We start from the raw sequence: 56,821 nt of genomic DNA, 5'->3' as shown, positions 1-56,821 counted from the left end.
GGTACGGCCGAGGCCGGTCTGCACCTCGTCGGCGATCAGCAGTGCCTTGTGCCTGTGCAGCAGCTCCTGTGCGGCGCGCAGATAGCCGGGCGGGGCCTCGTGCACGCCCTTGCCCTGGATCGGCTCGACGATCAGGGCGGCCACGTCGCCCTTCTTCAGCTCGCAGGCGAGCGCGTCGAGATCGCCGAGGGGGACGGCGGTGTCGGGCAGCAGCGGGGCGAAGCCGTCCCGGAAGCCGTCCTCGCCGTTGACCGACAGCGAGCCGGTGGTCAGGCCGTGGAAGGCGTGATCGCAATAGAGGACGCGCGGTCTGCCGGTGGCGAAGCGGGCGAACTTCAGGGCCGTCTCCACCGACTCGGTGCCGCTGTTGCCGAAGAACACCCGGTCCAGGTGCGGGCTGTGCGCGAGGAGCCGCTCGGCGAGCAGCCCGGGCAGCGGCTGGCAGTCGAAGCGGGTGAGGTCGGCCAGCTGGGCGTCCAGGACGTCGTGCAGGGCCTTGCGGACGACTGGGTGGTGGCGGCCCAGCCCCATCACCCCGAACCCGGCGAGCATGTCCAGGTAGTCGTTGCCGTCCGCGTCCCAGAAGTGCGCGCCCTCGGCCCGCTCGTAGAACTTGTCGAAGCCGATGGTGTGCAGCATGCGCGGGAGCTGGTGATTCAGGTACTTGCCGTGCAGCTCGTACCGCTCACCGCCACGCTCGGCCAGCAGCGCCCCGAGGTCGAACTCCGTACTCATTGCCTCTCCTTGTCAACACCCTCGGCATCAGCGCCCCTCAGGGGCGCGGGGCGCATCGATCTGCGGCTGCCGCCGCGGGGCGCGACCAGCCCGGACGGCGCCGCACCCGCCACACGACCCCCCGCGGCACTTCCGTAGGCACCGTCGGCACCCCGCACCGCGAGACTGGACCCGATCCGCCCCGCGATCTCCACCGGCGTCAACCCGATGTCGGCCAGCACCTCCCCCCGCTTCGCATGCGCCAGGAACTGCTCCGGAATCCCGAACCGCCGCACCGGCACGTCCACTTCCGCGTCACCGAGCGCGAGCGCCACCGCCGCGCCCACCCCGGCCGCCCGGCTGTTGTCCTCGACGACGGCCACCAGATCGTGCTGGGCCGCCAGGACCGGCAGCGCGGGATCCACGGGCTTGACCCAGCGGGGATCCACCACCGTGGAGTTGATGCCCCGGGCGGCCAGCAGCTCCGCGGCCTGGAGGCACACCGGCGCCATCACACCGACCGCGACCAGCAACACCCGCGCGTCCGTGGCGCGACGGAGCACATCCACCCCGCCGACCCGGTCCACCGCCGGGATCTCCGGCCCCACCGACTCCTTCGGGAACCGGACCAGTGTGGGCGCGTCGTCGACGGCGACCGCCTCCCGCAGCTGAAGCCGCAGCTGTTCGGCGTCGCGCGGGGCGGCGATCCTGAGGCCGGGGACGACCTGGAGGATCGACATGTCCCACATGCCGTTGTGGGAGGCGCCGTCGACCCCCGTGACGCCCGCCCGGTCCAGCACGAACGTCACCCCGCAGCGGTGCAGCGCCACGTCCATCAGCAGCTGGTCGAAGGCACGATTGAGGAACGTGGCGTACACGGCGACGACGGGGTGCAGCCCCCCGGTCGCCAGCCCCGCCGCGGACACCGCCGCGTGCTGCTCGGCGATGCCGACGTCCCAGACCCGGTCCGGGAAGCGCTCGGCGAACCGGCCGAGGCCGACCGGGTGCAGCATGGCCGCGGTGATCGCCACGACGTCGTCCCGCTCCTCGCCGATCCGGACGATCTCGTCACCGAACACCGAGGTCCAGGAGGGCCCGTTGGACGGCGTGAGCGGCTCGCAGGTGAGCGGGTCCATCACGCCGACGGTGTGGAAGTGGTCCTCCTCGTGGGCGAGCGCGGGCTCGTAGCCGCGCCCCTTCTCCGTGAGGCAGTGCACGAGCACCGGCCCGTGGAAACGTTTCGCGCGCCGGAGCGCCGACTCGACGGCCTTGATGTCGTGGCCGTCGATCGGGCCGACGTACTTGAGGCCCAGGTCCTCGAACATGCCCTGCGGGGCGAAGGCGTCCTTGAAGCCCTTCTTGGCGCCGTGCAGGGACTCGTAGATGGTGGTGCCCACGAGCGGGGTGCGCAGGAGCACGTCCTTGCCCCAGGCCAGCACCTGCTCGTAGCTGTCCGTCGTCCGCAGCGTGGCGAGGTGGTTGGCGAGGCCGCCGATGGTGGGCGCGTAGGACCGCTCGTTGTCGTTGACGACGATGATCAGCGGCCGGTCCTTGGCGGCCGCGATGTTGTTGAGCGCCTCCCAGGCCATCCCGCCGGTCAGCGCGCCGTCGCCGATCACCGCGACGACATGGCCCTTCTCCCCCTGCACCTGGCGGGCCTTGGCGAGGCCGTCGGCCCAGCCCAGCGCGGTGGAGGCGTGGCTGTTCTCGATGACGTCGTGCTCGGACTCCTCGCGCGAGGGGTATCCGGACAGGCCGCCCTTGCCGCGCAGCTTGGAGAAGTCCTGACGGCCGGTCAGCAGCTTGTGGACGTAGCTCTGGTGGCCGGTGTCCCAGAGGATGCGGTCGGCCGGGGACTCGAAGACCCGGTGCAGCGCGACGGTCAGCTCCACGACGCCCAGGTTGGGCCCGAGGTGGCCGCCGGTCCTGGCGACCGCGCGCACCAGGAACTCGCGTATTTCTTCGGACAGTTCGCCGAGTTCTGCCTCGGACAGCGCCTTCAGGTCGCGTGGTCCCCGGATGGTCTCCAGAATCGTCACGCTCGGCCCCCTCTCGGTCCGTGCTGTTCAGCTCACCGTGACGGCGGGTGCTCCGGACCCGGCGCCGTCCTGCTCCATCTGCTCGGCGATCTTCATCGCTTCCTCGATGAGGGTCTCCACGATCTTCGACTCGGGCACGGTCTTGATGACCTCGCCCTTGACGAAGATCTGCCCCTTGCCGTTGCCGGAGGCGACGCCGAGGTCGGCCTCCCGTGCCTCGCCGGGGCCGTTGACCACGCACCCCATGACGGCGACGCGCAGCGGCACCTCCATGCCCTCCAGGCCTGCCGTCACCTCGTCCGCCAGCTTGTAGACGTCGACCTGGGCGCGCCCGCAGGACGGGCAGGAGACGATCTCCAGGCGCCGCTGCCTGAGGTTCAGCGACTCCAGGATCTGGATGCCGACCTTGACCTCCTCGGCGGGCGGGGCGGACAGCGAGACGCGGATCGTGTCACCGATGCCCTGCGAGAGCAACGCCCCGAAGGCGACGGCCGACTTGATCGTGCCCTGGAAGGCCGGGCCGGCCTCGGTGACGCCGAGGTGCAGCGGGTAGTCGCACTGGGCGGCCAGCTGCCGGTACGCCTCGACCATCACGACCGGGTCGTTGTGCTTGACGGAGATCTTGATGTCCCGGAAGTCGTGCTCCTCGAAGAGCGAGGCCTCCCACAGAGCGCTCTCCACCAACGCCTCGGGGGTCGCCCTGCCGTGCTTCTCGAGGAGCCGGCGGTCGAGCGAGCCCGCGTTGACGCCGATGCGGATCGGGGTCCCGTGGTCCTTGGCGGCCCGCGCGATCTCCCGTACCTGGTCGTCGAACTTCTTGATGTTGCCGGGGTTCACCCGGACCGCGGCGCACCCGGCCTCGATGGCCGCGAAGACGTACTTCGGCTGAAAGTGGATGTCCGCGATCACCGGGATCTGCGACTTCCGCGCGATCGTCGCCAGGGCGTCCGCGTCGTCCTGCGTGGGGCAGGCGACGCGGACGATCTGGCAGCCGGACGCGGTGAGTTCGGCGATCTGCTGGAGGGTGGCGCCGATGTCGGAGGTGCGGGTCGTGGTCATCGACTGCACCGACACCGGGGCGCCACCGCCGACGGCGACCGGCCCGACGTGGATCTGCCGCGAGACCCGCCGTTCGGCGATCGGCCGCGCCGGGACCTCGGGGAGGCCCAGGGGGATTGCGGTCATGCCGTCACTCCCGGTTCCCGGAGACCGTCTCGCGCATGGCGCGCAGCGACTCCTTGAGCGATCCCATGGTGGCGAGGACGGCGGTGGGCTCGTAGCCGCAGTGGGCCATGCAGTTGGCGCAGCGCGGGTCCTTGCCGCGGCCGTACTTGTCCCAGTCGGTCTTCTCGATGAGTTCGCGGTACGTCGGCACGTACCCGTCGCTCATCAGGTAGCAGGGGCGCTGCCAGCCGAAGAGCGAGTAGTTCGGGATCGCCCAGGCCGTGCACGGGAAGTCGACCTTGCCCTCCAGGAAGTCCAGGAAGAGCGGGGAGTGGTTGAGCCGCCACTTCTTGCGGTTGCCGCCCGCGAAGGCCTTCTTGAAGAGCTCGCGGGTCTGCTCCACGCCGAGGAAGTGCTCCTGGTCGGGGGCCTTCTCGTAGGCGTAGGCGGGCGAGATCATCATCTCGTCGACCTTGAGGTCGTCGTTGAGGAAGTTGAGCACCTCGATGATGGTCTGCGGGGTGTCCGTGTTGAAGAAGGTCGAGTTGGTGGTCACCCGGAAGCCGCGCCGCTTGGCCTCCTTGATGGCCTCCACCGCCTCGTCGAACACGCCTTCCTTCGCAACGGACTCGTCGTGCCGCTCGCGCAGCCCGTCGATGTGCACCGCGAAGGCGAAGTAGGGCGAGGGCGTGAACTTGTCCATCTTCTTGCGCAGCAGCATCGCGTTGGTGCACAGGAAGACGTACTTCCGCTTCGCCACCAGCTGCCGCACGATCTCGTCGATCTGAGGATGCATCAGGGGTTCGCCGCCCGCGATGGACACCATCGGCGCACCGGACTCCAGCACCGCCCCGACCGCCTGCGCGACCGGCATGCGCTGCTTCAACACCCCCGCCGGGTGCTGGATCTTGCCACAGCCCTCACATTTCAGGTTGCACGCGAAGAGGGGTTCCAGCTCCACGATCAACGGGAACTTGTCCCGCTTGCGGAGCTTCTGTTCAGCCAAGTAAGTAGCGACCTTGATCGACTGACGCAGCGGCATGGCCATCTGGCTCACCTCCGGGGGAGCAGCAAAGAACGGTGCCATTCGAAGAAAGCTGGAAGAACGGATCGAAGAACGCGGAAAGCAGATATTCCACCGCGTACCGTGCCGATCCGGACGAGTTCATGTTCAGGAGCGTCCACGACCACCCTGACGGCCGCAACCGGGCGCTCGCCCGCGTGCACGGCGCTCAGAAGCGTGGCCGCCGATTCCATGTCGACCGCGATTGCGCCGGTCGCGAGCAGATCCGATCGCTCGTGACCGCGGACGACGTGATCGGAGCCGGTGACGGGTCCGGTGTGGACCGTGCGGCCGGGCAGGGTCCGTACGAGTTCCTTCACGAGGAGTTCGGTGCCCACGCACGGGACGCTGCCGCGGGGGTCCCGGGTCTCCTCGGCGACGACCAGGTCGCCGGGGTGCATGCCGGGGGCGAGTCCCGCGCAGAAGCCCGTCGCCAGGACAGCGGCACCGGCCAGCGCGGGGTCGGCCAGGACCCGGGTGACGGACCGTTCCGCCGCCCTGGGGCCCATGCCGGTGCGCAGCACGGTGACCGGCCCGCCCGAGCCGCCCCGTTCGCCGGCGCGCAGGGCGAGGTGCTCGATGCCGAGTGCGCAGGCGATCAGCAGCGGGGCCGGCGCGGGCGTGGCGCTCATCAGTCCCCCTCTGCCTCGGGGGTGGGCTCGCCGTGCACGTAGCGGCCGAGCGCGGTGAGCGGGAAGACCTGCCGGTAGAGGTGGTAGTTGATGGAGAAGTCCCAGGGGAAGCCGGTACCGGTGAAGTAGGGCTCGTCCCAGGAGCCGTCCTCGCGCTGGGTCTCAGCGAGCCACCGGACGCCCCGCTCGACGGCCTTGGTGTCCTTCTCCCCCGCCGCGAGCAGCGCCATCAGCGCCCACGCCGTCTGGGAGGCGGTGGAGGCACCGCGCCCGCTCCATTCGCCGGCGTACTTGTAGGAGCGCAGGTCCTCACCCCAGCCGCCGTCCTCGTTCTGGACCTGCTCCAGCCAGGTGACCGCACGCCGGATCGCCGGGTGCGAGGCGGGCAGGCCGGCGGCCGTGAGCGCGGGCACCACTGACCCGGTGCCGTACACGTAGTTCACGCCCCAGCGGCCGAACCACGAACCGTTGGGCTCCTGTTCGGCGAGCAGCCACTCGATGCCGCGCCGGGTGCGCGGATCGTGGGACATGCCCTCGAAGGCGAGCATCTCCACGACGTGCGCGGTGACGTCGGCCGACGGCGGGTCGATGACCTCGCCGAAGTCGCAGAACGGCAGCCGGTTGGGGAACGGGCTGGTGTTGTCGACGTCGAAGGCGCCCCAGGCGCCGTTCTTCGACTGCATGCCGAGGTTCCAGCGCACCCCGCGCCCGATCGCCTTCTCCAGCCGCTCGGGGTCGTGGTGCCTGACCCGGCGCAGCGCGAGGACCACCTCGGCGGTGTCGTCGATGTCGGGGTAGTTGTCGTTGTGGAACTCGAACGCCCAGCCGCCCGGCGGGAGCTGGGGCCGCTTCACCGCCCAGTCGCCGGGGCGGACGATCTGCTCGCCGAGCATCCAGTCGGCGGCCTTGACGAGCTGCGGATGGTCGGCGGGCACTCCGGCGTCGGCGAGGGCGATGGTGGCCAGGCAGGTGTCCCACACCGGGGACTGACAGGCCTCGATCATCCGGGCGCCGTCCTCGCGCCACACGGCGTAACGATCCAGCGATTCCAACCCCGCGCGCATCACGGGGTGTTCGAGGTCGTACCCGAGCAGGTACAGCGCGATCACCGAGTAGACGGCCGGGGGCTGGATGCCGCCCCAGGCGCCGTCGTTCTCCTGGCGCTCGACGATCCAGCGGGCGGCGGACTTCAGCGCGGAGCCGCGCAGCCGTCCCAGCGCGACCCTGCGGTAGCCGCGGACAACCTTGTCGAGCCGCTGGAAGACGCCCTCCCAACTCACCACCGGGGCGAGGGGCTGCGGCGGGTTGGGGTTGGCCGGGTCGGTGTGGAGCTCGTCCAGCGGGAAGGGGGCCGGGCGCACCGGGCGCTTGGCCGAGACCACCGTGAGCGGCACGATGGTCTGCCGGGCCCACTGGCCGAAGTTGTAGATGCTGAGCGGGAACCACTTGGGGAAGTACAGGAGTTCCGGTGGGAGTTCGGGCAGGTCCTCCCACTTCCACCAGCCGAACAGCGCCAGCCAGATCCTGGTGAAGACCCGGGCGGCGGCGATCCCGCCGCGCTCGCGGATCCAGGCCGAGGCCTTCGCCATGTGCGGCGCGTCCGGCGCGTCCCCGGCCAGCCGCAGGGCGACGTAGGCCTCGATGGTGGTGGAGAGTTCGCCGGGGCCGCCGTAGAAGGTGGCCCAAGTGCCGTCCTCGCGCTGTTCGCCCCGGATGAAGAGGGCGGCGGCGGCGGTCGTGGACTCGTCGCGGATGCCCAGGAACTGACGGAGCAACAGGTCCTCGGCGTCCATGGTGACGTTGGTCTCCAGGTCGCCCTTCCACCAGCCCTGGGCGTCCTGCTGGGCGAGCAGATGGTCGGTGGCACGCCGGACAGCGCGTTCGGCGGCTTCTTGTACCCCGGCCGCCACGGGGGTGGTGAGTTCGGTGCTGGCCGAGTCGGCCCGGGGCGGCAGGGTGGCCCCGGTGCTTCCGTCGGTCGTCGCTGTCATGGCTTCCCCTTCGTGCAGTCGTGCGAAATCGTTCTGCTGTGGGTCCGCCGTCGGCCGGTACTGGTTGCGCGTTCGCGCCGGCCGGCGACTACGCGAGGACTGTTCGACCAATAATGATCATCTCTTTCGTACGACGACGAAGTCCGCGAGCGCCGTGAACTGTGCCCGTACCCGGTCGGGCATGTCGACGGCGTGCAGGGCCTCGATGGCGATGGTGTGCTGACGACGCGCCTCTTCGGCGGTCCACTCGCGGCCGCCGGCCTCCTCGATGAGGGCGGCGCGGGCGGCGAACTCCTCCTCGGAGAAGTTCTCGAAGTCGCTGCTCTTGGCGTCGGCGGCGAGGATCTCGCCGAGCCGCTCGGAGGCGGGCCCGCCCGCGGCGAGCGCAGCGACGACCGGCAGGGACTTCTTGCGCTGGCGCAGGTCGCTCCAGGTCTGCTTGCCGGTGGACTCCGGGTCGCCCCAGATGCCGAGCAGGTCGTCGACGGCCTGGAAGGCGAGGCCGAGGTGGTAGCCGTACTTCTCCAGAGTGTCGGCCGTGCGGTCGTCGGCGCCGCCGAGCACCGCGCCGATGGAGCTGGAGGCGGCGAGCAGCGCGCCGGTCTTGTTGCCCTCCATCTCCAGGCACTCCTCGACACTGACCCGGTCGCGGTGCTCGTAGGAGATGTCCTGGGCCTGGCCGTCGATCAGGGCGCGGGTGGCGGTGGTGATCCGGCGGGTGGCGCGGCCGGCCTCGACGGTGCCGAGTTCGAGCAGCACCTCGTTGGCGAGGGCGAACAGGGCGTCGCCGACCAGGATGGCCTGGGCGGGACCGTGCACCTTCCAGACGGTGTCGCGGTGCCGGCGCTGTTCGTCGCCGTCCATCAGGTCGTCGTGCAGCAGGGAGAAGTTGTGGACGAGCTCGACGGCGACGGCGCCGGGGATGCCGACCTCGGGCGCGGCGCCGGTGACCTCGGCGGAGAGCACGGCGAGCGCGGGGCGTACGGCCTTGCCGCCGTCGCCGTCGGCGGGGTTGCCCTCGGCGTCGATCCAGCCGAAGTGGTAGGCGGCCACGGTGTCCATGGGGGAGGCCAGGCGGTCGACGGCCGCCCGCAGTACCGGTGTGGCAAGGGTCCGGCCGCGCTCCAGGAGCGCGGTCACGTCCACTGCGGTCTCTCGAGCGCCCTTCGAGGCCGGGGGCACAGTGGGCACAGTTTCTCCTCTTGTTGCGGTACTGGGGGTGCGGAGGCCTGCCGCCTGCTGATCGAGCGTCACGCCGCCTCCTCGAACTCGAAGAGGTGACGGGGGCGGGGCCGGCCCAGGGTGCGCAACGCGGCGTCGGCCGCGCTGACACCGCTGCGGACCGCACTCTCCATGGTCGCGGGCCACCCGGTGGCGGTCCACGCTCCGGCCAGGTAGAGGCCGGGTGCCTTGGTGCGGGCGCCGGGCCGCAGCCGCCCGACGCCGGGGGTGGGGGCGAACGTCGCGGTGCGCTCCCGGGTCACGAAGAAGTCCTCCACCCCGGCGCCGCGCGCACCGGGCAACAGCCGTTCCAGCTCGGGCAGGTAGCGCTCGCGCAGCTCGGCCACGGGCATGTCGATCTCGTCCTCGGCGGCCGACTGGGACAGCGCGAGGTACTGTCCCGTCCGCAGCCCGGAGGCGTGGGTGCGGTCGAACACCCACTGGACGGGGGTGCCGAGAGCCGCGAAGAACGGCTTGGTGAGCACCCTGCGGTCGTACACCACATGGACGTTGAGGATCGGCGCGGTGCCGATCTCCAGCAGGTTTTCCGGAGCGTCCAGGGCACCGGAAGGCAGCAGGTCGTAGGCCTCGCGCTGGGCGACGGCGAGCACGACGGTGTCGGCGGTCAGCGTCTCGCCGGGAACCTGAACGCTCCAAGTCCCGTTCTCGTTAGTGGAGACGGAGGTGACGCGTGTACGGACCTCGGTACGCACGCCCGCGGAGTCGAGCGCCTTGCGGGCCAGCCGGTCGTGCAGTTCGCCCAGCGGCACATGGGCCCAGCCGATGTCGGCCGCGCCCGGGTCGGAGAGCAGACCGGTCTTGAACACCATCGCGGCGAGCCCCAGCGAGGCGTCGCCCGCGACCGCGTTGAGGGTGGCGACCCCGACCAGGTCCCACAGGGCCTCGACGGCACGCGCCGACTGGCCGTGGGCGGCCAGCCAGCTGCCGAAGTCCTGTGCGTCCAGGCTCGGATCGGCGAGGTCGAGTCCCTTGAGCGCGAGCGCGGCACGCCCCACCCTGGCCCGCTCGGCGAGCGAGAGGTGCGGATAGGCGGCCAGGCTGCGCCCCAGGTGAAGGGGGACCGGCAGCGGGTCGCGCCGCAGCCTGCCCAGGCGCCGCCCCTCCGGCTTGGCGAGGTCGAGGACGGGTACGTCGAGGCGGTCCTGCAGTGGTGCCAGCGCGGTGCCCTCGATGCGGTCGAGGAACCAGCGGTAGGCGGTGCAGCAACGCAGGTACACGTGCTGGCCGTTGTCCACGGTCAGGTCGCCGCGCCGGAAGGAGAAGGCGAGCCCGCCCAGCCTCGGCCTGCCTTCGAGAAGGGTGACGCGCACCCCCGCGTCGGCGAGCGCGAGCGCGGCCGTGACACCCGCGAGGCCGCCGCCGATCACGACGGCGGTGCGCCCGGACGGGATGTCGTCGTGCCTCCGCTCGGATCGCGTGCCGTCGGTCATCGTGCTTCCTCCCCTGCCCGCCCGCCGTGCCGGTGGAGCGGGGCAGGTCGGGCCGTCGCAGTCAGGGACGCCACGCCGTGCCGGAGGGTTGCCTGCCGTTTCTCTCCGGTGGAGTCACCTTGGCCCACTTTGTCCATCAGGCGCGCCTCCTGACGGCCAGGCGGGAGGTGTGGCGCCGGGTGTCGAGCCCGGACAGACCGCGCACGGCGACGTACGCCTTCTCGCGTCCGGGCAGCGAGACCCGGCCGCGCAGCACCGCCTCCGGCTCGCGCTCGATGCGGTCGAGGAGGCGGCGGTAGATGCCGGCCATGGCGGCGACACAGGCGCCGCTGCGCCGGTCGAGCATGGGCAGCAGTCGGTAGCCCTCGGCGAAAAGGGCACGGGCGCGCCGTACTTCGAAGTGCACGAGCCCCGCGAAGTCGGAGCCCTCCGGCGGGGTCGGCCCGTTGAACCCGGCGGAGCAGCCGAACTTGGCGAGGTCGTCGGAGGGCAGGTAGGTACGGCCGTTGCCGGCGTCCTCGCGGACGTCTCTGAGGATGTTGGTGAGCTGGAGCGCGAGCCCGAGCGTGTCGGCATACTCGGGCGCGCGCTCGGCGCCGCGCGCCCCCGGTTCCGTACCGAACACCCCGAGCGAGAGCCGGCCGATGGCGCCGGCCACACACCGGCAGTAGACCTTGAGGTCGTCCCAGGTCTCGTAGGTCTCGCCGCGGACGTCCATGAGGACGCCGTCGATCAGCTCGTCCAGGCCGCCCAGCGGGATCGGGAAGACCTGGGCGGCATGGGCGAGGGCGACCGCGACCGGGTCGGTGTCGTCCTCGGCGACCGCACCGTCCTGGACCCGGGCGAGCAGCGCCCGGGTGTCCTCCAGGCGGGCCGCCTTCACGTCGGCCGCCAGCTCGCCGTCGCCGATGTCGTCGACACGCCGGGAGAAGGCGTAGAGCGCCGACATGGCGCGCCGCTTGGGCGCCGGGAGCAGCCGGATGCCGTAGGCGAAGTTCCGTGCCTGCTGTCCGGTGACCGTCTCGCAGTAGCTGTAGGCGGCGAGTACCGGTGCGGACACGTGTGTGGGAGAGTCCACGGTCCGGATCACCCCTCTCCTCGCAGAGTCACGCCCACCTCACGCAGCAACCGGCCCTTGCCGGGCTTGGGCGGGCCGGGAAGTACGTCGTATTCGGCGGCAGCGATCGCGTGGACCGCCGCCCTTCCCCCCGCCACGAACCCCGCAAGCAGCAGCTTCAACCTGCCGTGGACGCTACCCACAAGGGGGGCGCCTTCATTCAGGAGATCGCGGGCGCGTTGCGCTTCGTATGCAACCAGTGCACGCACCGATGCGCCCGCGGTTTTCCTGGCGAGATCCGCCTCCTGGACGTGAAAGCGCTTCATGTCCTCGGCGGGCAGATAGATCCGGTCGCGGCCGAGGTCCTCGGCCACGTCCTGGAGGTGTTCGACGATCTGGAGTGCGGTGCAGATCGAGTCGGAGAGCCGGATCCGCTCGGGGGTCGAGGTTCCGGTGACGGCGAGGACCAGGCGGCCGACGGGGTTGGCGGACAGCTCACAGTAGGCGAGGAGGTCGTCGTAGGTCTCGTACCGCTTGACGAGCTGGTCCTGGCGGTTGGCGGCGATCAGCCCGAGGAACGGCTCGGGGGCCAGTCCGCGGCGGCGGACCGTGGGCTGGAGGCGGCGCAGCAGGGGGTGGTGCGGGGTGGCGTCGAAGACGCGGTGCAGGTCGGCCTCGAAGGCGTCGAGCAGGACCAGGCGGTCCTCGGCCTGCGCCGGGGAGACTCCGAGGAGGCGGGCGTCGGCGCCGCCGGGGGCCAGGTCGCCGTCGCCGATGTCGTCGACGAGGCGGGCGAAGCCGTACACCGCCGTCAGGTCGGCGCGCCAGGCTTTCGGCAGGAAGAAGGGGGCCACGGGGAAGTTCTCGTCCGCGGCCTTGTCCAGGGTGCCGCGCTCCGGGTCTCCGGTGCGCGCCGGGCCGGTTGCCGTCACCGTTCGCTGCCCGGGGCGGGGGCGGGGACGGCGCGGCCTGCGTTGAGCTGGGGAGTTTCCGTAGCCATTGCCGTCACATCTCCCGTTCTACACTGCCGACCCAATACACACTATTTCGGACACGCCGCCCAGCGGTCCGCGGGGTGGCCCGGCAGAGGGTGTCGCGCATTATCGCCCCAGTTGCCGCTTTCCGGGACCGGTACAGCTTACGTTGTACAACGCATCGAGGTTCGTCGGGGTGTCCCCCAGATCACAACAACACACCGATTGGCGTCAAGATTCCTAAGGCGAGCCCGAGTTGACGTTTCCTTTGCAGACGCGGGCCCCGCCGGAAAGGTTCCGGCGGGGCCTGGGCCGGACGGGGCTACTTGCCCGTGAACTTCTCGTACTCCTTGAGCACCTCTTCGGTCGGGCCGTCCATGCGCAGCTCACCGCGCTCCAGCCACAGGACCCGGTCGCAGGTGTCGCGGATCGACTTGTTGTTGTGACTGACCAGGAACACCGTGCCGGCGTGCTCGCGCAGTTCGCGGATCCGGTCCTCGGAGCGCTTGCGGAAGGCCGCGTCGCCGGTGGCCAGCGCCTCGTCGATCATGAGGACGTCGTGGTCCTTGGCGGCCGCGATGGAGAAGCGGAGCCGGGCCGCCATGCCGGAGGAGTAGGTGCGCATCGGCAGGGTGATGAAGTCGCCCTTGTCGTTGATGCCGGAGAACTCGACGATCTCCTGGTAACGGGCCCTGATGTCCTCGCGGGACATGCCCATGGCCAGGCCGCCCAGGATGACGTTGCGCTCGCCCGTGAGGTCGTTCATCAGGGCCGCGTTGACGCCGAGCAGCGAGGGCTGGCCGTTGGTGTAGACCCTGCCCTTCTCGGCGGGCAGCAGTCCGGCGATGGCGCGCAGCAGGGTGGACTTGCCGGAGCCGTTGGAGCCGATCAGGCCGATCGCCTCGCCGCGGTAGGCGACGAAGGAGACCCCCCGGACCGCGTGCACCTTGCGGACGCCCCGCTCGTCGCCGCGCTTGAAGATGCGGCTGAGAGCGGCCGTCGCGCTGCCCTTGCCGGTCTTGGCGCCGTTGACGCGGTAGACGATGTGCACGTCCTCCGCGATGACAGTGGGGATCCGCTCCCCTGTGGTCTGCTCAGCCACGGCCGTACCGCTCCTCCGCCTTCCAGAAGTACACGAAACCGCCGGCGAACACGACGACGGCCCAGGACAGCGCGACGGCCCAGACGTGCGGCGGCAGGTTCGAGGCGCCGTAGCCGTCGATGAGGGCGAAGCGCATCAGGTCCATGAAGACGGTGGCCGGGTTCACCTGCAGGAGCGTGCGCGCCCACTCCGGCCGGCCCTCCATCATCTTGGTGATCGAGAACATCACACCGGACATGTACATCCAGGTGCGCAGTATGAACGGCAGCAGCTGGGCGAGGTCCGGCGTCTTGGCGCCCAGCCGCGCCACGATCAGGGCCAGGCCGGTGTTGAACAGGAACAGCAGGAACAGGATCGGGACGACCAGTACCCAGGACAGGCCCGGACGGCTGCCGAACCCGACCACCACGGCGACCATCACGATCATCGAGAACAGCAGCTGCTGGAGCTGCTGGAGCGCGAAGGAGATCGGCAGCGAGGCGCGCGGGAAGTGCAGCGCGCGCACCAGACCGAGGTTGCCCGAGATCGCCCGCACGCCCGTCATGATCGAACTCTGGGTGAACGTGAAGGTGAACACGCCGGTGACCAGGAACGGGATGTAGATGTCCTGCGACATGCCCCGGCTGGCGTGCAGGATGACGCCGAAGATGAAGTAGTACACGGCCGCGTTCAGCAGCGGTGTGGCCACCTGCCAGAGCTGGCCGAGCTTGGCCTGGCTGTACTGGGCCGTGAGCTTCGCCTGCGAGAAGGCCAGGATGAAGTGGCGCCGCCCCCAGAGCCGGCGTACGTACTCGGGCAGCGCGGGCCGTGCGCCGCTCACCGCGAGTCCGTACCTGGCGGCGAGCTGCGCCGCCGTGAGGCCTTCGTCGGGCGACGGCACCGCGCTCACCGCGATCCCGCCGTCATGCGTTGTCTCACTCAAGGGTCGGAGCCTTCGTCCTCAGAATCGTCTTACGTTCGTCTTACGGAATTGTGCTACTGGGTGCGACACGTCTCCGCCATCGGACACATTCCCGGGGGCGATCGCGTGCCATGCGCGGCCGTTCCCGCGGCGTGTCCGCACGCCGTACGCGCGGACACGCACCTTCGAGCTTGTCAGATCACCGGGGGACGGCCCAGTCGCGTGAGTTTCCACACGGTCCGCCAGCGCATCGGGCGGCGCGGCCCGCACGGGGTGGTCCAGCCCTCCCGGAAGCCGGCGAACCAGGCGTGCAGGGCCGGGCGGGAGGGGCGGCGCACCAGGGTCAGCAGCAGCCACACCCCGAGGTAGACCGGGACCAGGAGGGCGGGCAGGTTGCGACGGGCCAGCCAGACGCGGTTGCGGGCGACCATCCGGTGGTAGACCGCGTGCCGGGAGGGTGCGGTGGTGGGGTGGTTGAGCACCATGTCGGAGCGGTAGTCGATCATCCAGCCGGCGTCCAGGGCCCGCCAGGCCAGGTCGGTCTCCTCGTGGGCGTAGAAGAACTCGTCCGGCAGGCCGCCGACCTCGGCGAGGACCTGGGTGCGGACGGCGTTGGCGCCGCCGAGGAAGGTGGTGACCCGGGAGGAGCGCATCGGGTCGGAGGCCCGGAGCCTCGGCACGTGCCGACGCTGGGTCTGCCCGGTGTCCGGGTCGGCGATGCGGAAGCTGATGATGCCGAGCCTCGGGTCGGCCGTGAAGGCCTCGCGGCACAGCTCGGCGGTGTCGTGCTCGGCGAGCAGGCCGTCGTCGTCGAGGAACAGCAGTATGTCGACGTCGCGGCCGCTCGGGCCGAAGGCCTCTATGCCGACGTTGCGGCCGCCGGGGATCCCGAGGTTCTCGGGCAGTTCCAGGGTGCGCACGCCGTCCGGCACGTCCGGGACGGGCGAGCCGTTGCCGACGACGACCACCTCGACCGGCTCGCCGTCCTGCTTGGCGACCGAGTCGAGGAGGGCGCGCAGTTCGTCGGGGCGGTTGCCCATGGTGATGACGACCGCGCCGACCTTCAGCCCGGCGCTCACCGCAGCCTGCTCGACGCGAGGACCGAGACCAGGTGCAGCAGGGTCTGGAGCAGCGCGATGCCGGCCAGCACGGCGGTGCCGAGCCGGGTCCAGAAGAGGTCGCCGTGGAAGTGGTCGGCGACGGCGAGCAGCAGGATCAGCAGCGAGGCCTCGATACCGAGGATCAGCCGGTGGAACCGGAACAGGGCGGCGGCCCGGCGGGCCAGCGCCATACCGGCGGAGCGCATCTCGGCGGCGGCCTCCTTGACCACCGGCAGGCCGGCCTGGTGGCGGGCGACGCCGACCAGGTCGGTCTCGGCCTTGATCAGGATGGCGCCGAGCGCGGCCAGGGTGCCGAGGAAGGCCCACAGCCAGTCGATACGGCCGCTGCCGAACAGGTCGGCGGCGCGCAGCCCGAGGCCCACCAGGACGGCGGCGTCGGTGAGGTAGGCACCGACCCGGTCCAGGTAGACGCCGCCCAGCGAGTACTGCTGCTTCCAGCGGGCCACCTCGCCGTCGACGCAGTCGAGCAGCAGGTACATCTGGACGCACACCACACCGAGCACGGCGCCCCAGACGCCCGGCACCAGCAGCGCCGGGCACGCGAGCACGCCGAAGACGGTCATCAGGTACGTGAGCTGGTTGGGCGTGACCCTGGTGTTCACCAGGTAGCGGTCGACCCGCAGGGACACCTCACGCATGTAGAGGCGCCCCATCCAGTGCTCACCGCTGCGCCGGTCCTTGACCCCAGCGGGGTGCACGACCGGACGGAGTTCAGCTACCGATGGCCTTGACATAGTCGACGTAGAAGTCCTTGATCTGGTGGGTCTTGAGGTCGAGGTGTTCGAGGATGGTGTAGCGGCCGGGCCGGGTCTCCGGGGCGAACTCGACGACCCGGACGAACTCGTCCACGGTGAAGCCGATCTCCTCCGGCAGCACCGGCAGTCCGTGCCGGCGCAGCACATCGGCCATGTACATGGACTCCTCGTGGGCCCCGCGCAGGTACATCGCGAAGGCCGCGCCGAGTCCGCACTGCTCGCCGTGGCTGGCGGCACGCCTCGGGAAGAGCAGGTCGAAGGCGTGGTTGATCTCGTGGCAGGCGCCGGAGGACGGGCGGGAGTCGCCCGACACCGACATGGCGATCCCGCTGAGCACCAGCGCCTCGGCGAGGACCTGGAGGAAGTCGTTCTCGCCGATGCCGCCGGGGTGGCGCAGCACCGCCTCGCCGGCCTGCCGGGCCATGGCGGCCGCCAGACCGTCGATCTTCTCGCCGGTGACGCGGTGGGACAGCTCCCAGTCCGCGATCGCCGAGATGTTGGAGACGGCGTCGCCGATCCCGGAGCGCACGAAGCGCGCCGGGGCCTCCCGGACGACGTCGAGGTCGATGAGGACCGCGATCGGGTTCGGCACGCCGTACGACCCGCGGCCCGCGTCGTTGTCGAGGGTGGCGACGGGCGAGCACAGGCCGTCGTGGGCGAGGTTCGTGGGGACGGCGACCAGCGGGAGGCCCACCCGGGCCGCCGCGAACTTGGCACAGTCGATGATCTTGCCGCCGCCGAGGCCGACGACCGCGTCGTAGTGGCCGGCCTTGATCTCGCCGGCCAGCCGGATCGCGTCGTCGAGCGTGCCGCCCCCGACCTCGTACCAGGTGGCGCCCGGCAGGCTCGGCGTGACGCGCTCGCGCAGCTTCGAGCCGGAGCCGCCGCTGACGGCGACGGCGAGCCGGCCGGAGTGCGAGATGCGTTCGTCGGCGAGGACGGCGCCGAGGTCGTCGAGGGCACCCGGGCGGATGTCGACGACGACCGGCGAGGGGATCAGCCGGGTCAGTACTGGCACGCGATCTCCCGTCCCCGGGCGAGGTCGTCGTGGTTGTCGATCTCGACCCACCGGACGTCCCCGATGGGCGCGACGTCGATCCGGAAGCCGCGGTTGACCAGCTCCTGGTAGCCGTGCTCGTAGAACTGCTGCGGGTCGGTCTCCCAGACCGTCCTCAGCGCGTCGGCCAGCTCGGGCGCGGCGTCGCCCTCGATGAGGGTGACGCCGATGTACTCGCCGGTGGCCTCGGCCGGGTCCATCAGCTTGGTGATCTTCGTCATGCCCTTGTCGGCGTCGACGACGACCTTCATCTCCTCGTCCGCGAGGGACTTCACGGTGTCCAGGGCCAGGATGATCCGCCTGCCCTCGCCGCGGGCGGCGAGCAGCGTCTTCTCGACGGAGACCGGGTGCACGGTGTCGCCGTTGGCGAGGATCACCCCGTCCTTGAGGGCGTCACGGCCGCACCACAGGGAGTAGGCGTTGTTCCACTCCTCGGCCTTGTCGTTGTCGATGAGGGTGAGCTTGAGCCCGTACTTGGCCTCCAGGTCCGCCTGGCGCTCGTAGACGGCCTCCTTGCGGTAGCCGACGATGATCGCGACCTCGGTCAGGCCGATCTCCGCGAAGTTGCCGAGGGTCAGGTCGAGCACCGTGATCGAGTCCTCTATCCCGGCAGGCCCCACCGGCACCAGCGCCTTGGGCAGGCTGTCGGTGTAGGGGCGCAGACGCCGTCCGGCGCCGGCCGCCAGCACGAGGCCGATCATGCGGGTTCTCCTTCGTCGTGTACGGCGGGAGCCCCTGCGGACACCCAGAAGCGGATGCTCTCGACGAGCACCAGCCCGGCCACGACCACGGCGAGGACCGTGAGCGCGGCCTGGAACTGCGCGGCGGTGAGCACCGCGGCCAGGACGGTGACGAGCAGCGTCCGCCCTTCCTGCCCCCCGATGGCGCGTACCAGCCAGGCCGGCGGCGCCCCGGCGTCGCCGCGGATGCGGTACACCGTGTCGTAGTGATGGTAGGCGACGGCGGCCACCAGGCCGAAAGCCGCAGGGAGGGCTCCGTTCACCCCGGATTTGCTTGCGAGGACGAGGACGGTGCCGTATTCGGCGGCCCGGAAGAGGGGCGGGACCAGCCAGTCGAGGGCGCCCTTGAGGGGGCGGGCGAGGGCCTGGCCGGAGGCGAGGGCGTAGACGACGGCACCCGCGACCGGGGCCCAGGTCACACCGGAGAAGAGGGACGCGCCGAGAATCGCCACGCCGCCGAGCGCCACCAGGAACGGGGAGCCCCATGCGGCGGGCAGTACACGGGAGACCAGTCCGGCGAGGGGACCGTTGTCCGCCAGGTCGGCCAGTGCCGTCGCCGCCCGGTCGGTACGCTTCGCCTTCCGGGTCAGCGACCGCAGCACCCGCCCGGCCGTGGTGTACGTGGCGGCGAGGGCGCAGCCGGCGAGCAGCACCCAGAAGGTGATCCGCGGGGTGGTGGCGGCCGTGAGGACGGCTATCAGTGCCCATCGTTCGCCGATGGGCAGGACTATCATCCGGCGCACCCAGACCGTCCAGCCGACGCTGTCGAGCCGGTCGGAGAGCGCGGCGGTGGGGCTGGTGTTGGCGGTGGCGTCGTGGTTGGCCTCGTTGAAGGAGAAGTCGACCACGTGCCGGCAGGTCTGCAGGATCATCGCGCCCAGGGCGAGGGCCCACACGTCGTCGCCGCCCCGCGCGGCACCCAGCGCCAGACCGGCGTAGTAGGCGTACTCCTTGGCCCGGTCGAAGGTGGCGTCCAGCCAGGCGCCGAGGGTGGAGTACTGGAGGGAGTAGCGGGCGAGCTGGCCGTCCGTGCAGTCCAGGACGAAGGACGCGATGAGCAGGACGCCGGCGGCGACGAACCCCGCGCGCGTGCCCGTCGCCGCGCAGCTCGCGGCGATCAGGGCGGTGAGCAGCGAGGCGGTGGTGACCTGGTTGGGGGTCAGTCCGCGCCGGGCGCACCAGCGGGCGATGTAGCGGGAGTACGGGCTGATGAAGAAGGTGGTGAAGAACCCGTCGCGGGACTTCACGGCCGACTTCAGGCGTACGGCCTCGTCGTCCACGGCGGCGACGGCCTGCCGCGCCTCGTTGCGGGCCTGCGGGTCGGCGGGGACGGCGGCGACCAGGCTGCCCAGCTCGGGGCGGTGGACGTCGGCGTCCAGGGCGGTGACGAGGTGGTCGACCGCCAGGTCGGTGCTGCCGCCCGCGGCTGCCTCCCGGGCCAGCGCCCGGCTCAGGGCCTGACGGCCGGCGGGCTGGGCGGTGACGGCGCCGGGGATCGCGGCGAGCGGGAAGCGCGGGTCGGTGAGGCCGAGGCGCAGCGCGTGCAGATGGCCGACGAAGCGGGCGTCGACGACGGCGACCCGCCGGCCGTCGGGCACGGCCGCGAGCAGGGCCTCGGTCTCGGCGGTGTCCGACGCCGCCCGCACCTCGAAGCCGAGCTCCCGCAGATCGCTCTCCAGTGACGATCCGGGCACCGGCGGACCGGTGACGATGGCGGTCGACAACCGAACTCACTCCCTGGGTGCCGGCGTCCGGGCGCCGGTCTCCTGCGTGGTGGGGCGTGGTGTGCCTGGTGGCCCCCGGAAAGCATTCGGCAGAGGTTATCGGATGGTGAGGACTGCTTGTTCACCGGCCGTTCACGGCACGGTCGGCCCGCCCTGCCCCTGCCTTTGCCGAGATCATCATCCGCGATCCGGGCCCCGGCTCACAAATGGCGCTCGCAGACCGGACATCCGGGACAACGACGCAGGGCGGCGCGGCCGGTGACCCGTCGGCCCCGGTCCAGCACGCAAAGTAACTGAGGGTGCCCTGACCTGGGGTTCGTTTCCGCAGGTCAGGGCACATGACAACGGTGTTCAGTGCCGCGTTGCCGGATACCCCCCACCCGTAGTTCACTGTCATCCCGGGCGAACATCAGGAGGCGTATCTCATGGGGGCAGGGCACGACCACGGCCACGGGCACAGCCACGCGCCGCCCACCGGCACGGCCGCGGCGGCGTACCGCGGCCGGCTCCGGGTGGCGCTCGCCATCACCCTCGGGGTGATGGTGGTCGAGATCGCCGGCGGCCTGGTGGCCGACTCGCTCGCGCTGATCGCGGACGCGGCCCACATGGCGACCGACGCCCTGGGCCTCGGCATGGCCCTGCTGGCGATCCACTTCGCCAACCGCCCGCCGAGCACCAACCGCACCTTCGGCCTCGCCCGGGCCGAGATCCTCGCCGCCCTGGCGAACTGCCTGCTGCTGCTCGTGGTCGGCGGCTACGTGCTGTACGAGGCGGTCCAGCGGTTCCTCACGCCCGCGGACACGCACGGCGGCCAGATGATCGTGTTCGGCCTGATCGGCCTGGTCGCCAACATGATCTCGCTCACACTGCTGGTGCGCGGCCAGCAGGAGAGCCTGAACGTGCGCGGCGCCTTCCTGGAGGTGGCGGCCGACGCGCTGGGCTCGCTGGCGGTGCTGATCTCGGCCGTGGTGATCCTGACCACCGGCTGGCAGGCGGCCGACCCGATCGCCTCGCTGGTCATCGGCCTGATGATCGTGCCGAGGACGCTGAAGCTGCTGCGCGAGACCCTGGACGTCCTGCTGGAGGCGGCGCCGCGGGGCGTCGACATGACGCAGGTGCGGTCGCACATCCTGGCGCTGGACGGCGTGGAGGACGTCCACGATCTGCACGCCTGGACGATCACCTCGGGGATGCCGGTGCTGTCGGCGCACGTGGTGGTCCGCTCGGACGTGCTGAGCGCCATCGGCCACGAGAAGATGCTGCACGAGCTGCAGGGCTGCCTGGGCCACCACTTCGACGTGGAGCACTGCACCTTCCAGCTGGAACCGGGCGGGCACGCGGAGCACGAGGCCCGGCTCTGCCACTGACCCCGTCCCGCCCGGGGTCCCGGAACGCAGCGCTCCGCACTCCCCCGGCGTCCTTGTGTTCGAGACCCCCGGACGGTTCCCTCCCGCACCCGTAGGGCACGATCAAGTACCGGGTCCCTCTTCCGGCGTGCCCCGCGCCGGGAAGTGCCGGGAGTGTCGGATTCGTACGGCAGACTTGGTGCGAAGACCGAGGCGAAGGATGGGTATGCCGATCACACCTGCCACCGCGACGCACAGCACGTCGGAAGGGACCGCAGACGCGATTTTCCTTGAACTCGTCGACGAGAAGGGTGTGACCATCGGCACCGCGGAGAAGCTGGCCGCGCATCAGCCCCCCGGGCAGCTGCACCGGGCGTTCTCCGTCTTCCTCTTCGACGAACACGGCAGGCTGCTGCTCCAGCAGCGGGCCCTGGGCAAGTACCACTCCCCCGGTGTGTGGTCCAACACCTGCTGCGGCCACCCCTACCCCGGCGAGGCGCCCTTCGCGGCGGCGGCCCGGCGGACCTTCGAGGAGCTGGGGGTCTCCCCGTCGCTGCTCGCCGAGGCGGGCACGGTCCGCTACAACCACCCGGACCCGGCCTCCGGCCTGGTCGAGCAGGAGTTCAACCACCTGTTCGTCGGCATGGTGCAGGCGCCGCTCGCACCGGACCCGGCGGAGGTCGAGGCGACCGTCTTCGTGACGGCCGCCGAGCTGGCCGAGCGGCACGCCCGGGACACCTTCTCGTCCTGGTTCATGACCGTGCTGGACGCGGCCCGCCCGGCGGTCAGGGAGCTGACGGGCCCGTCCGCCGGCTGGTGAGAATCCGCACGGAATCTTCGCGAGGCCTCACGGCAGCGTCGCGGGTTTGAGCGGCAGGGCGGCCCAGATCACCTTGCCGCCACTCGACGTGTGCTCCACGTCCACGACCCCGCCCGCCTCCCGGGCCACCTCCCGCACCAGCAGCAGCCCCCGGCCGCCGGTCTGCCCGTGGTCGGCCTCCAGGGCGGTCGGGCGGTAGGGGTGGTTGTCCTCCACCGACACCCGCACCCACTCGGCGCCGACGGCGACCTCCACGGCGAGCACCGGCGACAGCAGCGCCGCGTGCTTGACCGCGTTGGTGACCAGCTCGGAGACGATCAGCAAAAGCCCGTACACCAGGTCCTCCGAGACCGGGACGCCCTGGCGCTGGAGCAGGTCCCGTACGGCGCGCCGCGCCTGCGGGACCGAGGCGTCCACGGCGGCGGCGGTGAACCGCCAGATTCCTTCGTACGGCAGCGGATCCGGCGGCGGAGCGCCGCCTCCCTCTGGACGCGGGTCGTGCCCGCGCCCGTGGTTCTCCATCGTCCGGTCGCCACCCTCGCGCTCGATTGTCACCACACGTCGAGTGTTGGCAACGACCCCCTCCACTCCGGAGGACTGAACACAAGTCAGCAAATATCGAGCGGATCTGACCGTTGGCGTATGACAACGTCAGTTGTGGAACGACTCTTGCCCTCCTCGGTGCCGACTTCGCGAACTATTCGGGTTGTACGGGTATGAGAACTTTCCGAGGTGGACGAGTGCGGGCGCGGATACCATCCCGCACTATGGAGCCCCGTCTCGACCACCAGGTCGGAAACGCCGTTGCCACGGTCGTCATCCGCAACCCCGCCAAACGCAACGCGATGACCGCGCAGATGTGGCGCGCCCTCCCGCCGCTCCTCGACACCCTCGCGGCCGACCCCGCCGTGCGGGTCCTCGTGCTCACCGGCGAGGGCGGCACCTTCTGCGCCGGCGCCGACATCTCCACCCTCCGGGGCTCCCCCGCCGAGGCGCAGTCCCTCGCCGTCGCCGCCGAAGAGGCCCTCGCCGCGTTTCCCAAGCCGACCCTCGCCGCGGTGCGCGGCCACTGTGTCGGCGGCGGCTCGCAGCTCGCCGCCGCCTGCGACCTGCGGTTCGCGGAGGAGGGCGCGCTGTTCGGGGTGACACCGGCCAAGCTCGGCATCGTCTACCCGGCCGCCTCGACCCGCCGCCTGGTGTCCCTGGTCGGCCCGGCCGCGACCAAGTACCTCCTCTTCTCCGGCGAGTTGATCGACACGGAGCGGGCGCTGCGCACCGGTCTGGTCGACGAGGTGCTGCCGGAGGGCGAACTGGACAAGCGGGTGGCCGAGTTCACCAGGATCCTGGCCGCCCGCTCGCAGCTGACGCAGGCCGCCGCCAAGGAGTTCGCGAACGGCCGCGCGGACCGGGACGCGCACTGGGCGGAGCAGGCCCGCGGCAGCGGCGACACCGCCGAGGGCGTCGCCGCGTTCCTGGAGCGGCGCGAGCCGCGGTTCACGTGGGCGATTCCGCCCCGAGGATGAACCGGCTCATCGAGCGGAGCAGGCCGACGACCTCGGCGGGCGCCTTCCGCGGGGAGCCCGCGTCGTAGGGCGGCTGCGGGTCGTACTCGATCCCGAGCTGGACTGCCTGGGCGACCGCGTCCCCGGAGATGCGGCCGACCAGGGCGAGACCCATGTCGATGCCGGCGGAGACACCGGCCGCGGTGACGTACTTGCCGTCGGTGACCACCCGCTCCCCGGTCGGCTCGGCGCCGAACCCGCGCAGCTCGTCGAGGGCCAGCCAGTGCGAGGTGGCGCGGCGGCCTTCCAGGAGGCCGGCGGCTGCGAGCAGCAGGGAGCCGGTGCAGACGGAGGTCGTCCAGGTGCTGGTGGTGTCGACGGTGCGGATCCAGTCCAGGAGGGCCCGGTCCGTCATCCGCGCGGTCTGGCCGGGGCCGCCGGGGACGACCACGACATCGGGGTGCGGCACCTCGGCGAAGGTCTTCCCCGCGGTCGGGGCGAGCTGCCCGTTGTCGGTGCGGACGGGGCCGGTCTCCTCGGCCACGAAGACGATCTCCGAGCCCGGGATCCGGCTCAGGGTCTCGTAGGGCCCCACGGCGTCGAGGGCGGTGAAACGGTCGTAGAGGGCGATCGCGATCTGCATGGCTCTCCTAACGGGGCGGGCCTGCGGTGGCCGGGCTGAACCTGCGCCGGTATTCGGCGGGGGTCGTGCCGAGGACCCTGAGGAAGGCGCGGCGCATCGCCTCGGGCGTGCCGTAGCCGCTGGCGCGGGAGACGCCCTCGACGCCGTCGCCGGTGTCCTCCAGGAGCCGGCGGGCGTGTTCCAGCCGGACCCGGTCGACGTAGCGGCCGGGCGTCGTCCCGGTCTCGGCCTGGAAGGCGCGGGCGAAGTGCCGGGGCGAGAGCGCCGCGCGGGCGGCCAGGGCCTCGACGCTCAGGTCGTCGTCCGGGTGCTCGGTGATCCTCCCCCACTGCCTGAAGGGCGTGGGAGGTGCCCCCAGCTGGACCTCCCGCAGCGGTGCACGCTGTGCGGTCTGGGCGGCGAGCTGGGCGCTGAACTGCGCCTGGTTGCCGGGCCTGCGCAGGAACACCACCAGGTGCCGGGCGACGGTGAGCGCCACGTCCCGGCCGAGGTCCTCCTCCTCTGTACGCCGCCCATGCCGACCTGCCGGTGCCCGAGGAGCCCCACCTCGCCTACTGGTACGCGGCCACGCTGCTGCGCGAGCACCGCGGCGACGGGCACCTCGCGGCGCTGCTGGCGGCCGGTCTCGACGGGTTGGAGGCGGTCGTGACGCACACGGCGACCGGCAAGGGCATGGCCCCGAAGTGGGTGTTCGCCACGCGTGGCTGGAGTCAGGACGACTGGGACGCGGCGGTGACACGGCTGCGGGAACGCGGCCTGCTCGACGCGGCGGGCGAGCTGACCGAGGCGGGGGTGGCCCTGCGGGCGGAGATCGAGACGGAGACGGACCGCCTGGACCGGGCGCCCTACGAGCACCTGGGGGCCGACGGAGTCGCCCAACTGACAGAACTGGCGGCGGACTTCGCGCGGGCGGCGGTGGCCGCGGGGGCGTTCCCCGCGGACCTCCTCGGCAAAGGGTGACGCAGCGGGGGCCAGGGCAGCGTCGGGGTACGCGGCCGACTGGACACCGCCGGACGGCGCCGCCGGGGCCGAGCGCCGCTGCGGCGGATCGCGGGAAGCGGACGGATCGCCGGGAGCGGGCGATCGAGGCGGGAACGGGCGATCGAGGCGGGGGCGGTTCGTTCGGCTGATTCATTCAGGTGTGCGACCGGATCCCGGGTGTGCGACGGATTCGTGGTGAGTCCGTGTCGTGGAACGGCGCCCTGGGGCCCGGTTGTCGGTGTCACCTGCCACAATTGCGGCGCAACCTCAGTGGAGAAGGCGGTACGGGATCGTGACGACACCCGGGTCCCTGGTTCCAGGGTCCATCGAAGGCAGGATCGCCGAGGAGCTCGGCGTACGGGAGCGGCAGGTCAAGGCTGCCGTGGAGCTGCTCGACGGCGGTTCGACGGTGCCCTTCATCGCCCGCTACCGCAAGGAAGCAACCGAGATGCTCGACGACGCGCAGCTGCGCACGATCGAGGAGCGGCTGCGTTACCTGCGGGAGCTGGAGGAGCGGCGGACGGCGATCCTGGAGTCGGTGCGGGAGCAGGGCAAGCTCACCGCCGAGCTGGAGGCGCAGATCCGGGGCGCCGAGACCAAGGCGCGGCTCGAGGACATCTACCTGCCGTACAAGCCGAAGCGGCGCACCAAGGCGCAGATCGCGCGCGAGGCCGGTCTCGAACCGCTGGCCGAGGGACTGCTCGTGGATCCGGGGGTGGAGCCGCTGGCGGCCGCCGCCGCCTTCGTCGACGCCGACAAGGGCGTCGCCGATCCGCAGGCCGCCCTCGACGGGGCCCGGGCGATCCTCACCGAGCGTTTCTCGGAGGACGCCGACCTGATCGGCGAGCTGCGCGAGCGCATGTGGGTGCGCGGCCGGCTCGCCGCGAAGGTGCGGGACGGCAAGGAGGAGGCGGGCGCGAAGTTCGCCGACTACTTCGACTTCGCCGAGCCGTTCACCGAGCTGCCCTCGCACCGCATCCTGGCGATGCTGCGCGGTGAGAAGGAGGAGGTCCTCGACCTCGTCCTGGAGCCGGAGGAGCCGACCGAGGGCCCGTCCTCGTTCGAGGGGATCGTCGCCCACAGGTTCGGGATCGCCGACCGGGGCCGGCCGGCCGACAAGTGGCTGTCGGACACGGTCCGCTGGGCCTGGCGCACCCGCATCCTGGTCCACCTCGGCATCGACCTGCGGCTGCGGCTGCGCACGGCCGCCGAGGACGAGGCGGTCAACGTGTTCGCGGCGAACCTGCGCGACCTGCTGCTCGCCGCCCCGGCCGGGACCCGGGCGACGCTGGGCCTGGACCCCGGTTTCCGGACCGGTGTGAAGGTCGCCGTCGTGGACGCCACCGGCAAGGTGGTCGCCACCGACGTCATCTACCCGCACGTCCCGGCCAACAAGTGGGACGAGGCGATCGCCAAGCTGGCCCGGCTCGCCAAGGAGCACGCGGTCGACCTGATCGCGATCGGCAACGGCACGGCGTCCCGCGAGACCGACAAGCTCGCAGGTGAGCTCATCACCAGGCACCCGGACCTGAAGCTCACCAAGGTGATGGTGTCCGAGGCCGGCGCGTCCGTGTACTCGGCCTCCGCCTTCGCCTCCCAGGAGCTGCCGGACATGGACGTGTCGCTGCGCGGCGCCGTCTCCATCGCCCGCCGCCTCCAGGACCCCCTCGCGGAGCTGGTGAAGATCGACCCCAAGTCGATCGGTGTCGGCCAGTACCAGCACGACCTGTCCGAGGTGAAGCTCTCGCGCTCGCTGGACGCGGTGGTCGAGGACTGTGTGAACGGCGTGGGCGTGGACGTCAACACGGCGTCGGCCCCGCTCCTCGCCCGGGTCTCCGGCATCACCTCCGGGCTCGCCGAGAACATCGTGGCCCACCGCGACGCCAACGGCCCGTTCACCTCCCGCGGCCAGCTGAAGAACGTGGCCCGGCTCGGCCCCAAGGCGTACGAGCAGTGCGCGGGCTTCCTGCGCATCCGCGGCGGCGACGACCCGCTGGACGCGTCGAGCGTCCACCCCGAGGCCTATCCCGTCGTACGGCGGATGGTGAAGACGTCGGGCCAGGAGGTGGCCGCGCTCATCGGCAACACGGGTGCGCTGCGCTCGCTGCGGCCGTCGGACTTCGTGGACGAGACGTTCGGTCTGCCGACCGTCACCGACATCCTCAAGGAGCTGGAGAAGCCGGGGCGCGACCCGCGTCCGGCCTTCAAGACGGCCACCTTCAAGGAGGGCGTCGAGAAGATCTCCGACCTGTCCTCCGGGATGGTCCTGGAGGGGGTCGTGACGAACGTGGCGGCCTTCGGCGCGTTCGTCGACGTCGGTGTGCACCAGGACGGCCTGGTCCACGTCTCCGCGATGTCCAAGACGTTCGTCAAGGACCCGCGGGACGTGGTGAAGCCCGGTGACATCGTCAAGGTGAAGGTCCTCGACGTGGACATCCCGCGCAAGCGGATCTCGCTGACGCTGCGGCTGGACGACGAAGCGGCGCCGGCCTCCGGCGGTGAGCGCCGACAGCAGCAGCGGGGTGGCGGCGGGCGTCCGCCGCAGCAGCGACAGCAGCAGCGGCAGGGAGGCGGCGCCCGGCAGGCTTCGGCGCCGGCTCCGGCGAACAGTGCCATGGCCGATGCTCTGCGCCGGGCCGGGTTGTTGGGCGGTCGGGACGGGAAGCGCTGACGAGCCCTTCCGGAGGTGGTGGGGAGCTGCGGTCCGTAGTGGCTGGTCGCGCAGTTCCCCGCGCCCCTTCGGCTCGGCTGTGCCTCCCGGTGTGGCCTCGTACCCCGAATCGCGTGGACAGCCAGCCGGTGATCCCGAGACTGATCCCATGACTGGACCAGACTTGAAGGCCGATCTCCGGACGTATCTCCAGGACGCGCGTGACGTGTTGGTGTGGAAGCTGGAGGGGCTCGGCGCACAACCCCGCTCCCCGCATCTCCCCCTGCGACGACAAGCTCGACGCCACCGCCTGAAGGATCACGTCTCCTGCGGCGGCTGGGCGGTGCCGTTCATCCGAGCGCGGTTCTCCGCGAGGAGCTCCTGGACGTGCCGTTCGACCTCCGCGGGATCGACGCCGAGGGCCCGCCCCATGTGGATGGACCACACCTCCGAGCGCACGTTGGTCTCGAAGTCGAGGTCGGCACGGACGTTCTCGCGGGCGGCCTGCCGGTTCTGGCTCACCATCACGAAGGTGGACAGGAAGATCGCCTCCAGGCTGACGATCATGGTGAGCAGGCCGAAGGGGAACGGGTCCCAGATCGCTCCGTCGCCGAACACGCCCTCGTTGCAGACGATCCAGACCGCGAACCACAGGGCGTGCAGGTAGACGAAGGTCATGGTGCCGGCGAAGGCGGTGATCGCGTCCGCGATGCGGTCCTGGGTGCCGCGCAGCTGTGCGAGGACGTCCTGTTCGTTCGCGATCCGAAGGGCCGGCCGCTTCGGTGATGTGCTCATGGCCACTCTCCTGGCAGGTGTCCAGCGGTGATCGCAGCGGCGGAGCCGCATATCCGTAGAGCTCCGCGCCCCTACAGGGGCGCTTCCGTCACCTTTCCTGCCGCCACCTCCAGGCGGCGGGTGACTCGGACCGCGTTGAGCATGCGGCGGTCGTGGGTGACCAGGAGGAGGGTGCCCTCGTAGGTGTCGAGGGCGGACTCCAGCTGCTCGATCGCAGGGAGGTCGAGGTGGTTGGTGGGCTCGTCCAGGATCAGGAGGTTGACGCCCCGGCCCTGGAGGAGGGCGAGGGCGGCGCGGGTGCGTTCGCCCGGGGAGAGCGTGGCCGCCGACCGGAGCACGTGGTCCTGTTTGAGACCGAACTTGGACAGCAGGGTGCGGACTTCGACCGGTTCGGTGTCGGGTACGGCCGCGCAGAAGGCGTCCAGCAGGGACTCGGTGCCATGGAAGAGCCTGCGGGCCTGGTCGACCTCGCCGACCAGGACGCCCGGGCCGAGGGCCGCGTGCCCGCTGTCGAGCGGCACCCGGCCCAGCAGCGTGGCGATCAGCGTCGACTTGCCCGCGCCGTTGGCGCCGGTCACCGCGATCCGCTCCGCCCAGTCGATCTGGAGGGACACCGGGCCGAAGGAGAAGTCGCCGCGCCGTACCTCCGCGTCCCGCAGGGTGGCGACGACGGCGCCGGAGCGCGGCGCCGCAGCGATCTCCATGCGCAGCTCCCACTCCTTGCGGGGCTCCTCGACGACCTCCAGGCGCTCGATCATGCGCTGGGTCTGGCGGGCCTTCGCGGCCTGCTTCTCGCTGGCCTCGCTGCGGAACTTGCGGCCGATCTTGTCGTTGTCGCTGGACGCCTTGCGCCGGGCGTTCCTGACGCCCTTGTCCATCCAGGAACGCTGCATCTGGGCCCGGTCCCGGAGGGCGGCCCGCTTGTCGGCGTACTCCTCGTAGTCCTCGCGGGCGTGCCGGCGGGCCACGTCGCGTTCCTCCAGGTAGGCGTCGTAGCCGCCGCCGTAGAGGTGGATCTGCTGCTGGGCGAGGTCGAGTTCGAGCACCTTGGTGACCGTGCGGGTGAGGAACTCGCGGTCGTGGCTGACGACGACCGTGCCGGCGCGGAGGCCGGTCACGAACCGTTCGAGGCGTTCCAGGCCGTCCAGGTCGAGGTCGTTGGTGGGCTCGTCGAGGAGGAAGACGTCGTAGCGGGAGAGGAGCAGGGAGGCGAGGCCGGCGCGGGCGGCCTGGCCGCCGGAGAGGGCCGTCATCGACTGGTCGAGGTCGACGGCCAGGCCGAGGGAGTCGGCGATCTCCTCGGCCCGCTCCTCCAGGTCGGCGCCGCCCAGGTCGAGCCAGCGCTCCAGGGCGGTGGCGTAGGCGTCGTCGGCGCCCGGTGCGCCGTCGACCAGAGCCTGGGTCGCCTCGTCCATCACGCGCTGCGCCTCGGCGACCCCGGTGCGCCGGGCGAGGAAGGCACGGACGGTCTCGCCCGGCCGCCGCTCCGGCTCCTGGGGCAGGTGGCCGACGGTCGCGGTCGGCGGGGAGAGGCGCAGTTCCCCCTGGTCGGGGGCGGTGAGCCCGGCGAGCAGCCGCAGCAGGGTGGACTTGCCCGCGCCGTTGGCACCGACCAGACCGATCACGTCGCCGGGCGCGACCACGAGGTCGAGCCCGGAGAAGAGCGAGCGGTCGCCGTGCCCGGCGGCGAGGTTCTTGGCGACGAGGGTGGCAGTCATCAGAACGCCGATCCTAATGTGCGGGGCTGCCCGACCTCAGCCCTGTTCTCCCCCGGTCAGCGCTCCAGCGCCGCCACCAGCACGCCCCCGGAGGTGCGGGCCACGACGAAGGAGCCGCCCTTGGCCGCCCTGCCGTCCAGCGCGATGCGGTGGAGGCCGGGTTCCAGGACGCCGTCGAAGAGTTCGTGGGTGCGGGGCCGGGCGAGACGGTCGAGGCGGTACGCCGTGAGCCGTACCCGGCAGGGCGAGGTGACCTCGATGCCGGCGGTGCCGTCGGCGGCGGCCAGTCCGGCCAGCCGGCGCTGCGGGAGCGGGCTGCGGTCGAGGGCGTGCTCGATCTGGGCGACGAGGAGCGGGACGATCGGGGCGAGTCCGTCGACGTGGGCCACCGCCACGCCCGCCCGCTCGAACGCCCGGCGTACGGCGGTCCGCTCGGCCTCGGCGACCGCGGGGCCGAAGACGACGGCCGCGTAGCCGCGGAGTTCCTCGGCGGGGACGCCGTCGGCGTCGCGGGTGATGTCGGCGCCGATGCCGATGGTGCGCAGGGCGGCGGCCAGCTTGGCGAGGAGGGCGACGCGGGCGCCGATCAGCAGCACCCGGCGGCCGGGCGGCGGGCCGGAGTCCGCCAGGAGCGCGCCGAGGGCGTCACGGTACTCGGGGCCGTGGAAACGGAAGGGGCCGATGCCGTGGTAGCCGTTGAGCTCCAGGTCGGCGTGTTCGGAGGTCTGCCAGGCGAAGTCCCGCCAGACGTAGTCGTCGCCGTCGTGCTCGATGACCGCGGTGACCGCGCCGCAGGCCAGGTCCTCGCACTCGGGGCAGCCGTAGACGACGTACCGGCCGTCGGGCAGCGGGGCCTCGGACTCCAGCAAGAGGCTGCGGACCTGGGCGGTGAAGATCGCGGGCGGGACGTCGGAGGCGAGTGGGGAGACGGCGTCCAGGTCGGAGAGCTGGAAGAGCAGCGGGTGACCGTCGACGACGAAGTCCACGAAGTCCCTGTGGAGCTGGTAGCCGCCGTCGGCGAGGACACCGCCGGCGCGCATCGCCGGGGCCAGGCCGAAGGTCGCGTATGCGGCAGACATGCTGTGAGTATCCCCAGAGCGGGACGATCTGAGCGCGGCATGACATATTCCGCTAACGTCACGGTGTGCAGCCTGAGCTGAGTGACGAAGTGATCGTGGTCGGCGGCGGGGTCGTCGGACTGACCACGGCGGTGGTGCTGGCCGAGGGCGGGCGCCGGGTGCGGGTGTGGGCCCGGGAGACCGGCGGGCGTACGACCTCGGCGGTCGCCGGCGCGCTGTGGTGGCCGTACCGCATCGAGCCCGAGACGCTGGTCGGGGAGTGGGCGCTCGCCTCCCTTGTCGTGTACGGGGAGTTGGCGACTCGGCCGGAGGAGACGGGCGTACGCCTGGTCGAGGGCGTACACGGCGGCCTGCGGCTGGACGGGCTGGGCGCGTGGGCGGCGAAGGTGCCGGGACTGGCCGAGACCGACGAAGGCCTGGCGGCCCGGCTGCCGTTGATCGACATGCCGGTCCATCTGGGCTGGCTGCGCCGGCGGTTGGAGCGGGCGGGCGGGACGGTCGAGGAGCGGGCGGTCGCGGCGCTGGGCGAGGTGCCCGCACCGGTCGTCGTCAACTGCACCGGGCTCGGGGCCCGTTCGCTCGTGCCGGATCCGGCGGTGCGTCCGGTGCGTGGGCAGCTGGTCGTGGTGGAGAACCCCGGGATCACCACCTGGTACACGTCCGACGAGGTGGCGGGGGGCGCCTCCGCCTACTTCTTCCCACAGCCCGGCGGGCTGCTGCTCGGGGGCACGGCGGAGGAGGACGCCTGGTCGCTGGAGTGGGATCCGGAGGTCGCGGCCGGGATCGTGGCGCGCTGTGCGGCGGTCCGGCCGGAGATCGCCGGGGCGCGGGTGCTGGCGCACCGGGTGGGGCTGCGGCCGTACCGGCCTGCGGTCCGTCTGGAGCACGGACTCCGGCCGGACGGCGGAGTGCTGATCCACAACTACGGGCACGGCGGGGCCGGGGTCACCGTCGCCTGGGGATGTGCGCGGGAGGCGGCCGGGCTGGTGGACACCGGCCCGGCCGCCTGAGCGGTCAGCTCGCGGGGACGCGCTGGACGGCGCGCGGGGCGCGGACCCCGTGCAGGGTGGCCGCCTCGGGCGCGGTCCACCGGGTGGCGGTGGCGCGGGCGAACGCGGCCGCGCCGCCGGCCAGCGGGACCCTGGCCGTCGTACGGGACAGGTCCACGGTGAGCGTCGGGGTGGTGGACGGCGGGTCGATGAGGTCCTTGTCCGTGCCTGCGACGATCAGTGCCAGGCGGTGGCCCCTCGGTACGACGTGGTCGGTGGCCGCCAGGTCGAGTGTGATGGTGTAGGCCTTGCCCGGCGTGAGCGGGACGCCCTTGCCGGGGTCGGCGTAGGTGCCGAGGTCGGCCCAGCCGCGGCTGAAGACGGTGTAGTCGACGGACTTGGTCTTTGCCGCGGTCTTCAGGAAGCAGGCGCTGTCACCGGCGGTGCTCTCGCCCCAGCAGGTGCGGTCGGTGAGGGTGGTGATGCCCTCGGCGGCGTCGGCGTAGTCCCGGACGGTGTCCGGGCCGACGTCGACCAGGACGGCGGTCAGGTGGGCCGTCGAGGTGGTCGGGGTGGCGGTGACGGTCACCTTCGACGAGCCGGACAGCCGCAGGTCCCGGGTGAGCGGCGCGGTGAGGAAGCCGGCCTTGTCCGAGGTCGGGGTGGCGAGCTGGGCGGCCCAGTCGGTCTCGCTCTGCCGCGGGTCGTCCGTGAAGGTCTCGGTGCCGGATCCCTTGCGCAGTCCGAGGGTGCCTACGCCGGGCCGGGTGCCGGTGGCGGGGTGCAGGGTGGTGGTCTTCGTGCCGCGCGGCGGCCAGACGGAGGAGGTCACCCACTGGTCGGGGTGGCGCTCGATGTCGGCCATCGGCTGACGGTCGATGCCGTTGTCGTAGCCGAGGAGTTCGTGGTCGAACCAGCGGTGCAGGGTGTCGACCCAGGCGCCGCGCCGGTAGTCGAAGGGGTCGACGTGCCCGGTCTGGGAGAGCCAGATCTTGCGCTCGACACCGTTCCTGGCCAGGGCGTCCCACCACTGGCCGAAGTGCTTGGTGCGGACGTTGAGGTCCTGCATGCCGTGCACGAGGAAGACGCTCGCCTTCACCTTGGAGGCGTCCTTGACGTAGTCGCGCTCGGTCCACAGGCCGGTCCAGTCGCCGCTGCGCGGGGCGCCGTCGACCAGCTTCTGCTGGACGGCACCGCACTTGGCGTAGGCCGCGTCGCTCTCCACGGCGCCGGCCAGCCAGTCGGGGCCCGAGTCGTAGAGCGGGGCGCCCTGGGCGAAGTAGTAGTCGTACCAGGAGGAGATGGCGCTGATCGGGACGATCGTCCTGAGTCCCTTGACGCCGGTGGCGGCCACGCCGTTGGCGATGGTGCCGTCCCAGCTCTTGCCGATCATGCCGGTCTTCCCGTTGGTCCAGGTCGCCTTGACCGTGGTGGTGCCGGTGCGGCTGCGGTAGGCCTTCGCCCGGCCGTTCAGCCAGTCGACGACGGCCTTCGCGGACTGGATGTCGGAGCGTCCGCCGACGTCCACGCAGCCGTCGGAGCGGTTGGTACCGGCCAGGTCGACGCCGACGAAGGCGTAGCCGCGGGGGACGAAGTAGTTGTCGTAGAAGAGCGGCATCTGGACGACGTCGCCGCTCGCGTCGTACGTCTTGACCTGGCTCTCGTTGCCGCGGCCGCAGCAGGAGTAGTAGGGGCTTGCGTCCATGATGACCGGCACCTTGCGGCCCTGGGCGGCGGGTTCGGCGGGGCGGACGACGTCGGCGGCGACCCGGTCGGTCTTCCCGTCGCCGTCGGAGTCGAGGCCGGTGTCCACCCAGACGGCCTCGCGGATGGCGTTCGCGTACGAGTAGACCGGTCGGCTCTCGCGCGGGGCGCCGGCGGCCTGGGCCGCGGCCGGGGTGAGGAAGGCGGCGATCAGGGCTGCGACGGCCGCGACAGCGAACGGTCTCCAGATCGTGAAGCGCGTGCGTTTCGGCATGCGGCGGACGCTACCCCGGTCAACTCCTGTGCAGAAGGGGGCATCTGGGGGATCGTCAGGACTGATTGCGGCCGAATGGCGATCGTGTGACAGGAGGTGCCATGGACAGGCCGGGGGGCACAGGGACTGAATAGGCTCCGGACAGTTTCGTGCTCCATCGACTTGGCGCGGCCCGCCGCGGTGTGGCGGACGCGCTTCGGCCCCCTACCGATCTGGAGTTCTCGTGCACCGCAGAATCCTCGCGCCGGGCGCCCTCGCGGCGGCCTCCCTGCTGCTGGCGATCCCGGCATCGGCCGCGAGTTACAGCCCCGGCGCGCCGGGCATCGGCGACCCCTACTACCCGTACTACGGCAACGGCGGTTACGACGTCTCCCACTACGACCTCCGGTTGCAGTACCAGCCGGCCACCGACGAGCTGGCCGGCACGGCGACGATCCTGGCGCGCACCACGCAGGACCTGTCCAGCTTCGACCTGGACTTCCTGCTGGACGTGAGCGAGGTGCGGGTCAACGGGGTGAAGGCGGGCTTCGCCGCCTCCGGTCAGCACGAGCTGGTCGTCACGCCCAAGTCGCCGCTGGCGAAGGGCACGCAGGTCACGGTCGTCGTCCGCTACAGCGGGGTGCCGTCGACCAAGAGCGCGTACGGCTTCGACACGTGGCACCGCACGCCGGACGGGGCGGTCGCGGCCGACGAGCCCGAGGCCGCGTGGTGGTGGTACCCGAGCAACGACCACCCGCTGGACAAGGCGACCTACGACGTGTCGGTGGCCGTCCCCGACGGCACCCAGGTCATCTCCAACGGCCTGCTCCAGTCGACGAGTTCGCAGCGCGGCTGGACCCGGTACAACTGGCGGCAGAACAAGCCGCAGGCGACCTATCTGACGACTCTGGCGGTCGGGAAGTTCGACATCACGACGAGCACTTCCGAGGGCGGCGTGCCGGTCGTCAACGCCTACAGCAAGGACCTCGGCGACAACGACGGGGCGGCCCGGGCGAGTGTGGAGCGCACCGGGGAGCTCGTCGACTGGCTCTCCGGCTACTTCGGGCCGTATCCCTTCAGTTCGGCCGGCGGGTACGTGCCGAACACCACCACCGGGTACGCGCTGGAGACGCAGACCCGTGTGTACTACAGCCCCAGGCAGTTCGCGAACGGCGCCAACACCTCCGTGGTCGTCCACGAGCTGGCGCACCAGTGGTACGGCGACGACGTCTCCCTCAAGGGCTGGAAGGACATCTGGCTCAACGAGGGGTTCGCCCGCTATGCACAGTGGCTGTGGTCCGAGCACGAGGGCGAGGGCACGACGCAGGAGCTCGCCGACTACGTGTACGCGTCGCATCCGGCCGACGACGCGTTCTGGACGGTGAAGCCGGGGGATCCCGGGCCCGACGACCAGTTCGACATCGCTGTCTACGACCGGGGGGCGCTGGCGGTCCAGGCGTTGCGGAACGCGGTCGGGGACGACGCGTTCTTCGCGATTCTGAAGGGGTGGCCGAGGGAGCACGCGTACGGGAACGCGTCCGTGGCCGACTTCGAGGCGTATGCGGAGAAGGTGTCGGGGAAGTCGCTGTCGGGGTTGTTCGACGCGTGGCTGTTCCAGCCGAGCAAGCCGACGGCGCCTGCGTTCAGGGCGGCGGTGGCTCCGGTCCAGCCGAAGTCGTGGAAGCGGATCGAGGCTACGAACGACGTGCACTGAGCAGGTGCCGGGTGCGGTGGGTGGGGGGCTGCGGGCCGGTGATGGCCGGTCGCGCAGTTCCTCCCCCAGCCTTCGGCCGGGGGGACCCCCAGCGCCCCTATCGGGGCGCTTCGTCGCCGTAGTCGTACACGGTGACCGGGATCCGGCGGGCCACCAGCCGCTCGTTTATCAGCGGCTCGATCCGGGACCATTTTCCGCCGGCCAGGCCGCAGCCGATGCGGGGCATGTGTACGGACGCGCCGCGTTCGGTCGCCTCGCCGGCGAGCTTGGCCAGGGCCGTGTCGATCGCCTCGTAGCGGACCGGGACGCCCTTGCTGCCGGTTCTGGTGCCGCGTTGGCCGATCATGTTGGCCACCCAGATGTAGCGCTCGACGCGGACCAGCTGGACCGCGCCCAGGGCGAAGTCGTTGTTCGCGCGGTCGCGGTGCCAGGCGCGGTACGCCTTCTCCGGCTCCGGCCAGCGGCGGGAGAGCGCCAGGACGAAGCCCTTTCCCCAGCCCCCGAGGTCGTTGCAGACGTGGGCGATGACCTTGACGCCCTTGCCCGACGGTGTGGTGGCGTCGCCCCGGTGGTATGTGATCTCCCCCATGACGCCACCGTAGGCGATGCCACTGACAATGGCTCCGAGCTGTTACTTCCCGAGCTGTGACAGCTCCTTGTCGGCCGCCTGGGAGACCCGGCGGCGGACGCCGAACCAGCCGGCCACCAGCAGGGCGGCGATCACCGGGATGAGCAGGAGGGTCTTGCGGCCGACCTCGGGGTCTTTCCACATCATGCCGAGGCAGACCAGCAGGAAGACGATCGTGGCGATCTCGGTCGCCGGGCTGAAGCGCAGGCGGAACGCCGGGCGGTCGACCAGGCCCGCCTTCGCGCGGCGGACGAAGACCAGGTGGCAGAGCATGATGATCACCCAGGTGCTGATGATGCCGAGGGAGGCGACGTTCAGCACGATCTCGAAGGCCTGGCTGGGCACCAGGTAGTTCAGGCCGACGCCGAGCACGCAGACCGCGCAGGTCAGCAGGATGCCGCCGTAGGGCACCTGGCTGCGGTTCATGCGGGCCGTGAACTTCGGGGCCGAGCCGGCCACCGCCATGGAACGCAGGATGCGGCCCGTGGAGTAGAGGCCGGAGTTGAGGGAGGACATCGCCGCGGTGAGGACCACCAGGTTCATCACGTCGCCGGCGCCCGAGACGCCGATCTTGGAGAGGACGGTGACGAAGGGGCTCTCGTCGGCGGAGTACACCGAGCCGGGGAGGAGCAGGGCGAGCAGGACGACGGAGCCGACGTAGAAGAGGCCGACGCGCCACATGATCGAGTTCACCGCGCGCGGGACGACCTTCTCCGGTTCGGCGGTCTCGCCCGCCGCTACGCCGACCAGCTCCAGGGCCGCGTACGCGAAGATCACGCCCTGCATGACGAGGACGACCGGCATCAGGCCGTGCGGGAAGATCCCGCCGTGGTCGCCGATGGCGCTCAGGCCCGGGGTCTGGCCGTCGACCTGGTGCTGGGTGGCGAGCAGGAAGATGCCGATCAGCATGAAGCCGACCAGGGTGGCGACCTTGATGATCGCGAACCAGAACTCCATCTCGCCGAAGATCTTCACCGAGATCAGGTTGACCGCCAGGACGACGGCGAGGGCGATCAGCGCGAGCGTCCACTGGGGGATGCTCGTGAACATGCTCCAGTAGTGGGTGTAGAGCGCGATCGCGGTGATGTCGGCGATACCGGTGGTCGACCAGTTCAGGAAGTACATCCAGCCGGCGACGTACGCGCCCTTCTCACCCAGGAACTCGCGCGCGTACGACACGAAGGAACCGGAGGAGGGGCGGTAGAGGACCAGCTCGCCGAGGGCGCGGACCACGAAGAAGGCGAAGATCCCGCAGACCAGGTAGGCGAGGGCGAGGGCCGGGCCCGCGTTGTGGAGGCGGCCGCCGGCGCCCAGGAAGAGGCCGGTGCCGATCGCGCCGCCGATGGCGATCATGTTGACGTGGCGCGCCTTGAGGTCCTTGCTGTAGCCGGCGTCGCCCGCGTCCGCAGGCGTCTGGGCCACGTCGGTCCGGGTGGCGGCAGCCTGTGCCGTGTCCACGGCGTCCTTGCTCACAGGTGGTTCCACTCTCTGGTGCGCCCGAGCGGGTCGCGCTCGGGTGTCCGGACGGAGTCGGTCGGCGCGCTCGGTGGTGGGCACAGACCAAGGCCCCACCTTCCCTCGGTGAGCAGGGCGTATGCGATGACGTGGATCACAGAGCGGAACTTCTCACAAGGTCATGACCTCGACTCAAAGATGAACATCAGGAGAACTCTCCGCGAGGAGCGCCCGGTGTCACAGTGCCGGTGTGACAGCGATACTGCTGCACATGACGACCGACACCGAGGGCGACTCCGGGGAGCCGGCGCTCACCATCGACGAGCTGGCCGCGCGGGCCGGCACCACGGTCCGCACGGTCCGCTTCTACGGCACCAAAGGGCTGCTCCCGCCGCCGGTGATCGGTCCGCGCCGGGTGGGCCACTACGGGCGCGACCACCTGGCCCGGCTGGCGCTGATCGAGGAGTTGCAGCACCAGGGCATGACGCTGGCGGCGATCGAGCGCTACCTGCGGCAGCTGCCGCCCGGCCTCAGCCACCACGACCTGGCCATCCACCGGGCCGTGGTGGCCTCCTGGGCCCCGGACGCCGAGGAGACCGTGACGGCCCGGGAGCTGCGGCGGCGGGCCGGGCGGCCGCTGGACGAGGAGGACGTCGAGCGGCTCGTCGCCATGGACGTCGTACGGCCCGACGGGGACGGCTACCGCATCGACCCCGGCCTGCTCCGGCTCGCCGTGCAGCTCCTCGACGTACCGCTGTCCGAGAAGGCGATCCTGGCCGCGCGCACGGTCCTGACCGAGCACGCGCGGGCGGCCGCGCACGAGTTGTCCCTGCTGTTCCGGGCCGAGGTGGCGGAGCGGACCGAGGCGGACGTGAAGTCGCTGTCCGCGCACATGCAGCCGCTGGTGGTCCAGGCGCTGCTGACCACCTTCCAGCGGTCGCTCAGCGCGGAGGTGCACCAGTGGCTCGACGGCTCCTGAGGAGGATCCGCTGCGCGCACCCGGCTCGGCGGCGGCTCAGCGGCCGTCCGTGAAGGTCTCCCCCTTCTCCGCCTTCTCGACCAGCAGCGCGGGCGGGGTGAACCGCTCGCCGTAGGTCTCGGCGAGTTCACGCGCGCGTGCCACGAAGCCGGGCAGGCCTCCCTCGTAGCCGTTGATGTACTGCAGGACGCCGCCGGTCCAGCCCGGGAAGCCGATGCCGAAGAGCGAGCCGATGTTGGCGTCCGCGACCGAGGTGAGGACGCCCTCCTCCACGAGGCGGACGGTGTCGAGGGCCTCGGCGAAGAGCATGCGCTCCTGCATGTCCCGGAACGGGATCTCGTGGCCGGGCCTGGTGAAGTGCTCGCGCAGACCGGGCCAGAGCGCGGCCCTGCTGCCGTCCTCGGCGTAGTCGTAGAAGCCCGCTCCCCCGCTGCGGCCGGGGCGGCCGAACTCGTCGACCATGCGGTCGATGACCGCCTCGGCGGGATGCACGGTCCAGGTGCCGCCGGCCTCCTCGACGGCCAGTTTCGACTCGCGGCGGATCTTCTGCGGCAGGGTGAGGGTGAGCTCGTCCATCAGGGAGAGCACCTTGGCCGGGTAGCCGGCCTGGGCCGCCGCCTGCTCGACCGAGGCGGGCTCGATGCCCTCGCCGACCATGGCGACGCCCTCGTTGATGAAGTGGCCGATGACGCGGGAGGTGAAGAAGCCGCGGGAGTCGTTGACGACGATCGGCGTCTTGTTGATCTGCCGGACCAGGTCGAAGGCACGGGCCAGGGCCTCGTCGCCGGTCCGCTCGCCCTTGATGATCTCGACGAGCGGCATCTTGTCGACGGGCGAGAAGAAGTGCAGGCCGATGAAGTCGGCCTGGCGCTCGACGCCCTCGGCGAGGGCGGTGATCGGGAGCGTGGAGGTGTTGGAGCAGAGCAGCGCGTCGGGGGCGACGACGGACTCGATCTCCTGGAAGACCTTGTGCTTGAGTGCGGTGTCCTCGAAGACGGCCTCGATGACCGCGTCGCAGCCGGCCAGGTCCTGCGGGTCGGCGGTGGGCGTGATCCGGGCGAGCAGCGCGTCCGCCTTCTCCTGGCTGGTACGGCCCTTGGCGACGGCCTTGGCGCAGAGCTTCTCGGAGTAGCCCTTGCCCTTGAGGGCGGCCTCCGCCGACACGTCCTTGAGGACGACGTCGATGCCCGCGCGGGCGCACGCGTAGGCGATACCGGCGCCCATCATGCCCGCGCCGAGGACGGCGACCCTGGTGACCTTGCGGGGCTCGATGCCCTGCGGCCGGTTGGCGCCGGAGTTGACGGCCTGGAGGTCGAAGAAGAACGCCTGGATCATGTTCTTCGAGGTCTGCCCGGCGGCCAGCTCCACGAAGTAGCGTGCCTCGATGACCTGGGCGGTCTCGAAGTCGACCTGGCTGCCCTCGACGGCGGCGGCGAGGATGCGGCGCGGCGCCGGGTAGGGGGCGTTGTTGGTCTGCTTGCGCAGGCTGGCCGGGAAAGCGGGCAGATTGGCGGCGAACTTGGGGTTGGCGGGCGTGCCGCCGGGGATCTTGTAGCCCGGCTTGTCCCAGGGCTGCTGCGACTCGGGGTTGGCGTCGATGAACGCGCGGGCCTTGGCGAGGAGTTCCTCGGGGGTGGCGGCGACCTCGTGGATCAGGCCGTTCTCCTGGGCCCGGCGGGCGTTGTACTGGGTGCCCTGGAGGAGGACCTTCAGCAGGGCGTCGGCGATGCCGAGGAGGCGGACCGTGCGGACGACTCCGCCGCCGCCCGGGAGCAGGCCGAGGGTGACCTCGGGGCAGCCGATCCTGGTGCCGGGGGTGTCGAGGGCGACGCGGTGGTGGCAGGCGAGGGTGAGTTCGAAACCGCCGCCGAGGGCCGCGCCGTTGATGGCGGCGACGACCGGCTTGCCCAGGGTCTCGATGCGGCGCAGGTTGCGCTTGACGGCGAGGCCGCCGTCGAAGAGGTCCTGGGCGGTCTCCGGGGTGACCCGGATGAGGTCGCGCAGGTCGCCGCCGGCGAAGAAGGTCTTCTTGGCGGAGGTGAAGATGACGCCCCGGATCGAGTCCTGCTCGGCCTCCAGGCGGTCGGTGACCGCGGCGAGGGACTCGGCGAAGGCCGCGTTCATGGTGTTGGCGGACTGGTCGGGGTCGTCCAGGACGAGGGTGACGACGCCGGTGTCGTCCTGTTCCCAGCGGATGGTGGTGCTCTCGGTCATGGCTCGTGTCTCCGTGAGGTCTCTTGGTTCCGCGGGGATGTCAGACGCGCTCGACGATGGTGGCGATGCCCATGCCGCCGCCCACGCACAGGGTGGCGAGGCCGTAGCGCTTGTCCTGCCGCTCCAGTTCGTCGACGAGGGAGCCGAGGATCATCGCGCCGGTGGCGCCGAGGGGGTGGCCGAGTGCGATGGCGCCGCCGTTGACGTTGACCTTGTCCAGGGACAGACCCATGTCCTTCACGAAGCGCAGGACGACCGCCGCGAACGCCTCGTTGATCTCGACCAGGTCGATGTCGTCGATGGTGAGGCCGGCCTTGGCGAGGGCCTTGCGGGTGGCGGGGGCGGGGCCGGTGAGCATGATGGTCGGCTCGGAGCCCGACACGGCGGCCGAGACGATGCGGGCGCGCGGGGTGAGGCCGTAGCGCTCGCCGATCTCCTTCGAGCCGATGGCGACCAGGGAGGCGCCGTCGACGATGCCGGAGGAGTTGCCCGCGTGGTGGACGTGGTCGATCTTCTCGACCCAGTGGTACTTCTGCAGGGCGACCGCGTCGAAACCGCCCAGTTCGCCGATGTCGGCGAAGGACGGCTTCAGCTTGGCGAGGGAGTCGGCGGTGGTGCCGGGCCGCAGGTGCTCGTCGTGGTCGAGGACGGTGAGGCCCGCGCGGTCCTTCACGGGGACCACGGAGCGGTCGAAGCGGCCCTCCTTGACGGCCGTCGCCGCGCGCTCCTGGGACAGCGCCGCGTACTCGTCGACGTCCCGGCGGGAGAAGCCCTCGATGGTGGCGATCAGGTCGGCGCCGATGCCCTGCGGCACGAAGTTGACCGCCAGGTTGGTCATCGGGTCGTTGAACCAGGCGCCGCCGTCCGAGGCCATCGGCACCCGGGACATGGACTCGACGCCGCCCGCGAGGACCAGGTCCTCGAAGCCCGAACGGACCTTGGCGGCGGCCATGTTGACGGCCTCCAGGCCGGAGGCGCAGAAGCGGTTCTCCTGGACGCCGGCGACCGTGTCCGGCAGTCCGGCGGCGATCGCGGCGATCCGCGCGATGTCGGAGCCCTGGTCGCCGACCGGGCCGACGACACCGAGCACGACGTCGTCGATGGCGGCCGGGTCGAGGCCGGGGAAACGGTCCCGGATCTCGTGGATGAGTCCGACGACGAGGTCGATGGGCTTCGTGCCGTGCAGGGCGCCGTTCGCCTTGCCGCGGCCGCGCGGGGTGCGGATCGCGTCGTACACGTACGCTTCGGTGCTCACTGACAAGCCTTTCAACGAGGGTTGGTGCGCGGTGGAGGTCAGCGGGGGCTCAGAGCCAGTTCTTGACGGTCTCGACCAGGCGGGCCGGGTCCGGGCCGACGGGGGTGATGTCCAGCATGGTCACGCCGGCCTCGCGGTAGGCGGCGATGCGGTCGCGGACGTATCCCTCCGGGCCGCACAGGGATATGAGCTCGCAGAACTCGTCCGGTACGGCCGCCGCGGCGTCCCGGTGCCGGCCGTCGAGGTACAGCTCCTGGATGAGCCGGGCCTCCTTCTCGTAGCCGTAGGCGACGGCGAGGTCGTTGTAGAAGTTCTTGCCAGGTGCGCCCATGCCGCCGACGTACAGGGCGATCCGGGGGCGGACCTGGTCGCGTACGGCGGCCGCGTCCTCGCCGATGGCGAGCAGGCCTCCGGCGACGACCTGGAGCGGCCCGAGGGCCGGGTCCCGGCGGGCGGCGCCCTCCGCCAGGGGCGTGCCCCAGACCTGGTGGGCCTTCTCGGGGATGAACAGGGTCGGCAGCCAGCCGTCGGCGATCTCGGCGGTCATCCGGACGTTGGCGGGCCCGAGGGAGGCCACGTAGAGCGGGACGTCGGGGCGGACCGGCTTGGTGAGGATCTTCAGCGGCTTGCCGAGGCCGCCGGGGCGGGGCATGTCCGTGATGCCGTGGTGGTCGATGGTCTCGCGGCGCAGGATCCGCCGGGTCAGTTCGACGGCCTCGCGGGTACGGCCGAGCGGCTTGTCGTAGGCCTTGCCGTGCCAGCCCTCCACCACCTGCGGGCCGGAGGCGCCGAGTCCGATGATCGCGCGGCCGCCGGAGATCGCGTCCAGCCCTGCGGCCGTCTGGGCGATGAGGGCGGGGGTGCGGGAGTAGACGTTGAGGATCGCGGAGCCGATCTTCATCCGTTCGGTGCGGGCGGCCAGGTAGCCCATGATCGTGGGCGAGTCGAAGCCGTAGGCCTCCGCGACCCAGACCGCGTCGAGGCCCGCCGACTCCAGCGCGGCCGCCCGGTCCGCCGCCGCGCGCGGGTCGCCCGCGTAGTCGAGGAAGGTCGAGAGCTCCATCAGGTGCCGTCCTTGTCGTGGTCGTCGAGGAGTGCCGGCACGTCCCAGTCGCCGGCCACCGCGGCGGTGTCGGCGCCGGGCCGGGCGGGAGCGGTGCGCACGGTCGTGGGGGTCGCGGAGAAGCGCGGGGCGGGGGCCGGCTGGGTGATGCCGCCATGGCCGGTGAAGGTGGAGCGGGCGGCCAGATGGGGGTGGTGCGCGGCCTCGCGGAGGGAGAGGACGGGGGCCACACAGGCGTCGGAGCCCTCGAAGACCGCCGTCCACTCGTCGCGGGTGCGGGACTTGAAGCGGGCGGCGACGCGCTCGCGCAGCTCGCCCCAGCGGGTCCAGTCCTTGCGGGCGTCGGCCAGGTCGTCGAGGCCCCCGAGCAGCCGGAGGAACTCGGCGTAGAACTGGGGCTCCAGGGCGCCGACCGCCATGTGTCCGCCGTCGGCGGTCTCGTAGGTGCCGTAGTACGGGCAGCCGCCGTCCAGCAGGTTGGCGCCGCGCCGGTCCTGCCAGCCGCCGGCGGCCACCATGCCGTGGATCATCGCGGTCAGGTGCGCGGTGCCGTCCACGATGGCGGCGTCCACGACCTGGCCGGTGCCGGTCGCACGCGCGTGGTGCAGGGCGGCCAGGACGCCGACGACGAGGTAGAGGGAGCCGCCCGCGTAGTCGCCGAGCAGGTTGGCGGGGACGGCCGGGGGTTCGTCGGGGCGGCCGATCATGCCGAGGGTGCCGGTGAGGGCGATGTAGGCGATGTCGTGGCCCGCGCGGTGCGCGAGGGGCCCCTCCTGGCCCCAGCCGGTCATCCGGCCGTAGACCAGCCGGGGGTTGCGGGCGTGGCAGTCCGCGGGGCCGACACCGAGCCGCTCGGCGACGCCGGGGCGGTAGCCCTCGACGAGGATGTCGGCGCGTGCGGCCAGGTCGAGGACGCGGGCGGGGCCGCTCGGGGACTTCAGGTCGACGAGCACCGAGCGCTTGTTGCGGTTGGTGACGTCGTACGCCGGGTCGATCGCGAGTCCGGGGCCGCCTGGCCGGTCGACGCGGACCACGTCGGCGCCCAGGTCGGCGAGGAGCATGGCGGCGAACGGGCCGGGTCCGATGCCGGCCAGCTCCACCACGCGCACGCCGGAGAGCGGGCCCTGTCCTGGCGTCCCTGCCATGGTCATGCCGCCCCCAGCCATGTGACACAACTGATGTAACACCGATGATGCTAAGAACACGTTCCACTGGACACAAGGGCCAGCGGGCAAGTGGCGAGCAAGCGCTTAGTCAAGATACCCCGTGGGGGTGCGTCCGCACTCCTCACGCTAGCCTCAGCCACCGACAACGGCACGGGCTGTGCGACCGAGAGGTGTCATGAGCAGGCTGAAGACGAAGGACCGTCCCTACGACCTCGTGCTCTTCGGAGCCACCGGCTTCGTGGGCGAGCTCACCGCCGAGTACCTCGCCGCGCACGCGCCCGAGGGCCTGCGCTGGGCGCTCGCGGCCCGGGACGAGCGCAGGCTGCAGGCCTTGCGCGAGCGGCTGCCGGGCGGCGCGGCGGTCGGGGTGCTGCGCGCCGACGTCACGGAGCCCGCCACGATCCGCGCACTCGCCGAGCACGCGCGCGTGGTGGCCACGACAGTCGGTCCCTACGGCCGTTACGGCGAGGACCTGGTCGCGGCCTGCGCGGACACCGGCGCCGACTACCTGGACCTGTGCGGCGAGCCGGAGTTCGTGGACCTGACCTACGTCCGGCACGACGCACGCGCGCGTGAGACGGGCGCCCGCCTGGTGCACGCGTGCGGTTTCGACTCGGTCCCGCACGACCTGGGCGTGTACTTCACTGTCCGGCAGCTGCCGGAGGGCGTGCCGCTGACCGTGGACGGGTTCGTGACCGCGGACGCGTCCTTCTCCGGCGGCACCTTCGCCTCCGCCCTGGACCAGTTCGCGCGCCCCCGGCAGCTGCTCGCCGCCGCACGGGACCGCGCCCGGCACGAGCCCCGGCTGATGCACCGCCGGACGAGCGCGCCGACGGGTGCCCCGCGGTTCGCGCCCGAGGTCGGCGCCTGGGCGCTGCCGCTGCCCACCATCGACGCCCAGATCGTGCGCCGCTCGGCCAGGGCCCTGGAGCGCTACGGCCCCGACTTCCGCTACCGGCACTACGCGGCCGTCAGGCACCTGCCGATGGCGCTCGGCGGGGTGGCGGCCGTCGGCGCGGTCGCCGCGGTCGCCCAGCTGCCGCCCGCCCGGCGCTGGCTGTCGGACCGGCTCAGGCCCGGGGACGGGCCGGACGCCGAGAAGCGGGCGCGCAGCTGGTTCACGGTCCGGTTCGTCGGCGAGGGCGGCGGACGGCGGGTGTTCACGGAGGTCTCGGGAGGGGATCCCGGCTACGGCGAGACGGCGAAGATGTTCGCCGAGGCCGCCCTCTGCCTCGCCTTCGACGAGCTGCCGCCGACGGCCGGCCAGGTCACCACCGCGCAGGCGGTGGGCGACGCGCTCACCGAACGGCTGCGGGCGGCCGGGATCGGCTTCCGGGTGGCGGCGATCCGCTGAACCCCTAGGACTGCCACTGGATCACGGTGTAGACCATCCCGGCCATCCACCCGAACCCCACCACCACGGCGAGGACCAGGGCGGCCGTCACCGTGCGCTCGACGGGCTGGGCGGAGGCGGCGACGGACTGGGGGGCACGGTGTGTGGTCATGCGGCCAGCCTGCCGCCGGACTGTAACGGCGGCATCCGTACTCGTACTCAGAATCGCTACTCAGGCCTGAGCTTCACGCAGCGCGCTGCGGCACAGCGCGTCCGCGCGGCGGGTGGTCTCCGGCAGGCGGTACCTCGGGGTGAGCGCGAGCGTGTGGGCGCAGGCGTTGTCGAGGCTCACTCTGTGGCCGACGGAGACGAACACCGGCTTGACGGCGTCCCGGGTGCGCAGGGCGCGGCCGACCTCCTCGGCACCGGCGAGCAACGGCGCGTGGCTGCCGCGCGGGGCCTCGGGGTCGTCGTGCGCGAAGGTGAACGGGTTCTTGGCGACGCCGATGGTGGGCAGGCCGGTGAGGACGCCCAGGTGGCTGGCGAGGCCGAAGCGGCGCGGGTGGGCGAGGCCGTAGCCGTCGCAGACGACCAGGCCCGGCGGGCAGGGCAGGGCTTCGAGGGCGGACCGGACGGTCGGGATCTCACGGAAGGCGAGCAGTCCGGGCACCTACGGGAAGGACACCCGGCCGACGGCGGTCGCCTCCGCGACCACCTCCAGGGTCGCCGCGTCCAGGACGACGGCCGCGGCGGCGACCAGGTCGCGCCCGTCGTCGTAGGCCACGTCGACGCCGGTGACGTACCCGGAGCCGGGCGCCGGGCCCGGCTCGTCGAGGACCACCCGCCCGCGCAGTTCGTCCTGTACGGCCAGGGCCTGTTCCTCGGTCGCGGGCCAGCCCGCGGGTACGCCTACGGTCGTCGTCATGGTGGGCACGAGCGTACGGCGTGCCACGCGCGCGTGCGGTGACGGGGCAGCCCCCGGCCGACTCACCGCACGCGCGCGTGCCGTCAGCTCTTCTTGGCGTCGATGGCGCGTTGCAACTGGGCCTTGTTCATGTTCGAACGGCCTTCGATGCCGCGCTGCCTGGCCTCGTTGTACAGCTGGTCCCGGGTCGGGCCCTGGGAGCCCTGCCGGTTGCCCGACCGCTGACCGCCGCGCTTGCCGGACGACATGTCCTGCGTGGAACTGCGGCTGGCCGTCTTGGACTCGCCGGACCGGGCGCGCTCCTTGTTGACGGTCCGGGCGGCGATCTCCTCGGCCCGGTCCCGGCTCTCGCCCCGGTCGAGAGCGCTCTCCTTGATGTGTTCGTACTGACGTTCCCGCTTGGGGCTGGATCCGCGTGGCATGACCGCTCCTTTCCCTGTGGGCAGGGAACGGGTACCCCCGGTTCAGTCCTCCAGGCGTGCCACCCGCCCCTGCTCGCCGGCCGCCCAGCAGCTCAGGTCCGGTGTGCAGGCCACGGTGTCGTACGAGCCGGTGTCGACGGTGCGCCAGGTGCGGCCGCCGTCGGTGGTCAGGTCGGTGCCGGTGGGGCCGACGGCGAGGGCCGAGGTGCGGCTGTGCGGGAGCCACGCGACGCCGGAGCGGTAGGCGGGCGGCGGGGTGGCGGCGGCCCGCCAGCTGCGGCCGCCGTCCGGAGTGACCGCGGCCGCCTGCGGCGAGGCCTGGTCGGCGCGGTAGTCGCCGCCCACCGCGAGGCCGTGGCCGCGATCGCGGAAGGCGACGGCGAAGACGCCCTTGGCCGGGTCGCCCGCCGGGATCGTGGTGTCGGCGGCGGTCCAGGTCAGGCCGCGGTCGGCGGAGTGCAGCACGCGCGCGTGCGCGCCGCCGCCGGTGGCCAGCCAGGCGTCCCTCGGCCCGGAGGTGACCAGGCACTGGCCGCTCGCCGCGAAGCCCGCCTCGCCCGCCAGCGCGGCCGGCATGCCGTCGTCCGGCAGCACGCGCCAGGAACGGCCGCCGTCGCTCGTCGACAGGATGCGGAACTTCCCGTCGACCGGGTCGCTCATGGCGAGGCCGTGGCGGCGGTCGAAGAAGGCCATGCAGTCGTAGAAGGCGGCGGGGTCGGTGTTGCGGAAGGACTCCGTCCAGGTCCGGCCGCCGTCGTCGGTGCGGTAGACCCGGGACGCCTCGCCCTCGCCGATGGCCAGCACCACCGCGCGGCGCGCGTCGAACGCCTCGACGTCCCGGAACTGGAGGTCGCCCGCTCCCGGCGGTGAGACGTTGCGCCAGCTCGTCCCGCCGTCCGTGGTGCGCAGCACGGTGCCGCCGGTGCCGGCCAGCCAGGCGGTGTGGCGGTCGACGGCGGCCAGGCCGCGGAACCGCACGTCCGGGGTGCCGGTGGCCTTGAGCGCCCAGTGCGGTGCCGGTGTCGCGGCCCGTGCGGAACCGGCGGTCAGCGCGGCCAGCGCCGCCGTGCACGCCACCCCCACCGCGACCGCTCGGCCGGTACGTCGGGCTCGTCCTGTGCGTCGCATGCTCCCCAAGCGCCTCATGGCGCGCGAAGCTAGCCGACCGCCGCGGCGCCGTCCAGAGGGCCACGCGGACCTGGCGACAGGTAAGTCCCAGGTGTGAATAGGGCCGGTGACAGAGGTCACTCGCCCTTCCTGTGCACGGATCGGCCGCTTCCTTCGTCTCTTCCAGTGCCAGGTCTCACACGCCCGGAAATTCGTACAGCCGTCACGAGGGAGCAAGGCGTTGTCCATCGTCATCGAGCAGCCCGTAGAGGCTCGACTGGTCGCCGCGTCACCGCGCATGCCGAGCATTCCCGCCACCCTGCGCTACGACCGCGAGGACCCCTTCGCCGTGCGCATGACCTTCCCGGCCCCGGCCACCCTGGAGGGGGTCGACGTCTGCTGGACGTTCTCCCGCGAGCTGCTGGCGGCCGGACTCCACGCGCCGGAGGGCAACGGGGACGTCCGGGTGCGGCCGTACGGCTACGACCGGACCGTGCTGGAGTTCCACGCCCCCGAGGGCACCGCCGTCATCCATGTGCGCACCGGCGAGATACGCCGCTTCCTGGAGGCGACCGGCGACCTGGTCCCCACCGGACTCGAACACCTCCAGCTGGACCTCGACCACGGCCTGGCCGAGCTGATGCGGGACGCCTGCTGAGCCTGCGCCCCGCACCGGCGGGGCGTCGGGTTCGCCGTGGCCGGGCCCGCCCGCGAGCGCCCCGGACGTCTGCCGTGTCCGGCAGCTCCCGCGCGGCGCGGCGGACGGCGTCCCCGGGGCCACCGGCTCGTCGAGCGGCCCGCCGACCTCCTCGACAGGCGCCGGTCCGGAGTCCGCCCGGACCGCGGCCCGGCCGCCGGCGGTTAATTGCGTTGACACCCCCTGTGCCCCCTCCTAGCGTGTACGACGGTTCTGTTGCCGTCGATTGGAGAAGGACGTTGCTCGTCTGAGGTCCTGAGACACCGCGTCACACCCGTGAGGTGTGTCTGTGGCGTTCGACCTCGGCGTGTGAGCCGTCCTCCCGGCGCGGGACCTCTTCCCGGCCTCTCGGCCTCTGCCTCGCGGTGTCTCGACACGCGTCCGTCCCCGACACCGCAAGCAACCGCGAGGCGCCCATCTCTGCATCCGTCACCGTCACCTCCCTGTCCTTCACCTGGCCCGACGGCTCCCCCGTCTTCGACGGCCTGGACATCTCCTTCGGCCCCGGCCGCACCGGCCTGGTCGGGGTCAACGGATCGGGGAAGTCGACCTTGTTGAAGCTCGTCGCCGGCGATCTCACCCCGGCCGACGGCTCCGTGAAGGTGGCCGGTGAGGTCGGCCACCTCCCGCAGAACGTCACGCTCGACACCGCGCTGCGCGTCGAGGAGGTGCTCGGCATCGCCTCCCGGCGGGCCGCACTGCACGCCATCGAGGCGGGTGACGTGTCCGAGCGGCACTTCGAGGCGCTCGGCGACGACTGGGACATCGAGGAGCGCGCCCTGGTCACCCTCGGCGAACTCGGGCTGGGGCACATCGGCCTGGACCGGACCGTCGGCGAGGTGTCCGGTGGCGAGTCGGTGCTGCTGCGGCTGGCCGCGCTGCTCCTGCGGCGGCCGGACGTGCTGCTGCTGGACGAGCCCACCAACAACCTCGACCTGTACGCCCGCAAGCGGCTGTACGGGGCCGTCGCCTCCTGGCCGGGCGTGCTGATCGTGGTCAGCCACGACCGCGAACTCCTCGACCTGGTCGACCAGATCGCCGACCTGCGCGCCGGTGAGGTCACCTGGTACGGCGGCAACTTCTCGGCCTACGAGGAGGCCCTTGCCGTCGAGCAGGAGGCGGCCGAGCGCATGGTGCGGGTCGCCGAGGCCGACGTCCGCAAGCAGAAGCGCGAACTGTCCGACGCCCAGGTCAAACTGGCCCGCCGCAAGCGGTACGGGCAGAAGATGTACGAGCAGAAACGCGAGCCGAAGATCGTCATGGGGGCACGCAAACGGGCGGCGCAGGAGGCCGCGGGCAAGCACCGCATCATGCACGAGGAACGGCTCGCCGAGGCGAAGGAGCGGCTGGACGAGGCGGTGGAGGCGGTACGGGACGACGACGAGATCCGCGTCGAACTGCCGTACACGACCGTGCCGCCGGGCCGGAACGTGCTGACGCTGGAGAACCTGGAACTCGCGCACGGCGCGCGGGTGAAGGGGATCCTCGACCTGCGCGGGCCCGAGCGGATCGCGCTGATCGGACGCAACGGAGCCGGCAAGACGACACTGCTGCGGACGGTCGCCGGGGAGCTGGCGCCGGTGGCGGGCGAGGCACGCGCGCACGTGCCGATGCGTTTCCTGCCGCAGCGGCTGGACGTTCTCGACGACGAGCGGACCGTCACCGAGAACGTGGCCCGGTTCGCACCGGACGCCGGCAACAACCGGATCCGGGCGCGGCTGGCCCGCTTCCTGTTCCGGGGCGCCCGCGCCGACCAGAAGGCAGGGACGCTCTCCGGCGGCGAGCGCTTCCGGGCGGCGCTGGCCGCGCTGCTGCTGGCGGAGCCCGCGCCCCAGCTGCTGATGCTGGACGAGCCGACGAACAACCTCGACATGGCGAGCGTCCGGCAGCTCACCACGGCCCTGGAGTCGTACGCGGGCGCCCTGATCGTGGCCAGTCACGACCTGCCGTTCCTGGAGTCGATCGGGATCACGAGGTGGCTGCTGATGGCGGACGGGGAGCTGACCGGCACAACTCCGGACGAGGTGGCGCGTCTCGGTGAGGGCACAGCCTGACAACAGGGGTTTTGTCTACACCGATCCGCCCTGCATGATGGCGGTCCGGCGCCCCCACCATGGGCGCCGGACCCGATCACCGACCCCGGAGACCCGTCGTGCCCAGCAAGAAGGCCCTCATCCGCCGCCCCAGCCCGCGCCTCGCCGAAGGCCTGGTGACGCACATCGAGCGGGAGAAGGTCGACGTCGAGCTCGCCCACGAGCAGTGGGAGGCGTACGCCGAGACGCTGCGCGCGCACGGCTGGGAGACCGTCGAGGTGGAACCGGAGGACGACTGCCCGGACTCGGTGTTCGTCGAGGACACGGTCGTCATGTACAAGAACGTCGCGCTGATCACCCGGCCGGGCGCCGAGTCCCGGCGCGAGGAGACGGCCGGCGTCGAGGAGGCGGTGGCCCGGCTCGGCTGTTCGGTGAACTGGATCTGGGAGCCGGGCACCCTGGACGGCGGCGACGTCCTCAAGGTCGGCGACACCGTCTACGTCGGCCGTGGCGGGCGGACCAACGCGGCCGGGGTGCAGCAGTTGCGGGCCGCGTTCGAGCCGCTGGGCGCGCGGGTGGTCGCCGTGCCCGTGAGTAAGGTGCTGCACCTGAAGTCGGCGGTGACCGCGCTGCCCGACGGAACGATCCTGGGGCACATCCCGAACGTGGACCGGCCGTCGCTGTTCCCGGGCTTCCTGGCGGTGCCCGAGGAGGCGGGTGCGCATGTGGTGCTGCTCGGCGGCGGCAAGCTGCTGATGTCGGCAAGTGCGCCCAAGACCGCGGAGTTGCTGGCCGATCTCGGCCACGAGGTGGTCCCGGTCGACATCTCCGAGTTCGAGAAACTCGAGGGATGTGTGACGTGCCTCTCGGTGCGGCTGCGGGAGCTGTACGCCTGACAGGGCATCGGTTCACCGCTTCGGCCTCGGGACCTGCGGGTCCCGGGGCTGCTTGGCATGTCCCGATTCACCTTGTGCACCGGGCCTGATCAGCAGTCTTTACAGCGCACTTAACCTACGGCTTCGTAACCTACGGATTCGTAGCCTACGATCACGTAGGTTCCCGGCCCCGCTCGCCGGTCTTCTCCCGTTCATCCGCTCTTGTTCGGCGTCCCCCTGGAGTTCTCGTGACGATCACTTCTCCCCATCTCGGCAGCCCGTCCGTGTGGACCGACGCGCGCCTGCTGTACGCCCTGGAGGAAGTGGTCGAGAAAGAACTGAACCGGCATCTGAAGGTCGCCAAGGACTGGATGCCGCACGAGTACGTGCCGTGGAGCGACGCCCGTAACTTCCCCGGCTTCTTCGAGGACGGCCAGGCCTGGGGCAAGGAGCAGTCCAAGGTCACCGAGATCGGCCGGACCGCCCTGGTGGTGAACCTCCTCACCGAGGACAACCTGCCCAGCTACCACCACGAGATCGCCTCGCTGTTCGGCCGGGACGGCGCCTGGGGCACCTGGGTGCACCGCTGGACCGCCGAGGAGGGCCGGCACGGCATCGTGATGCGCGACTACCTGCTCGCCTCGCGCGCGGTGGACCCGGACAAGCTGGAGCAGTTCCGGATGTCGCACATGAGCGAGGGCTTCGAGTCGGACAACCGGCACTCGATGCTGCACTCGGTCGCCTACGTCGCCTTCCAGGAGCTCGCGACCCGCATCTCGCACCGCAACACCGGCCACCAGTCCGGCGACCCGGTCTGCGACCGCATGCTGTCCCGCATCGCGACCGACGAGAACCTGCACATGGTCTTCTACCGCAACCTCCTCAAGGCCGCGTTCGAGCTGGCCCCCGACCTGACCATGCAGGCGGTGCGGGACGTCGTGGTCGACTTCCGCATGCCCGGTCACGGCATCCCCGGCTTCGAGCGGGCCGCCGCGCAGATGGCGATCGGCGAGGTCTACAACCTGCGGATCCACCACGACGACGTGCTCCAGCCGGTGCTGCGTCACCTGAAGGTCCTGGAGATCGACGGCCTGGGCCCGGAGGGCCTCAAGGCGCAGGAGGAACTCGGCCTGTTCATGGGCGGGCTGGACGCCGAGGCGTCGAAGTTCGACGAGAAGCTGGCGGCACGCAAGGCCCGGATGGCGGCCCGCGCCGGCGCGTGACGTCAGGAGCGGCGGGCGCCCGGATTTTCCGGTGCGCCCTGTCGGTGGCCTGCGGCATCATGCGCGCATGCGTGCTGACACCACCTCCGGCCGGGCGGTCGGCTTCCTGCTGGACCTGATCGACGCCGCGGAGGCCGACCGGGTACGCACGCGTGTCGGGCTGCCCCGGCCGGCGCCGGAGGACCCGCGGGAGGCCAGGCGCCGGGCCTCCTGGGGGCTGCCGGCGCTGCCGTCCTCGGTGGTGCTGTGGGCCAGGGCGTTGACGAGCTGGGTCTCCAGGACCTCGGCGGGGTCGAGGGCGCCGAGCCGGGCCGACCAGGAGTTCTCGGGCGACGGGTCGGGCAGCAGTCCGGCCTAGTCGGCCTCGCGCAGTGCGACGGGCAGGGCCGCGGCCGAGCCCGCCGGCCCGCGCACGGGGAGGAAGCCGGGGGCCCGCCGGGCGCCCGGGGGCAGCGCTTCGGACTCGCCTGCGGCCAGCAGGGCGTACGACTCGGGCGGTCTGCGCACGGTCTGGGCCGCGTCGTTGACGAGGATGTCCAGCGGCTCGCCCTCCCCCCGCAGTTCCTCGCACAGGCCGAGGACCTGGCGCGGGTCGCGCAGGTCGACGGCGAGGACGGTGAGCCGGTCCAGCCACTCGGCGCTGCCCGGCGCGGCCTCGAAGCGCCGCCGGGTGTCGTACGGGAAGCGCGAGGTGACGAGGAGTTCGGCGCCGTCGCGCAGCATCATCAGCGCCAGCTGGAAGCCGATCTTCACCCTGCCGCCGGTGAGCAGCACCCGGCGGCCGCTGAGGTCGGTGCTCAGGGCGCGGCGCGCCGTGTTGTCGGCGGCGCAGTCGGGACAGAGCCCGTGGTAGAAGGTGTCGACCTGTCGATAGGGCGACTTGCAGACGTAGCAGGTACGCGGCTTGTGGAAGACGCCACCGGCGCCGGGCACGGCGAGCGGCGCGTCCTCGCGGCGGCCCAGGGCGCCGGTCGCGGTCGCGGCCATCACGGCGGCGTCCGCCGTGGGCGTCTCGGTGCTGCGCGTCCGCCGGCGGCGCAGCCGGCCGTCGCGGGCGAAGGAGGCGGCGACCTGCTCGGCGCGCAGCCGCACCGGGTCGTCGACGGGCAGCGCCCGCAGCTTCCCCACGACCTGGTGGAAAGCCGCCAGTTCGGCCTCGGTGATCGCCTCGCTCATCCGTCCCCGCCCGTGTCCGCCGTATCGCGGTCCCGGCCGGATTCGAACCGGCGTATCCACCTTGAGAGGGTGGCGAGTCTGCCTCTGCTCCACAGGACCTCGTCACACGGCCCGGACGACCGAATTCGAACCGGTGTGTCCATCTTGCCAAGACGGTGCGCCTGCCTCTGCGCTACGTCCGGCCGCGTCCCCGGATGGTAGCCGGGCCCGGGCGTGCGGCCCATCGCATTTCCCCGGTGGGGGTTCAGCGGGACGCGCGGCGCAGTTCCAGGCGTTCCTTCTCGGACAGGCCGCCCCAGACGCCGAAGCGTTCGTCGTTGTCGAGCGCGTACTCCAGGCAGGCCGAGCGCATCTCGCACATGCCGCAGATGCGCTTGGCCTCGCGTACCGAGCTGCCGGGCTCGGGAAAGAAGAAGTCCGCCCCGGTCTGCGCGCACAACGCCTGCGCCTGCCAGGCCGGGACGGGCGTGCGGGGCGGGGTGATGGTGTCGAAGTGCATGGCCAGGATCGTGCCGGGCGGCGAAAAACGTTCGATCAACGCCCGCTCAACGTCCCGGCGGCAGAGCACTTCAGCCTCGATCATGCTCCTGCGCGGCACGCCCGCGCACGGCGGCGCGCGGAACGGATCCGGAACTCGGCGACCGCGTCGGGTGACCCACGGTAACCGGGTCGCGGTGGGCGTGGTCGGGCAGCGATTGTCAGTGGGCGGTGGAAGACTCGGCGCAGCAGAGGACAGGACCCTTCCGAGGAGGGCGATGATGCTCACCACCCGTTTCGTCAACGGCGCTCCCAACTGGATCGACCTCGGCACGCCCGAGATCGACGGCGCAGTCTCCTTCTACAACGGTCTCTTCGGCTGGCAGTTCCGGTCGGCGGGTCCCGACGCCGGTGGTTACGGCTTCTTCCAGCTGGACGGCAGGACCGTTGCCGGCGGCATGCAGACCACGCCGGAGCAGGGGCCGCCGTCCTGGACGGTGTACTTCCAGAGCGAGGACGCGCAGGCCACCGCGAAGGCGGCCGAGCAGGCGCACGGCAGCGTCCTCGCCCAGCCGATGGACGTGCTGGGCCGGGGCCACCTGGCGATCCTCACCGACCAGGCGGGCGTCCCCTTCGGCATCTGGCAGCCGGCGCTCACCAAGGGCGTCGACGTGGCGGGCGATCCGGGCTCGCTGTGCTGGGTCGAGCTGTACACCCCGGACATCGCGGCCGCCGCGGCCTACTACCACAAGGTGCTCGGCCTGGAGACCTCCGGCGTGCCCTTCCCGGGCGGCACCTACACCTGTATCAACCCGGCGGGCGGCGACGACGCGTCGATGTTCGGCGGGATGGTGCCGCTGGCCGACGACCCGGCCGAGGCGCAGGCGGGCGCGTACTGGCTGCCGTACTTCGAGGTCGAGGACCCGGACGCGGTGGTGGAGAAGGCCCAGCAGACGGGCGGCAGGGTGCGGATGCCGGCGACCACGCTGGAGGGGGTGGGCCGGATGGCCAAGCTGGCGGACCCGTACGGCGCCCGCTTCGCGGTGATCAAGGGCGAACCGCAGGGGACCTGAGGCGGGAGCCGGGACGCGTCACGCGGTCGCGCGCCGTATCAGCGTCGTGGGCAGGACGACGCTGGACGGCGCACCGGTCGCCGACTCGTCGCGGGTCAGTGCGGACAGCAGCAGGCGGGCCATCAACCGGCCCATCTCCTCGATGTCCTGACGGACCGTCGTAAGAGGCGGCTCGGTCTGTTCGGCGACGGGCAGCACGTCGTCGAAGCCGATCACGGCGACGTCCTCGGGCACCCGGCGGCCGCGGTCGCGCAGGACGCGCAGGGCGCCGAGGGCGGTGAGGTCGTTGGCGGCGAACACGGCGTCCACGTCCGGGCAGCGGTCGAGGAGTTCGCTCATGGCCCGCTCGCCGCCGGAGGGAGTGAAGTCGCCGGCCGCGACCAGTCGAGGAACGGCCTCCCCCATGGCGTCCCGGTATCCCTGGAGGCGGTCGGCCGCCGAGGTCTGGTCCAGCGGTCCGGTGATGTGCGCGATCCGGCTCCGGCCGAGGCCGACGAGGTGGCGTACCGCGTCCTCGGCGCCGCCCCGGTTGTCGCAGTCGACGTACACGGCGCTGTTCGTGCCGTCGCTCCAGCCGGGCCGGCCGCCGAACACGGTGGGGACGCCGGCGCCCTCGATCAGACCGGGCAGCGGGTCGTCGAGGTGGAGGGAGAAGACCAGCGCGCCGTCGACATGGCCGCCGGCGAGGTAGCGGGCCACCCGGGCGTGGTCGTCCCGGCCCTCGGTGAGCAGCAGGACGAGCTGGTTGTCGTGGGCGGTCAGTTCCTTGCTGATGCCGCGCAGTTGGAGGGCGAAGAAGGGGTCGGTGAAGACCCGGGTC

48 protein-coding genes, 2 tRNA genes and 5 pseudogenes (2 of these 55 cut by a window edge) are annotated in these 56,821 nt (G+C 71.7%); 15 read left to right on the top strand and 40 right to left on the bottom strand.

All coding sequences use genetic code 11. The features are described from left to right. The 18 genes and pseudogenes from JF597_RS10635 to JF597_RS10555 all read right to left on the bottom strand — a co-directional run. Positions 1–735, bottom strand: partial view of an aspartate aminotransferase family protein gene (locus JF597_RS10635; RefSeq protein ID WP_293992191.1) — the 5' portion only. It extends 651 nt beyond the left edge of the window; 735 of the gene's 1,386 nt are visible here — the first part of the coding sequence; it begins with the start codon at positions 733–735; its stop codon lies beyond the left edge, outside the window. After that, positions 732–2,753 carry a 1-deoxy-D-xylulose-5-phosphate synthase gene (gene dxs, locus JF597_RS10630; RefSeq protein ID WP_293992189.1) on the bottom strand — a complete coding sequence of 674 codons (2,022 nt, stop codon included), beginning with the start codon at positions 2,751–2,753 and terminating at the stop codon, positions 732–734. The genes JF597_RS10635 and dxs overlap by 4 nt, the downstream gene beginning before the upstream one ends. Positions 2,754–2,780: 27 nt before the next feature. Then, a complete protein-coding gene (ispG, locus tag JF597_RS10625) occupies positions 2,781–3,938 on the bottom strand; it encodes a flavodoxin-dependent (E)-4-hydroxy-3-methylbut-2-enyl-diphosphate synthase (RefSeq protein ID WP_293992186.1) in 1,158 nt (385 codons plus the stop codon). 4 nt (positions 3,939–3,942) lie between these two features. Next, positions 3,943–4,965 (bottom strand): adenosyl-hopene transferase HpnH, encoded by a 1,023-nt coding sequence (gene hpnH / locus JF597_RS10620; RefSeq protein ID WP_181803030.1) that lies wholly within the window; start codon positions 4,963–4,965, stop codon positions 3,943–3,945. A gap of 5 nt (positions 4,966–4,970) precedes the next feature. Continuing rightward, positions 4,971–5,612, bottom strand: coding sequence for a 1-hydroxy-2-methyl-2-butenyl 4-diphosphate reductase (locus JF597_RS10615; RefSeq protein WP_293992181.1), 642 nt, complete (start codon positions 5,610–5,612; stop codon positions 4,971–4,973). Beyond that, positions 5,612–7,603: a squalene--hopene cyclase gene (shc, locus tag JF597_RS10610; protein ID WP_293992179.1), complete on the bottom strand. Its 1,992-nt coding sequence runs from the start codon at positions 7,601–7,603 to the stop codon at positions 5,612–5,614. The genes JF597_RS10615 and shc overlap by 1 nt, the downstream gene beginning before the upstream one ends. A gap of 117 nt (positions 7,604–7,720) precedes the next feature. After that, positions 7,721–8,794 (bottom strand): polyprenyl synthetase family protein, encoded by a 1,074-nt coding sequence (locus JF597_RS10605; protein WP_293992177.1) that lies wholly within the window; start codon positions 8,792–8,794, stop codon positions 7,721–7,723. A gap of 59 nt (positions 8,795–8,853) precedes the next feature. Then, positions 8,854–10,293: pseudogene (gene hpnE / locus JF597_RS10600) on the bottom strand (hydroxysqualene dehydroxylase HpnE); the annotation flags it as partial. After that, positions 10,272–10,412, bottom strand: a complete 141-nt coding sequence (locus tag JF597_RS55505; RefSeq protein ID WP_351490681.1) for a DUF6380 family protein — start codon at positions 10,410–10,412, stop codon at positions 10,272–10,274. The gene JF597_RS55505 and the pseudogene hpnE, both read right to left, overlap by 22 nt. Next, complete coding sequence (gene hpnD / locus JF597_RS10595; RefSeq protein ID WP_293992174.1) at positions 10,412–11,365, bottom strand: presqualene diphosphate synthase HpnD; 954 nt, start codon at positions 11,363–11,365, stop codon at positions 10,412–10,414. Before hpnD ends, JF597_RS55505 begins: the two co-directional genes overlap by 1 nt. Further along, entirely contained in the window at positions 11,362–12,264 is a 903-nt protein-coding gene (gene hpnC, locus JF597_RS10590) for a squalene synthase HpnC (protein ID WP_293992172.1), read from the bottom strand. Before hpnC ends, hpnD begins: the two co-directional genes overlap by 4 nt. A gap of 364 nt (positions 12,265–12,628) precedes the next feature. After that, positions 12,629–13,408 carry an ABC transporter ATP-binding protein gene (locus JF597_RS10585; RefSeq protein WP_293992170.1) on the bottom strand — a complete coding sequence of 260 codons (780 nt, stop codon included), beginning with the start codon at positions 13,406–13,408 and terminating at the stop codon, positions 12,629–12,631. After that, complete coding sequence (locus JF597_RS10580; RefSeq protein ID WP_293992168.1) at positions 13,401–14,330, bottom strand: ABC transporter permease; 930 nt, start codon at positions 14,328–14,330, stop codon at positions 13,401–13,403. The genes JF597_RS10585 and JF597_RS10580 overlap by 8 nt, the downstream gene beginning before the upstream one ends. A gap of 173 nt (positions 14,331–14,503) precedes the next feature. Further along, the gene (locus JF597_RS10575; protein WP_293992256.1) at positions 14,504–15,376 is read right to left on the bottom strand and encodes a glycosyltransferase; all 873 of its coding nucleotides are present in this window, start codon (positions 15,374–15,376) and stop codon (positions 14,504–14,506) included. Between the two features lie 8 nt (positions 15,377–15,384). Beyond that, on the bottom strand, positions 15,385–16,128 hold the full coding sequence (locus JF597_RS10570; protein ID WP_293992166.1) for a CDP-alcohol phosphatidyltransferase family protein: 744 nt from the start codon (positions 16,126–16,128) through the stop codon (positions 15,385–15,387). 13 nt (positions 16,129–16,141) lie between these two features. Next, positions 16,142–17,203 (bottom strand): iron-containing alcohol dehydrogenase family protein, encoded by a 1,062-nt coding sequence (locus JF597_RS10565; RefSeq protein WP_293992164.1) that lies wholly within the window; start codon positions 17,201–17,203, stop codon positions 16,142–16,144. Further along, complete coding sequence (locus tag JF597_RS10560) at positions 17,191–17,943, bottom strand: phosphocholine cytidylyltransferase family protein (protein WP_293992162.1); 753 nt, start codon at positions 17,941–17,943, stop codon at positions 17,191–17,193. The genes JF597_RS10565 and JF597_RS10560 overlap by 13 nt, the downstream gene beginning before the upstream one ends. Further along, a complete protein-coding gene (locus tag JF597_RS10555; protein WP_293992160.1) occupies positions 17,940–19,706 on the bottom strand; it encodes a DUF5941 domain-containing protein in 1,767 nt (588 codons plus the stop codon). The genes JF597_RS10560 and JF597_RS10555 overlap by 4 nt, the downstream gene beginning before the upstream one ends. A gap of 425 nt (positions 19,707–20,131) precedes the next feature. On the opposite strand from JF597_RS10555, the gene JF597_RS10550 reads away from it, so the two are divergent. Both JF597_RS10550 and idi read left to right on the top strand, forming a co-directional pair. Continuing rightward, the gene (locus JF597_RS10550) at positions 20,132–21,073 is read left to right on the top strand and encodes a cation diffusion facilitator family transporter (protein WP_293992158.1); all 942 of its coding nucleotides are present in this window, start codon (positions 20,132–20,134) and stop codon (positions 21,071–21,073) included. A 205-nt stretch (positions 21,074–21,278) separates the two neighbouring features. Beyond that, a complete protein-coding gene (gene idi, locus JF597_RS10545; RefSeq protein ID WP_293992156.1) occupies positions 21,279–21,872 on the top strand; it encodes an isopentenyl-diphosphate Delta-isomerase in 594 nt (197 codons plus the stop codon). A 27-nt stretch (positions 21,873–21,899) separates the two neighbouring features. Here idi and JF597_RS10540 read toward each other — a convergent pair whose 3' ends face one another. Continuing rightward, a complete protein-coding gene (locus JF597_RS10540) occupies positions 21,900–22,394 on the bottom strand; it encodes an ATP-binding protein (RefSeq protein WP_293992254.1) in 495 nt (164 codons plus the stop codon). Positions 22,395–22,639: 245 nt separating this feature from the next. Between JF597_RS10540 and JF597_RS10535 the strand changes: the two genes are divergently transcribed. Beyond that, entirely contained in the window at positions 22,640–23,395 is a 756-nt protein-coding gene (locus tag JF597_RS10535) for an enoyl-CoA hydratase-related protein (RefSeq protein WP_293992154.1), read from the top strand. On the opposite strand, the gene JF597_RS10530 is transcribed toward JF597_RS10535, so the two are convergent. Together JF597_RS10530 and JF597_RS10525 are read right to left on the bottom strand one after the other, a co-directional pair. Then, complete coding sequence (locus JF597_RS10530; protein WP_293992152.1) at positions 23,367–24,017, bottom strand: DJ-1/PfpI family protein; 651 nt, start codon at positions 24,015–24,017, stop codon at positions 23,367–23,369. The genes JF597_RS10535 and JF597_RS10530 overlap by 29 nt on opposite strands. A gap of 7 nt (positions 24,018–24,024) precedes the next feature. Further along, positions 24,025–24,516, bottom strand: a pseudogene (locus JF597_RS10525) (helix-turn-helix domain-containing protein); the annotation flags it as partial. Between JF597_RS10525 and JF597_RS10520 the strand changes: the two are divergent. Next, positions 24,516–24,977, top strand: a pseudogene (locus tag JF597_RS10520) (hypothetical protein); the annotation flags it as partial. The pseudogenes JF597_RS10525 and JF597_RS10520 sit on opposite strands and share 1 nt — an antisense overlap. Before the next feature lie 313 nt (positions 24,978–25,290). Then, positions 25,291–27,669, top strand: coding sequence for a Tex family protein (locus tag JF597_RS10515; protein WP_293992149.1), 2,379 nt, complete (start codon positions 25,291–25,293; stop codon positions 27,667–27,669). Between the two features lie 297 nt (positions 27,670–27,966). On the opposite strand, the gene JF597_RS10510 is transcribed toward JF597_RS10515, so the two are convergent. The 3 genes from JF597_RS10510 to JF597_RS10500 all read right to left on the bottom strand — a co-directional run bounded on the left by JF597_RS10510 (position 27,967) and on the right by JF597_RS10500 (position 31,240). After that, on the bottom strand, positions 27,967–28,443 hold the full coding sequence (locus JF597_RS10510; RefSeq protein WP_293992147.1) for a DUF1003 domain-containing protein: 477 nt from the start codon (positions 28,441–28,443) through the stop codon (positions 27,967–27,969). Between the two features lie 71 nt (positions 28,444–28,514). Further along, on the bottom strand, positions 28,515–30,161 hold the full coding sequence (locus tag JF597_RS10505; protein ID WP_293992144.1) for an ABC-F family ATP-binding cassette domain-containing protein: 1,647 nt from the start codon (positions 30,159–30,161) through the stop codon (positions 28,515–28,517). 56 nt (positions 30,162–30,217) lie between these two features. After that, on the bottom strand, positions 30,218–31,240 hold the full coding sequence (locus JF597_RS10500) for an oxidoreductase (protein WP_293992142.1): 1,023 nt from the start codon (positions 31,238–31,240) through the stop codon (positions 30,218–30,220). Between the two features lie 65 nt (positions 31,241–31,305). On the opposite strand from JF597_RS10500, the gene JF597_RS10495 reads away from it, so the two are divergent. Then, a complete protein-coding gene (locus JF597_RS10495) occupies positions 31,306–32,250 on the top strand; it encodes an FAD-dependent oxidoreductase (RefSeq protein WP_293992140.1) in 945 nt (314 codons plus the stop codon). Between the two features lie 4 nt (positions 32,251–32,254). Here JF597_RS10495 and JF597_RS10490 read toward each other — a convergent pair whose 3' ends face one another. Further along, entirely contained in the window at positions 32,255–34,207 is a 1,953-nt protein-coding gene (locus JF597_RS10490; protein ID WP_293992138.1) for a Xaa-Pro dipeptidyl-peptidase, read from the bottom strand. Between the two features lie 223 nt (positions 34,208–34,430). On the opposite strand from JF597_RS10490, the gene JF597_RS10485 reads away from it, so the two are divergent. Continuing rightward, positions 34,431–35,900, top strand: coding sequence for a M1 family metallopeptidase (locus tag JF597_RS10485; protein WP_293992135.1), 1,470 nt, complete (start codon positions 34,431–34,433; stop codon positions 35,898–35,900). 97 nt (positions 35,901–35,997) lie between these two features. Here the strand turns inward: JF597_RS10485 and JF597_RS10480 are convergent, their stop codons facing one another. Further along, a complete protein-coding gene (locus JF597_RS10480; RefSeq protein WP_293992133.1) occupies positions 35,998–36,489 on the bottom strand; it encodes a macro domain-containing protein in 492 nt (163 codons plus the stop codon). Positions 36,490–36,531: 42 nt separating this feature from the next. Beyond that, complete coding sequence (locus tag JF597_RS10475) at positions 36,532–38,001, bottom strand: amino acid permease (RefSeq protein ID WP_293992131.1); 1,470 nt, start codon at positions 37,999–38,001, stop codon at positions 36,532–36,534. Between the two features lie 253 nt (positions 38,002–38,254). On the opposite strand from JF597_RS10475, the gene JF597_RS10470 reads away from it, so the two are divergent. After that, positions 38,255–38,962, top strand: a complete 708-nt coding sequence (locus JF597_RS10470) for a MerR family transcriptional regulator (RefSeq protein ID WP_293992252.1) — start codon at positions 38,255–38,257, stop codon at positions 38,960–38,962. Between the two features lie 36 nt (positions 38,963–38,998). Here JF597_RS10470 and JF597_RS10465 read toward each other — a convergent pair whose 3' ends face one another. From JF597_RS10465 to JF597_RS10450, 4 genes are read right to left on the bottom strand one after another with little or no spacing between them, the layout of a single operon-like run. After that, positions 38,999–41,176 carry a 3-hydroxyacyl-CoA dehydrogenase NAD-binding domain-containing protein gene (locus JF597_RS10465; RefSeq protein ID WP_293992130.1) on the bottom strand — a complete coding sequence of 726 codons (2,178 nt, stop codon included), beginning with the start codon at positions 41,174–41,176 and terminating at the stop codon, positions 38,999–39,001. A gap of 40 nt (positions 41,177–41,216) precedes the next feature. Then, the gene (locus JF597_RS10460) at positions 41,217–42,431 is read right to left on the bottom strand and encodes an acetyl-CoA C-acetyltransferase (protein ID WP_293992129.1); all 1,215 of its coding nucleotides are present in this window, start codon (positions 42,429–42,431) and stop codon (positions 41,217–41,219) included. Between the two features lie 49 nt (positions 42,432–42,480). Beyond that, positions 42,481–43,494 carry an LLM class F420-dependent oxidoreductase gene (locus JF597_RS10455; protein WP_293992127.1) on the bottom strand — a complete coding sequence of 338 codons (1,014 nt, stop codon included), beginning with the start codon at positions 43,492–43,494 and terminating at the stop codon, positions 42,481–42,483. Next, positions 43,494–44,645 (bottom strand): CaiB/BaiF CoA-transferase family protein, encoded by a 1,152-nt coding sequence (locus JF597_RS10450; protein ID WP_293992124.1) that lies wholly within the window; start codon positions 44,643–44,645, stop codon positions 43,494–43,496. Before JF597_RS10450 ends, JF597_RS10455 begins: the two co-directional genes overlap by 1 nt. Before the next feature lie 190 nt (positions 44,646–44,835). On the opposite strand from JF597_RS10450, the gene JF597_RS10445 reads away from it, so the two are divergent. Beyond that, on the top strand, positions 44,836–46,014 hold the full coding sequence (locus tag JF597_RS10445) for a saccharopine dehydrogenase NADP-binding domain-containing protein (protein ID WP_293992122.1): 1,179 nt from the start codon (positions 44,836–44,838) through the stop codon (positions 46,012–46,014). A 4-nt stretch (positions 46,015–46,018) separates the two neighbouring features. On the opposite strand, the gene JF597_RS10440 is transcribed toward JF597_RS10445, so the two are convergent. The 4 genes and pseudogenes from JF597_RS10440 to JF597_RS10425 form a co-directional block, all read right to left on the bottom strand. Continuing rightward, on the bottom strand, positions 46,019–46,165 hold the full coding sequence (locus JF597_RS10440) for a hypothetical protein (RefSeq protein WP_293992120.1): 147 nt from the start codon (positions 46,163–46,165) through the stop codon (positions 46,019–46,021). Between the two features lie 60 nt (positions 46,166–46,225). Next, positions 46,226–46,918, bottom strand: a pseudogene (locus tag JF597_RS10435) (endonuclease V). A gap of 83 nt (positions 46,919–47,001) precedes the next feature. After that, a complete protein-coding gene (locus JF597_RS10430; protein WP_293992119.1) occupies positions 47,002–47,340 on the bottom strand; it encodes a plasmid stabilization protein in 339 nt (112 codons plus the stop codon). Positions 47,341–47,382: 42 nt separating this feature from the next. Next, a complete protein-coding gene (locus JF597_RS10425; RefSeq protein WP_293992116.1) occupies positions 47,383–48,468 on the bottom strand; it encodes an oxidoreductase in 1,086 nt (361 codons plus the stop codon). Positions 48,469–48,688: 220 nt separating this feature from the next. Between JF597_RS10425 and JF597_RS10420 the strand changes: the two genes are divergently transcribed. From JF597_RS10420 to JF597_RS10400, 5 genes are all read left to right on the top strand, one after another. Beyond that, positions 48,689–49,105 carry an SsgA family sporulation/cell division regulator gene (locus JF597_RS10420; protein ID WP_293992113.1) on the top strand — a complete coding sequence of 139 codons (417 nt, stop codon included), beginning with the start codon at positions 48,689–48,691 and terminating at the stop codon, positions 49,103–49,105. Between the two features lie 455 nt (positions 49,106–49,560). Next, positions 49,561–51,198: an ABC-F family ATP-binding cassette domain-containing protein gene (locus tag JF597_RS10415; RefSeq protein WP_293992250.1), complete on the top strand. Its 1,638-nt coding sequence runs from the start codon at positions 49,561–49,563 to the stop codon at positions 51,196–51,198. Between the two features lie 98 nt (positions 51,199–51,296). Next, positions 51,297–52,073, top strand: a complete 777-nt coding sequence (gene ddaH / locus JF597_RS10410; protein WP_293992111.1) for a dimethylargininase — start codon at positions 51,297–51,299, stop codon at positions 52,071–52,073. A 227-nt stretch (positions 52,074–52,300) separates the two neighbouring features. Next, positions 52,301–53,275 (top strand): acyl-ACP desaturase, encoded by a 975-nt coding sequence (locus tag JF597_RS10405; RefSeq protein ID WP_293992109.1) that lies wholly within the window; start codon positions 52,301–52,303, stop codon positions 53,273–53,275. Between the two features lie 67 nt (positions 53,276–53,342). After that, complete coding sequence (locus JF597_RS10400; protein ID WP_293992262.1) at positions 53,343–53,633, top strand: hypothetical protein; 291 nt, start codon at positions 53,343–53,345, stop codon at positions 53,631–53,633. Here the strand turns inward: JF597_RS10400 and JF597_RS10395 are convergent. The 4 genes and pseudogenes from JF597_RS10395 to JF597_RS10380 form a co-directional block, all read right to left on the bottom strand. Next, positions 53,525–54,451 (bottom strand): annotated as a pseudogene (locus JF597_RS10395) (SDR family NAD(P)-dependent oxidoreductase); the annotation flags it as partial. The gene JF597_RS10400 and the pseudogene JF597_RS10395 sit on opposite strands and share 109 nt — an antisense overlap. 27 nt (positions 54,452–54,478) lie before the next feature. Continuing rightward, a tRNA-Glu gene (locus JF597_RS10390) sits at positions 54,479–54,550 on the bottom strand. A gap of 11 nt (positions 54,551–54,561) precedes the next feature. Further along, positions 54,562–54,633: transfer RNA gene (locus tag JF597_RS10385), tRNA-Ala, on the bottom strand. A gap of 62 nt (positions 54,634–54,695) precedes the next feature. Further along, entirely contained in the window at positions 54,696–54,950 is a 255-nt protein-coding gene (locus JF597_RS10380; RefSeq protein WP_174856072.1) for a WhiB family transcriptional regulator, read from the bottom strand. 259 nt (positions 54,951–55,209) lie between these two features. Between JF597_RS10380 and JF597_RS10375 the strand changes: the two genes are divergently transcribed. Continuing rightward, positions 55,210–56,001 carry a VOC family protein gene (locus JF597_RS10375; protein WP_293992246.1) on the top strand — a complete coding sequence of 264 codons (792 nt, stop codon included), beginning with the start codon at positions 55,210–55,212 and terminating at the stop codon, positions 55,999–56,001. An 18-nt stretch (positions 56,002–56,019) separates the two neighbouring features. On the opposite strand, the gene JF597_RS10370 is transcribed toward JF597_RS10375, so the two are convergent. Then, positions 56,020–56,821, bottom strand: the 3' portion of a protein-coding gene (locus tag JF597_RS10370; protein ID WP_293992107.1) for a LacI family DNA-binding transcriptional regulator. 227 nt of this gene lie beyond the right edge of the window; only the last 802 of its 1,029 coding nucleotides appear in the window; its start codon lies off the right edge, out of view; it ends in the stop codon at positions 56,020–56,022.

The sequence above is a fragment of the Streptomyces sp. genome, assembly GCF_019510245.1.
Classification (GTDB): domain Bacteria; phylum Actinomycetota; class Actinomycetes; order Streptomycetales; family Streptomycetaceae; genus Streptomyces.
This window is presented reverse-complemented; position numbering and strand designations above follow the sequence as displayed.

Bases quoted from the DNA above. Each gene is read 5' to 3' on its own strand.
- ispG (WP_293992186.1), bottom strand. From the start codon at position 3,938: ATGACCGCAATCCCCCTGGGCCTCCCCGAGGTCCCGGCGCGGCCGATC.
- hpnH (WP_181803030.1), bottom strand. From the start codon at position 4,965: ATGGCCATGCCGCTGCGTCAGTCGATCAAGGTCGCTACTTACTTGGCT.
- JF597_RS10615 (WP_293992181.1), bottom strand. From the start codon at position 5,612: ATGAGCGCCACGCCCGCGCCGGCCCCGCTGCTGATCGCCTGCGCACTC.
- shc (WP_293992179.1), bottom strand. From the start codon at position 7,603: ATGACAGCGACGACCGACGGAAGCACCGGGGCCACCCTGCCGCCCCGG.
- JF597_RS55505 (WP_351490681.1), bottom strand. From the start codon at position 10,412: ATGGACAAAGTGGGCCAAGGTGACTCCACCGGAGAGAAACGGCAGGCA.
- JF597_RS10560 (WP_293992162.1), bottom strand. From the start codon at position 17,943: ATGATCGGCCTCGTGCTGGCGGCCGGCGCCGGACGGCGTCTGCGCCCC.
- JF597_RS10550 (WP_293992158.1), top strand. From the start codon at position 20,132: ATGGGGGCAGGGCACGACCACGGCCACGGGCACAGCCACGCGCCGCCC.
- idi (WP_293992156.1), top strand. From the start codon at position 21,279: ATGCCGATCACACCTGCCACCGCGACGCACAGCACGTCGGAAGGGACC.
- JF597_RS10540 (WP_293992254.1), bottom strand. From the start codon at position 22,394: ATGGAGAACCACGGGCGCGGGCACGACCCGCGTCCAGAGGGAGGCGGC.
- JF597_RS10535 (WP_293992154.1), top strand. From the start codon at position 22,640: ATGGAGCCCCGTCTCGACCACCAGGTCGGAAACGCCGTTGCCACGGTC.
- JF597_RS10530 (WP_293992152.1), bottom strand. From the start codon at position 24,017: ATGCAGATCGCGATCGCCCTCTACGACCGTTTCACCGCCCTCGACGCC.
- JF597_RS10510 (WP_293992147.1), bottom strand. From the start codon at position 28,443: ATGAGCACATCACCGAAGCGGCCGGCCCTTCGGATCGCGAACGAACAG.
- JF597_RS10505 (WP_293992144.1), bottom strand. From the start codon at position 30,161: ATGACTGCCACCCTCGTCGCCAAGAACCTCGCCGCCGGGCACGGCGAC.
- JF597_RS10500 (WP_293992142.1), bottom strand. From the start codon at position 31,240: ATGTCTGCCGCATACGCGACCTTCGGCCTGGCCCCGGCGATGCGCGCC.
- JF597_RS10490 (WP_293992138.1), bottom strand. From the start codon at position 34,207: ATGCCGAAACGCACGCGCTTCACGATCTGGAGACCGTTCGCTGTCGCG.
- JF597_RS10480 (WP_293992133.1), bottom strand. From the start codon at position 36,489: ATGGGGGAGATCACATACCACCGGGGCGACGCCACCACACCGTCGGGC.
- JF597_RS10470 (WP_293992252.1), top strand. From the start codon at position 38,255: ATGACGACCGACACCGAGGGCGACTCCGGGGAGCCGGCGCTCACCATC.
- JF597_RS10465 (WP_293992130.1), bottom strand. From the start codon at position 41,176: ATGACCGAGAGCACCACCATCCGCTGGGAACAGGACGACACCGGCGTC.
- JF597_RS10455 (WP_293992127.1), bottom strand. From the start codon at position 43,494: ATGGAGCTCTCGACCTTCCTCGACTACGCGGGCGACCCGCGCGCGGCG.
- JF597_RS10450 (WP_293992124.1), bottom strand. From the start codon at position 44,645: ATGACCATGGCAGGGACGCCAGGACAGGGCCCGCTCTCCGGCGTGCGC.
- JF597_RS10445 (WP_293992122.1), top strand. From the start codon at position 44,836: ATGAGCAGGCTGAAGACGAAGGACCGTCCCTACGACCTCGTGCTCTTC.
- JF597_RS10440 (WP_293992120.1), bottom strand. From the start codon at position 46,165: ATGACCACACACCGTGCCCCCCAGTCCGTCGCCGCCTCCGCCCAGCCC.
- JF597_RS10430 (WP_293992119.1), bottom strand. From the start codon at position 47,340: ATGCCACGCGGATCCAGCCCCAAGCGGGAACGTCAGTACGAACACATC.
- JF597_RS10425 (WP_293992116.1), bottom strand. From the start codon at position 48,468: ATGCGACGCACAGGACGAGCCCGACGTACCGGCCGAGCGGTCGCGGTG.
- JF597_RS10400 (WP_293992262.1), top strand. From the start codon at position 53,343: ATGCGTGCTGACACCACCTCCGGCCGGGCGGTCGGCTTCCTGCTGGAC.
- JF597_RS10380 (WP_174856072.1), bottom strand. From the start codon at position 54,950: ATGCACTTCGACACCATCACCCCGCCCCGCACGCCCGTCCCGGCCTGG.
- JF597_RS10375 (WP_293992246.1), top strand. From the start codon at position 55,210: ATGCTCACCACCCGTTTCGTCAACGGCGCTCCCAACTGGATCGACCTC.